Annotated in this window: 50 protein-coding genes and 1 pseudogene (1 of these 51 running past the window's edge); 23 read left to right on the forward strand and 28 right to left on the reverse strand. The window is 64.1% G+C overall.

Going from position 1 to position 57671, the window contains the following annotated elements; all coding sequences use genetic code 11:
- Positions 1 to 36: 36 nt before the first annotated feature.
- Positions 37 to 1800, reverse strand: a complete 1764-nt coding sequence (locus tag XH85_RS33065; RefSeq protein WP_128935221.1) for an ABC transporter ATP-binding protein — start codon at positions 1798 to 1800, stop codon at positions 37 to 39.
- On the opposite strand from XH85_RS33065, the gene XH85_RS45470 reads away from it, so the two are divergent.
- The gene (locus XH85_RS45470) at positions 1723 to 1920 is read left to right on the forward strand and encodes a hypothetical protein (RefSeq protein WP_164934623.1); all 198 of its coding nucleotides are present in this window, start codon (positions 1723 to 1725) and stop codon (positions 1918 to 1920) included. The genes XH85_RS33065 and XH85_RS45470 overlap by 78 nt on opposite strands.
- A 159-nt stretch (positions 1921 to 2079) precedes the next feature.
- The gene (locus XH85_RS33070; protein WP_128935222.1) at positions 2080 to 3150 is read left to right on the forward strand and encodes a glycosyltransferase family 4 protein; all 1071 of its coding nucleotides are present in this window, start codon (positions 2080 to 2082) and stop codon (positions 3148 to 3150) included.
- Positions 3151 to 3336: 186 nt separating this feature from the next.
- Here XH85_RS33070 and XH85_RS33075 read toward each other — a convergent pair whose 3' ends face one another.
- From XH85_RS33075 to XH85_RS33090, 5 genes and pseudogenes are all read right to left on the reverse strand, one after another.
- Positions 3337 to 5265 carry an alkyl/aryl-sulfatase gene (locus XH85_RS33075; RefSeq protein WP_128935223.1) on the reverse strand — a complete coding sequence of 643 codons (1929 nt, stop codon included), beginning with the start codon at positions 5263 to 5265 and terminating at the stop codon, positions 3337 to 3339.
- A gap of 198 nt (positions 5266 to 5463) precedes the next feature.
- On the reverse strand, positions 5464 to 6744 hold the full coding sequence (locus XH85_RS47730; RefSeq protein WP_245471180.1) for a TRAP transporter large permease: 1281 nt from the start codon (positions 6742 to 6744) through the stop codon (positions 5464 to 5466).
- A 216-nt stretch (positions 6745 to 6960) separates the two neighbouring features.
- A pseudogene (locus XH85_RS47735) lies at positions 6961 to 7440 on the reverse strand (TRAP transporter small permease); the annotation flags it as partial.
- A gap of 155 nt (positions 7441 to 7595) precedes the next feature.
- Positions 7596 to 8597: a DctP family TRAP transporter solute-binding subunit gene (locus tag XH85_RS33085; protein ID WP_128935225.1), complete on the reverse strand. Its 1002-nt coding sequence runs from the start codon at positions 8595 to 8597 to the stop codon at positions 7596 to 7598.
- A 198-nt stretch (positions 8598 to 8795) separates the two neighbouring features.
- A complete protein-coding gene (locus XH85_RS33090) occupies positions 8796 to 9566 on the reverse strand; it encodes a methyltransferase domain-containing protein (protein ID WP_128935226.1) in 771 nt (256 codons plus the stop codon).
- Between the two features lie 143 nt (positions 9567 to 9709).
- On the opposite strand from XH85_RS33090, the gene XH85_RS33095 reads away from it, so the two are divergent.
- A complete protein-coding gene (locus XH85_RS33095; RefSeq protein ID WP_128937508.1) occupies positions 9710 to 10453 on the forward strand; it encodes an SDR family NAD(P)-dependent oxidoreductase in 744 nt (247 codons plus the stop codon).
- A gap of 319 nt (positions 10454 to 10772) precedes the next feature.
- Here XH85_RS33095 and XH85_RS33100 read toward each other — a convergent pair whose 3' ends face one another.
- The 4 genes from XH85_RS33100 to XH85_RS33115 form a co-directional block, all read right to left on the reverse strand.
- Complete coding sequence (locus XH85_RS33100) at positions 10773 to 11378, reverse strand: DsrE family protein (RefSeq protein ID WP_245473118.1); 606 nt, start codon at positions 11376 to 11378, stop codon at positions 10773 to 10775.
- A 26-nt stretch (positions 11379 to 11404) separates the two neighbouring features.
- A complete protein-coding gene (locus tag XH85_RS33105) occupies positions 11405 to 12034 on the reverse strand; it encodes a hypothetical protein (protein WP_245473121.1) in 630 nt (209 codons plus the stop codon).
- On the reverse strand, positions 12031 to 13014 hold the full coding sequence (locus tag XH85_RS33110; RefSeq protein WP_420809143.1) for a TAXI family TRAP transporter solute-binding subunit: 984 nt from the start codon (positions 13012 to 13014) through the stop codon (positions 12031 to 12033). The genes XH85_RS33105 and XH85_RS33110 overlap by 4 nt, the downstream gene beginning before the upstream one ends.
- Before the next feature lie 123 nt (positions 13015 to 13137).
- A complete protein-coding gene (locus XH85_RS33115) occupies positions 13138 to 14730 on the reverse strand; it encodes a coiled-coil domain-containing protein (RefSeq protein WP_128935228.1) in 1593 nt (530 codons plus the stop codon).
- Positions 14731 to 15742: 1012 nt separating this feature from the next.
- Here XH85_RS33115 and XH85_RS33125 point away from each other — a divergent pair.
- Positions 15743 to 17131, forward strand: a complete 1389-nt coding sequence (locus XH85_RS33125; protein WP_128935230.1) for an MFS transporter — start codon at positions 15743 to 15745, stop codon at positions 17129 to 17131.
- Between the two features lie 16 nt (positions 17132 to 17147).
- Here the strand turns inward: XH85_RS33125 and XH85_RS33130 are convergent, their stop codons facing one another.
- On the reverse strand, positions 17148 to 18752 hold the full coding sequence (locus XH85_RS33130; RefSeq protein WP_128935231.1) for a B12-binding domain-containing radical SAM protein: 1605 nt from the start codon (positions 18750 to 18752) through the stop codon (positions 17148 to 17150).
- A gap of 339 nt (positions 18753 to 19091) precedes the next feature.
- Between XH85_RS33130 and XH85_RS33140 the strand changes: the two genes are divergently transcribed.
- The 7 genes from XH85_RS33140 to soxA all read left to right on the forward strand — a co-directional run bounded on the left by XH85_RS33140 (position 19092) and on the right by soxA (position 25271).
- Entirely contained in the window at positions 19092 to 19541 is a 450-nt protein-coding gene (locus XH85_RS33140) for a (2Fe-2S)-binding protein (RefSeq protein ID WP_128935233.1), read from the forward strand.
- A gap of 11 nt (positions 19542 to 19552) precedes the next feature.
- Positions 19553 to 21739: a xanthine dehydrogenase family protein molybdopterin-binding subunit gene (locus tag XH85_RS33145; RefSeq protein WP_128935234.1), complete on the forward strand. Its 2187-nt coding sequence runs from the start codon at positions 19553 to 19555 to the stop codon at positions 21737 to 21739.
- 54 nt (positions 21740 to 21793) lie between these two features.
- Positions 21794 to 23065, forward strand: coding sequence for an NAD(P)/FAD-dependent oxidoreductase (locus XH85_RS33150; protein WP_128935235.1), 1272 nt, complete (start codon positions 21794 to 21796; stop codon positions 23063 to 23065).
- A 199-nt stretch (positions 23066 to 23264) separates the two neighbouring features.
- Positions 23265 to 23702 carry a sulfur oxidation c-type cytochrome SoxX gene (gene soxX, locus XH85_RS33155; RefSeq protein WP_128935236.1) on the forward strand — a complete coding sequence of 146 codons (438 nt, stop codon included), beginning with the start codon at positions 23265 to 23267 and terminating at the stop codon, positions 23700 to 23702.
- An 8-nt stretch (positions 23703 to 23710) separates the two neighbouring features.
- Positions 23711 to 24178, forward strand: a complete 468-nt coding sequence (locus tag XH85_RS33160) for a SoxY-related AACIE arm protein (protein WP_128935237.1) — start codon at positions 23711 to 23713, stop codon at positions 24176 to 24178.
- The gene (gene soxZ / locus XH85_RS33165; RefSeq protein WP_128935238.1) at positions 24178 to 24495 is read left to right on the forward strand and encodes a thiosulfate oxidation carrier complex protein SoxZ; all 318 of its coding nucleotides are present in this window, start codon (positions 24178 to 24180) and stop codon (positions 24493 to 24495) included. Before XH85_RS33160 ends, soxZ begins: the two co-directional genes overlap by 1 nt.
- Positions 24492 to 25271 (forward strand): sulfur oxidation c-type cytochrome SoxA, encoded by a 780-nt coding sequence (gene soxA / locus XH85_RS33170; RefSeq protein WP_164939905.1) that lies wholly within the window; start codon positions 24492 to 24494, stop codon positions 25269 to 25271. Before soxZ ends, soxA begins: the two co-directional genes overlap by 4 nt.
- Positions 25272 to 25298: 27 nt before the next feature.
- Here the strand turns inward: soxA and XH85_RS33175 are convergent, their stop codons facing one another.
- Both XH85_RS33175 and XH85_RS33180 read right to left on the reverse strand, forming a co-directional pair.
- On the reverse strand, positions 25299 to 25997 hold the full coding sequence (locus tag XH85_RS33175) for a cysteine hydrolase family protein (RefSeq protein WP_128935240.1): 699 nt from the start codon (positions 25995 to 25997) through the stop codon (positions 25299 to 25301).
- Positions 25998 to 26369: 372 nt separating this feature from the next.
- A complete protein-coding gene (locus tag XH85_RS33180) occupies positions 26370 to 27317 on the reverse strand; it encodes a hypothetical protein (protein ID WP_164939906.1) in 948 nt (315 codons plus the stop codon).
- 164 nt (positions 27318 to 27481) lie between these two features.
- On the opposite strand from XH85_RS33180, the gene XH85_RS33185 reads away from it, so the two are divergent.
- Positions 27482 to 30958, forward strand: coding sequence for an indolepyruvate ferredoxin oxidoreductase family protein (locus XH85_RS33185; protein WP_128935242.1), 3477 nt, complete (start codon positions 27482 to 27484; stop codon positions 30956 to 30958).
- A 289-nt stretch (positions 30959 to 31247) separates the two neighbouring features.
- Here XH85_RS33185 and XH85_RS33195 read toward each other — a convergent pair whose 3' ends face one another.
- The 4 genes from XH85_RS33195 to XH85_RS33210 form a co-directional block, all read right to left on the reverse strand.
- Complete coding sequence (locus tag XH85_RS33195; RefSeq protein WP_128935244.1) at positions 31248 to 32978, reverse strand: FAD-dependent oxidoreductase; 1731 nt, start codon at positions 32976 to 32978, stop codon at positions 31248 to 31250.
- A 58-nt stretch (positions 32979 to 33036) separates the two neighbouring features.
- Complete coding sequence (locus XH85_RS33200; RefSeq protein ID WP_128935245.1) at positions 33037 to 34056, reverse strand: S1C family serine protease; 1020 nt, start codon at positions 34054 to 34056, stop codon at positions 33037 to 33039.
- Positions 34057 to 34138: 82 nt separating this feature from the next.
- Complete coding sequence (locus XH85_RS33205; protein WP_128935246.1) at positions 34139 to 34588, reverse strand: hypothetical protein; 450 nt, start codon at positions 34586 to 34588, stop codon at positions 34139 to 34141.
- Between the two features lie 210 nt (positions 34589 to 34798).
- Positions 34799 to 36397 carry a GMC family oxidoreductase gene (locus tag XH85_RS33210; protein WP_128935247.1) on the reverse strand — a complete coding sequence of 533 codons (1599 nt, stop codon included), beginning with the start codon at positions 36395 to 36397 and terminating at the stop codon, positions 34799 to 34801.
- Positions 36398 to 36595: 198 nt separating this feature from the next.
- On the opposite strand from XH85_RS33210, the gene XH85_RS33215 reads away from it, so the two are divergent.
- On the forward strand, positions 36596 to 37384 hold the full coding sequence (locus tag XH85_RS33215) for a thermonuclease family protein (protein WP_128935248.1): 789 nt from the start codon (positions 36596 to 36598) through the stop codon (positions 37382 to 37384).
- A 219-nt stretch (positions 37385 to 37603) separates the two neighbouring features.
- Here XH85_RS33215 and cyoD read toward each other — a convergent pair whose 3' ends face one another.
- The 4 genes from cyoD to XH85_RS33235 are packed head-to-tail and all read right to left on the reverse strand — an operon-like array spanning position 37604 to position 41454.
- Entirely contained in the window at positions 37604 to 37993 is a 390-nt protein-coding gene (cyoD, locus tag XH85_RS33220) for a cytochrome o ubiquinol oxidase subunit IV (RefSeq protein ID WP_128935249.1), read from the reverse strand.
- On the reverse strand, positions 37990 to 38631 hold the full coding sequence (locus XH85_RS33225; protein ID WP_128935250.1) for a cytochrome (ubi)quinol oxidase subunit III: 642 nt from the start codon (positions 38629 to 38631) through the stop codon (positions 37990 to 37992). The genes cyoD and XH85_RS33225 overlap by 4 nt, the downstream gene beginning before the upstream one ends.
- Entirely contained in the window at positions 38631 to 40631 is a 2001-nt protein-coding gene (gene cyoB / locus XH85_RS33230; RefSeq protein WP_128935251.1) for a cytochrome o ubiquinol oxidase subunit I, read from the reverse strand. Before cyoB ends, XH85_RS33225 begins: the two co-directional genes overlap by 1 nt.
- Complete coding sequence (locus XH85_RS33235; protein WP_128935252.1) at positions 40621 to 41454, reverse strand: cytochrome ubiquinol oxidase subunit II family protein; 834 nt, start codon at positions 41452 to 41454, stop codon at positions 40621 to 40623. The genes cyoB and XH85_RS33235 overlap by 11 nt, the downstream gene beginning before the upstream one ends.
- Before the next feature lie 253 nt (positions 41455 to 41707).
- Here XH85_RS33235 and XH85_RS33240 point away from each other — a divergent pair, with 253 nt between their 5' ends.
- Positions 41708 to 42508, forward strand: coding sequence for an SDR family NAD(P)-dependent oxidoreductase (locus tag XH85_RS33240; protein ID WP_128935253.1), 801 nt, complete (start codon positions 41708 to 41710; stop codon positions 42506 to 42508).
- Between the two features lie 187 nt (positions 42509 to 42695).
- Here the strand turns inward: XH85_RS33240 and XH85_RS33245 are convergent, their stop codons facing one another.
- On the reverse strand, positions 42696 to 44033 hold the full coding sequence (locus XH85_RS33245; protein ID WP_128935254.1) for a PQQ-dependent sugar dehydrogenase: 1338 nt from the start codon (positions 44031 to 44033) through the stop codon (positions 42696 to 42698).
- A gap of 228 nt (positions 44034 to 44261) precedes the next feature.
- On the opposite strand from XH85_RS33245, the gene XH85_RS33250 reads away from it, so the two are divergent.
- The 3 genes from XH85_RS33250 (at position 44262) to XH85_RS33260 (ending at position 46809) form a co-directional block, all read left to right on the forward strand.
- Positions 44262 to 45452: a urate hydroxylase PuuD gene (locus XH85_RS33250; RefSeq protein ID WP_128935255.1), complete on the forward strand. Its 1191-nt coding sequence runs from the start codon at positions 44262 to 44264 to the stop codon at positions 45450 to 45452.
- Positions 45453 to 45598: 146 nt separating this feature from the next.
- Positions 45599 to 46456: a VOC family protein gene (locus XH85_RS33255; RefSeq protein ID WP_128935256.1), complete on the forward strand. Its 858-nt coding sequence runs from the start codon at positions 45599 to 45601 to the stop codon at positions 46454 to 46456.
- Positions 46457 to 46533: 77 nt separating this feature from the next.
- Positions 46534 to 46809, forward strand: a complete 276-nt coding sequence (locus XH85_RS33260; protein ID WP_128935257.1) for a hypothetical protein — start codon at positions 46534 to 46536, stop codon at positions 46807 to 46809.
- Here the strand turns inward: XH85_RS33260 and XH85_RS33265 are convergent.
- Positions 46806 to 47840, reverse strand: coding sequence for a L,D-transpeptidase family protein (locus XH85_RS33265; protein WP_128935258.1), 1035 nt, complete (start codon positions 47838 to 47840; stop codon positions 46806 to 46808). The two genes, XH85_RS33260 and XH85_RS33265, sit on opposite strands and share 4 nt — an antisense overlap.
- Before the next feature lie 180 nt (positions 47841 to 48020).
- On the opposite strand from XH85_RS33265, the gene XH85_RS33270 reads away from it, so the two are divergent.
- Positions 48021 to 48983: a lytic transglycosylase domain-containing protein gene (locus tag XH85_RS33270; RefSeq protein WP_128935259.1), complete on the forward strand. Its 963-nt coding sequence runs from the start codon at positions 48021 to 48023 to the stop codon at positions 48981 to 48983.
- An 85-nt stretch (positions 48984 to 49068) separates the two neighbouring features.
- Entirely contained in the window at positions 49069 to 49530 is a 462-nt protein-coding gene (locus XH85_RS33275; RefSeq protein ID WP_128935260.1) for an NUDIX hydrolase, read from the forward strand.
- A 243-nt stretch (positions 49531 to 49773) separates the two neighbouring features.
- Here the strand turns inward: XH85_RS33275 and XH85_RS33285 are convergent, their stop codons facing one another.
- Positions 49774 to 50748 carry a Bug family tripartite tricarboxylate transporter substrate binding protein gene (locus XH85_RS33285; RefSeq protein ID WP_128935261.1) on the reverse strand — a complete coding sequence of 325 codons (975 nt, stop codon included), beginning with the start codon at positions 50746 to 50748 and terminating at the stop codon, positions 49774 to 49776.
- 443 nt (positions 50749 to 51191) lie between these two features.
- Between XH85_RS33285 and XH85_RS33290 the strand changes: the two genes are divergently transcribed.
- The 4 genes from XH85_RS33290 to XH85_RS33305 all read left to right on the forward strand — a co-directional run bounded on the left by XH85_RS33290 (position 51192) and on the right by XH85_RS33305 (position 54158).
- Positions 51192 to 51803: a hypothetical protein gene (locus XH85_RS33290; protein WP_128935262.1), complete on the forward strand. Its 612-nt coding sequence runs from the start codon at positions 51192 to 51194 to the stop codon at positions 51801 to 51803.
- A gap of 29 nt (positions 51804 to 51832) precedes the next feature.
- Complete coding sequence (locus XH85_RS47470; RefSeq protein ID WP_276339323.1) at positions 51833 to 52075, forward strand: HGGxSTG domain-containing protein; 243 nt, start codon at positions 51833 to 51835, stop codon at positions 52073 to 52075.
- A 159-nt stretch (positions 52076 to 52234) separates the two neighbouring features.
- On the forward strand, positions 52235 to 53755 hold the full coding sequence (locus tag XH85_RS33300) for a CYTH and CHAD domain-containing protein (protein ID WP_128935264.1): 1521 nt from the start codon (positions 52235 to 52237) through the stop codon (positions 53753 to 53755).
- 10 nt (positions 53756 to 53765) lie between these two features.
- Positions 53766 to 54158, forward strand: a complete 393-nt coding sequence (locus XH85_RS33305; RefSeq protein WP_245473123.1) for an avidin/streptavidin family protein — start codon at positions 53766 to 53768, stop codon at positions 54156 to 54158.
- An 80-nt stretch (positions 54159 to 54238) separates the two neighbouring features.
- Here XH85_RS33305 and XH85_RS33310 read toward each other — a convergent pair whose 3' ends face one another.
- From XH85_RS33310 to XH85_RS33325, 4 genes are all read right to left on the reverse strand, one after another.
- Entirely contained in the window at positions 54239 to 56146 is a 1908-nt protein-coding gene (locus XH85_RS33310) for an outer membrane protein assembly factor BamB family protein (protein ID WP_128935265.1), read from the reverse strand.
- A 323-nt stretch (positions 56147 to 56469) separates the two neighbouring features.
- Positions 56470 to 56649 (reverse strand): hypothetical protein, encoded by a 180-nt coding sequence (locus XH85_RS33315; RefSeq protein ID WP_091893701.1) that lies wholly within the window; start codon positions 56647 to 56649, stop codon positions 56470 to 56472.
- 175 nt (positions 56650 to 56824) lie between these two features.
- Positions 56825 to 57049, reverse strand: a complete 225-nt coding sequence (locus XH85_RS33320; protein ID WP_128935266.1) for a DUF3606 domain-containing protein — start codon at positions 57047 to 57049, stop codon at positions 56825 to 56827.
- Between the two features lie 156 nt (positions 57050 to 57205).
- Positions 57206 to 57671, reverse strand: the end of a protein-coding gene (locus XH85_RS33325) for a TAXI family TRAP transporter solute-binding subunit (protein ID WP_164940867.1). The gene runs 965 nt beyond the window's last position; 466 of the gene's 1431 nt are visible here — the last part of the coding sequence; the start codon falls outside the window, past its right edge; it ends in the stop codon at positions 57206 to 57208.

Below are 57671 nucleotides of genomic sequence, written 5' to 3' on the forward strand. Positions count from 1 at the left end.
GATTCGAAACGCAACCAACGAACGCGACTGCTGGATCTACGCGGCGAACTTCGAGAGCCGGCTCATCTCCTGCGTCACCAGCTCACGGTAGGGACCGTGAGCCTGCATCAGCCGGTCGGGCGCGCCGTCCTCGATGATCTTACCGGCCTTGAGCACCACCACGCGATCAAAATTGCGCAGCGTCGCCAGGCGGTGCGCGATCGCAATCACCGTGCGGCCGCGCATCAGCCGCGACAGCGCCTCGCGGATCGCCTCCTCGGATTCGCTGTCAAGCGCTGCGGTCGCCTCGTCGAGCAGCAGGATCGGCGCGTCCTTGAGGAAGGCGCGCGCAATCGCGATGCGTTGGCGCTGGCCGCCCGACATCTTCACACCGCGGTCGCCGACCATGGTGTCGAGGCCGTCGGGCAGACTCTCGACGAAATCGCAGCGCGCCGCGATCGCCGCGCGCAGCACCTCGTCATCGGTCGCGTTCGGGCGACCATAGCGGATATTCTCGCGGATGGAACGATGAAACAAGGAGATATCCTGCGGCACGACCGAGATCGCCTCGCGCAGGCTCAGCTGCGTCACCTTCGAGATGTCCTGTCCGTCGATGGTGATGCTGCCCTCGTCGGTATCGTAGAAGCGCTGGAGCAGCGTGAACAGCGTCGATTTGCCGCCGCCGGACTGGCCGACCAGACCGACACGCTGGCCGGGCTGCAAGCGCAGGCTGAACCGCTCAAAGATCTTCTCGCCGCCGGGATAGCCGAAGGTGACGTTGTTGTACGCGATCGCGGCGCCGCTCTTGACGAGGGGCTCGGCCTCGGGGTGATCGCGCAGTTCGTGCGGCACCAGCAGCGTGGCGATCGCCTCGGTCAGCCGCGCGACGTGCTGGGTGACGTCGACCAGCGCCACCGCGAGGTCGCGCGTGGCATTGAGAATGGATAGGCCGAGGGTGCAGACCAGCACGACGTCGCCGGTGGTCGCCTCACCCCGCTGCCACAACGTGATCGCCCAGGCCATCAGCGCCACCGTCAGCACGACGGTCACGCCGGCATGCGTGAGCCGCAGCTTCTCCAGATAGCGCAGGCTGCGGCCGCGCGCGGTGAGCTCCCGGTTCACCGTCGCATCGAAGCGCTCATGCTCGTGGCTGATGCCGCAGAAAGCGCGCACCAGCGGCATGTTGCTGATCACGTCGATCATCTCGCCGTCGACCACGGCCGCCTTGTCGGCGAAATCGTCATGCAGCGGCTTGCCGGCGGCGGCCAGGTGGAACATCGCGATCACCATGCCACCGGCGATCACGATCAGGCCGAGCGCCATATAGGGACTCACGGTTCCAATCAACATGATTGCCGCAACTGTGGCAATACAGGGCGGCAGCACGTTCCAGACGAACATGTTCTCGACCGTAAACACCGCGTTCGAGGTCGCCGTGATGCGGCTCGTCAGCATGCCCGGCATGCGATCGGAGAAGTAGCTCGGCGCGTGACCGGTCAGATGACGAAATATGTCACGGCGTAAATCACCCGTGACCCGGACGAAGGTGAAGCTCGCCGTCCAGCTCGCGATCCGCCACAGGAAGTTGTCGGCGGCGATCAGCGACATGAGTAAAATGAATGCCAGCCATACGCTGCCACCATGTGATGGTCCGGCGGACAGACTGTCGACCAGGGATTTGACGCCATACTGCGTGCCCACGGAGCAGGCAACGGCTGCCACGACAGCGGTCAGGATCACCAGATGCGACGCAAGACGACGCCGGAGATAGCGCAGGACAAAGGCAAATGGCCTGCGCGCGTATCCAGAAAGCTGATCCATATGGCTACCGACCCCGTCGTGATGATTTTCGGATGTTGTTTACCGATCGAACTGAACATCGACCGCTTCGCCTCGGTTCCCGGGCGGGGCGATCACGACATGCGGATGCGGACGATCTGAGAAGATGTGATGGCAGCATCGAGACGGCCCCGCACGTGTCGAATATGTAACGTTTGGAGGAAGGAACTTCGCAAGTGCGGGAACGTTCCCTTGTCTGGCATTGCCGGTGCCGTACTGGCGGGGGCTCTTCGATCATGATCGCACAAAGGAGATGGTGAGATGCGCATCGCGCAGGTTGCTCCGTTGACGGAGGCTGTTCCACCCAAGCTGTATGGCGGCACCGAGCGGGTGGTGCATTGGTTGACGGAAGAGCTGGTGGCCCTTGGACACGATGTGACGCTGTTCGCCAGCGGCGACTCGCAAACCTCGGCAAAGCTGGATGCATTATGGCCGCGGGCACTCCGTCTCGACGGTTCCGTGCGCGATCCCAATGCGCTGCACATGGTGCTCCTGGAGCGGGTGCGGCAGAAATGTGACGATGAGGAGTTCGACTTCCTCCACTTCCATCTGGATTATTATCCGTGGTCGCTGTTCCACCGGCAGCCGACGCCGTTCGTGACCACGCTGCACGGCCGGCTGGACCTGCCGGAGCACCAGCCGGTCTTCAACACCTTCACCAAGATGCCCGTCATTTCGATCTCCAATGCGCAGCGGCGACCGGTGCCGCAGGCAAACTGGGTGACGACGATCCACCACGGCCTGCCGGAGAATCTGCTGACGCCGAAGCTGGCTCGCCAAGAGTATCTCGCCGTGCTCGGCCGCATCGCGCCGGAGAAAGGCGTCGACCGCGCCATCAAGATCGCGACCCATTGCGGCATCCCGCTAAAGATCGCCGCCAAGGTCGATCGCGCCGACCAGGATTACTATGATGAGCTGATCCGGCCGATGATCGAGAACAATCCTCTGGTGGAGTTCATCGGCGAGATCAGCGATCACGAGAAATCGGACTTCCTGAGCGGCGCGCTCGGCCTCTTGCTGCCGATCGACTGGCCAGAGCCGTTCGGCCTCGTGATGATCGAAGCCATGGCCTGCGGAACGCCGGTCGTCGCCTTCAACCGCGGCTCGGCGCCGGAGATCATCGACGAAGGCCTGACCGGCTTCGTGGTCGAGGACGTCATCAGCGCGGCAGGGGTGATCAAGCGCCTGCCGCAGCTCGACCGCGCCGCGATCCGCAAGCAGTTCGAGACGCGCTTCACGGCGCGGCGCATGGCACTGGACTATCTCGCCGCCTATCGCAGCCTGACCGAGGAACAAGCACCGCGGATCAAGCTGGTGAGCAGCGCGGAGTAGCGGACGCAATCTCCACTGTCGTCCCGGCCTTCGCCGGGACGACACGGGCGCAATACCCCCAACTCTATCACCCCGTCATTGCGAGCGCAGCGAAGCAATCCAGAACCTTTCCGCGGCAACAGTCTGGATTGCTTCGTCGCAAGGGCTCCTCGCAATGACGGAGAAATGTGCGGCGTCACCGGCGCCCTACACCACCCCCGCCCGCTTTGGCTCGACGATCTCGAACATGCGCGGGAATTCGTCCATCAGGCCCATCAGTTCGGCGAGCCGCATCGGATTACCTGATAGCTTGATCTTGCCGGCGGCGATCGCCTCCGGAAAGCTCGTCTGTTTCGCGATGACTTCGTCGAGCGTCGAGCGCGCCAGCGTGAAGCTGGCATCGGCGCCGTCCGCCTGCGCGCCCTCGGTATAGGTCAGCGCAGAGTTCTCCAAATTGAGAACGAAGGTCTCGCCGGTGTCGGAAAAACGCCAGTTCAGCACGATGTGCTTGCCTTCCGCTTTCGGGCCGTTGAGGCGGATGCCGAGCACGTCCCAGAGCTGCGAGGTGCGCAATGCGGCCAGCGTCTCGCGCGGCATCGGCGGGCGCGCCGACACCTTCGGCATGCCCTGGCGCAATTCCTGGGCGCCGAACAGATAGGCGTTGCGCCAGGTCGCGCTTTCGGCGGCATAACCGAGCTGCTCGAGCGTATCCGCCAGCAACGCGCGCGCCGCCTGATTGTCCGGCTCGGCGAAGACGAGATGGCCGAGCGCCTGCGCGACGAAACGAAACTCGCCCTTGTCGAAATCCGTCCGCGCCCGCGCCAGAATGGCATCCGCGCCACCCATGTACTCGACATACTTCCTGCCTGACTCCACTGGCGGCAGCGGGTCGAGATTGACCGGATTGGCGTCGTACCAGCCGAGATATTTCTGGTAGATCGCCTTCACATTATGCCGGATGTGGCCGTAATAGCCGCGGCCGTGCCAGGCGGCCTCCAGGCTCTTCGGCAGCTGGATCGTCTCGGCGATCTCGGCGGCGGTGAGGCCGTGGTTCATCAGGCGGATGGTCTGGTCGTGCGCGAATTTGTAGAGGTCGCGCTGCTGCCGGATCATGGTGCCGATCCGATCCCTCCCCCACACCGGCCAGTGATGCTGGCCGCACATCGCCTCGGCCTTGCCGTCCCAGAGCAGCAGGGCCTCGCCCAGATATTTCGACCAGGCCAGCGCGTCGCGCACGTCGGCGCCGCGGAACGGCAGCAGATTGTGGAAATTGTGGGTGCAGTTCTCGGCGAGGTTCAGAAGCTTGTAGCGCGGGACGAAGAAATGCATCTCCGCCGGCGCTTCGCTGTTGGGCGCCATCTGGAATTCGAACTCGACGCCGTCGATGACGCGCCTCTCGCCGGTGGCAATGATCAAATCGGTCGGGCGCAGCAGCGCGACCGAGCCTGCCGCCATCGACTTGCCGAGGCCGCAATCCACCTGCCCGCGCGCGCCCTTGGCGAGGAACGGGCCGAACTGGTACTGCGCCCGGCGCAGCATCGCCGGTCCAGCGATGATGTTCTCGGAGACGGCGTGCTCCACGAAAAGGTTCGGCGCGATGATCGGCACGCGGCTAGTCGCCAGCGCATCCTCCTCCAGCACACCGCGCGCGCCGCCCCAATGATCGGTGTGGGTGTGCGTGAAGATGACGGCCGCGACCGGGCGCTTGCCACGATGCCTGAAGTAAAGATCGAGCGCGGCGCGCGCGCCCTCGATCGAGGTCAGGGTATCCACGACGATGACGCCACTGTCGCCCTCGATCAGCGTCATGTTGGCGATGTCGAGGCCGCGCACCTGATAGACGCCCGGCACGACCTCGAACAGGCCGTGATGCATGTTGAGCCGCGACTGCCGCCACAGGCTCGGATTGACTGTGGGCGGCGCTTCTTGCTCGGCGAGGAAGCCATAGGGCGCAAGGCTCCAGACCGTCCGCCCCTGCGGATGTGTGACCGTCGCGTTCTCGATCGTGCCGAGAAAGCCGCGCGCCGCATCGTCGAAATCCCGCGTGTCGGAGAACGGCAGCGCGTTCAGCATGGCCTCGTGTTGCGCGATGACGGACGGCGTTGCGCTTTTCGGCTCGCTGCTGGATTCTGTCATATCTATTCTCCGGCCTGTCGCGGCCATCTAACCGCATCTCGCGGTTGATTGCCATCGGAGGAAGGAGCGAACCGTAGCCCGGATGGAGTGAAGCGCAATCCGGGGTTTCGATCCAGACGCGGGAAAGTCCCGGATTACGCTTGCGCTCCATCCGGGCTACGATTTGCCCTCTCCCCAGAACGAGACGGGGTTAAGCCGCTACATCCCCAATAGCGTCGGCAGCCACAACGACAGGCCGGGCCAATAGGTCACGATCACCAGGAACGTCAGCATGGTCAACAGCCAAGGCCACACCGCGACGGTGAGCTCGGTGATGCCCATCTTGGCGATGCCTGAGGCGACGTAGAGATTGAGGCCGACGGGCGGATGGCACAGCCCCACCTCCATGTTGACCGTCATCAGGATGCCGAAATGGATCGGGTCGATGCCGAGCTTGACCGCGACCGGAAACAGGATCGGCGCCATGATCAGGATGATCGAGGACGGCTCCATCACGTTGCCCGCCAGCAGCAGCAACAGATTGACGACGAGCAGGAAGCCGATCCACCCCAAGCCCTGGTCGATCATCCATTGCGCCAGCGCCTGCGGCACGTTCTCGTAGGTCATCAGGAACGAGAACAGCACGGCGTTGGTGATGATGTAGAGCAGCATCGCCGAAAGGTTCGCCGATGACAGCAGCACCCGCGGCACGTCGCGCAGCTTCAGATCCTTGTAGATGAACACCGCGACGATGAAGGCGTAGACCGCGCTGACGGCCGCAGCTTCGGTCGGCGTGAACAAGCCGCTGTAGATGCCGCCGATCACGATCACGATCAGCAGGATGCCCCAGATCGACTTGCGGAACGCATCCAGACGCTGGAGGAACGTGGCCTTCGGCATCCGCGGATAGTCGTTGCGCCAGGCACGATAGAACGTTGTGGCGCCGAGCAGCGTGGCGAGGACGAATCCCGGCACAATGCCGGCGATGAAGAGCTTGCCGACCGAGCTGTTGGTGGAGACGGCGTAGAGAACCATCGGGATCGACGGCGGAATGAGAATGCCGAGCGAGCCCGATGTCGTGATCACCCCCGCCCCGAACCGCTTCGGAAACCCTTGCGCGACCATCGCAGGCAGGATCACCGAACCGATCGCCACCACGGTCGCCGGCGACGAGCCGGAAATTGCCGCGAACAGCGCGCAAGCGACCACGCCCGACAAAGCGAGACCGCCGTACCAATGGCCGACCAGCGCGGTCGCGAACGTGATCATCCGGCGCGCCACGCCGCCATGGGTCAGGAAGTTGCCGGCAAGGATGAAGAACGGGATCGCCATGATCTCGAAATTCTCGATGCCGGTGAACAGCTTCAGCGCCACCGATTCCGTTCGCACATCGGTCAGCGTGAACATGAAGCTGAGCACGGTGAGACCCAGCGCGATCGAGATCGGCATGCCCGTCAGCATCAACGAGAGCAGAAGTGCGAACACGATGACGACGCGCAGGCCATGCGGCAGCGTGATGACGTGGCCGGCATGCGCAAAGCACAGGGCGACGATCAGGACCGGCAGCAGCATCAGGATCCAGCCGAGCGGGCTACGCTCGTCCCGGACAACCTGGCTGGGTGTGACCGGGGCCGGATGCACCGGGTCCGCCTCGACGCCCTCGACGCCCGCCATGTCGTGATGCGGCAGCTCGCCGGTGCGGTAGAACGACCACGCGACCTGGAGGAAGCGGAAGCACATCAAGCCGGAGCCGAGCGGGATGGTGAGATACACCACCCACATCGGCGCTTCGAGATCGTTGGACTGCTGGCCGGTCTGCCACATCTGGTTGACGAACGCGGCGCCGAAATAGCTCACGATGGCGGTGAAGAGCGCGCCGCACAACAGCCCGAAGGTGATGACGCGGCGGCGCGATCCGCCCGGAAGGATGTTGACGAGCACGTCGACGCCGACATGGATGCCGGTGCGCACGCCGTAGGCGGCGCCGAACTTCGCCATCCAGATGAACATGTAGATGCAGAGCTCTTGCGCCCAGGACAGGTCGAGCGAGGCAAGCCAGCTGAACGTCGCGCGCGCGGGAACGGCGAGGAAGGCCAGATTGCGGGCTTCCGCCCATCTGGCGATATCGATCGACAGGCCGGCGCCGTAACGATGCAGCACCGCGACGAAGATGAGCGACGTCGCAGCCGCGATCATCGTCGCGATCAGCCATTCCTCGAGATGATCGAGCACACGGTTCAGCACACGCAGCAACTTAGTCCCCCCAGCATTGGCTCGTCCATTCAAGAGCGAAACGGCCGGGAGTGCGATCACCCCCGACCGTTGTTATTGTTCTTAGTAGGGCGCGGCCGTCAGTTCATCTTGACGTCGAGTTCCTTGGCAAGGAGATCGAGCACCTCCTGCCCGACCCGTCCCTTCGCCCATTTGTAGGTCGGCTGCATCGCCTCCTGCCACGCCTTGCGATCGGCGTCGGTGAGATAATGCAGATTGGTCTTGCCCGTCTTCTTGATCTCGGCCAGCGCGTCCTCGTTCTCCTGGCGCGCGATCGAGTTGGTGTAGTCGGTCGCCTCCGCCATCGCCTTGTCAAGCTGGGTGCGGATGTCGGGCGGCAGGCCCGACCAGAATTTCGCGTTGACGATGACGGCATATTGCAGATGCGCGTGATAGGACACGGTGATGTCCTTCTGCACCTCGTAGAACTTCTGCGTCAGGTAGTTGGACGGCGTGTTCTCGCAGCCGTCGACCACGCCCGTCTGCAGCGCCTGGTAGACTTCGGAGAACGCCATGATCTGCGGGATCGAACCCATGATGCGAAGATATTGGTCGGCGATCTTCGATCCGGAGATGCGGAATTTAAGCCCCTGGAAATCGGTCGGCTTCAGCAAGGGGCGGTTGGCGGAGAGCATGTGGAAGCCGTTGTCCCAATAAGCGAGCCCGGTGATGCCCTTGGCCTCGAGCTTCTGGAACAGCCATTTGCCGACCGTGCCTTTCATCGCGTTGGCGTAGGTCTGTTCATCCCTGAACAGCCAGGGCAGGTCGAGCGCCTCGAATTCCTTGATGCCGAGCGGCGCGAATTTCGCGGTCGACGGCGCGAGCATCTGCACCGAGCCGAGTTGAAGTGCCTCGATCTCCTCCTTGTCCTTGTAGAGCGTGGAGTTCGGGTAGACTTCGACCTTGACCTTGCCGTCGGTGTATTTCTCGGCGAGCTCCTTGAACTTCAGCGCGCCCTTGCCCTTCGGGGTGTCGTTGGCGACGACGTGGCTGAACTTGATGACGATGGGATTCTGGGCCTGGGCGACGGCAGGGGCCAAGAGAATAGCCGCGGCGGCGACTGCAAGAAGCAGCTTGCGCATAAAGTAACCTCCCAACAACCTGTCTAAACTGGGTCTTTTTGTTTTTCAGGTCAGTAGTGGCAGCAATCCGCCACCCGAACAACTAGACCTAAGCCCAATTTGCTGCAGCCAAGCTAACTTGACCGCTGCCGGATGCGCAACCCGGCACCCGCTTCAGTCCAAGGAAACGAGCGCTTTTGCCGCATTGCGGCAGTGCCATCAGTTTTTGCGCTGGGCGACCATGAAGAGGCGCCGGAACGGGAACAGCGTCTGCCCCGCCGCATTCTTCGGATAGGCCTTTGCGACGCGCATCCCATAGGCCGCTTCGAACGCAGCCTTCTCATCACCCTGCAAGACATCGAGATAGCGCGTCAGCCAGGTCCCCTTGGTCCACTCCTTCACGGGGTTCTCGCCTTCGAGCACTTGCAGATATTCAGTTTCCCAGATGTCGATATTTTGCGAGAGCGGCGCGAGCAGGTCGTGATAGAAGGCCGGCCCTTCGACCGGCGGCGGGGTGACGAGATGCTCGACCTTGGACCGCCAGGGACCGTTCAGCGCGGTCTCGCCGATCAGCACATGCGACGGCGCGGTAAAATTGCGCGGCATCTGCACCGCAAGCACTCCGCCGGGCGTGACCTTCTCCATCACCGACGGAAACAGTGCCGCGTGATTGGGCAGCCAGTGCAGTGCGGCATTGGAATAGATCAAGTCATACCGCTTCGCGGGACGCCAATGTCCGAGGTCCTCATGCGACCATTCCACGTCGGGCGCGGCCTTGCGGCCGGCCGCGACCATCTCGGCCGAACCCTCGACGCCGGTCACGGCGGCCTCCGGCCAGCGCTCCCTGATCAGTTTTGTCACATTGCCGGCGCCGGCGCCGAGATCGGCGATCGCGCGTGGGCCGAAATCCGGAATCCGCATCAACAGGTCGACGGCGGGCCGGAGCCGGTGACCGGAGAACTTCAGATATTGCTGCGGATCCCAGACCATCGCTGATGCCTTTTCTTTTTCGTGTTTCCTTCGCCGAAGCTCTTGGTTACCACTGCTCGTCCCGGTCGGGCAATTCGCAAAGCCCGCGGGACTCGGCAGGAAACGAAAGCAACAGCCAAGAAACAACAAGAGAGCGTGTGACCATGGACCTCGGGCTCAAATCGAAAACCGCAGTCGTCACGGGCGCAAGCATCGGCATCGGCCGCGCCATCGCCAAGGGCCTTGCTGCCGAAGGCGTGCGCGTCGTTGGCGTCGCGCGGCGGACCGATCTGCTCGCCGAGCTGGTGAAAGAGGTCGGCGGCGGGCTGATAACGCCGTTCGAGCAGGACGTGATGGCGAAGGACGCCGCGGAGAGGATCGCGGCGTTTGCAATCAAGGAGCTCGGCCATGTCGACATCCTCGTCAACAATGCCGGTGGCAGCCGTCCCCTCCCCGTCGATGCGCCCGACAGCAAATGGGACGAGGCCATCGCGCTGAATTTCACCAGCTACCGCCGCATCGCGCATGCGCTGCTGCCGCAGATGATCGAACGCAAATGGGGCCGCATCGTCAACATCACCGGAAAGTCCGAGCCGGAAGGCCTCAACGCCGCCTTTGCCGCGAAAGCCGCCGTGCACGCCTGGGCCAAGGGCTTGTCGCGCGAGATCGGCGCGCACGGCATCACCGTCAACTGCATCCCGCCCGGCCGCATCATGAGCGAGCAGATCCGCCGCAACTACCCGCCGGATTATCGCGAGCGCTTCGCGGAGGAAGAGATCCCAGTCGGCTATTGGGGCGAGCCGGAGGATCTCGCGGCGCTCGCGGTGTTCCTGGCCTCACCGGTGGCGCGCTACATCACGGGTACGGTGATCCCGGTGGACGGAGGACTAAGGCGGTATCAGTTCTAGGAGGCGGACTCCCGAATCCCAGGGCTATCGCATATGGATTTTAGGAGGACTTTTCGCGGGCTTGCTCCGCCTCTCGCGCTTGCGGGAGAGGCCGACGCGCTCGCAGAGCGCGGCGGGTGAGGGCTCTTGCCGCCCAGGGACAGCTCCGCATTTTTCGACAATCCCGCCGCGGAGACACCCCTCACCCCAGCCCTCCCCCGCAAGCGGGAGAGGGAGCCCAGTGCGGATGCCGCCGCAGCGTGGACACCATATGCGATTCCCCTGGCCCGAATCCGGTCGGCCCGAGAAAGGCACGCCATGTCCGGTTTGCCGCCGGACCTCACGGTTTGACGTAGCTCCAGCCCTGTTCCTGCAGCTCCATGACGCGGACGACACCGGATTTGACGACCGTGGCTTGTGGAATCAGGTTGATGTCCTTGTTCTCCGCTTTGCGCATGTTTTCCTGGGTGTTGCCGCAGGCTTTGAAGGAGATTTCGGGATGGCTCATCGCGAGCACCTCGATGCGCGGCTTCACCGGCGAGGTGTCATCGCGCAGCATGTGAAGGCCAGGACCGAAAGTGACGACCTCGATCGATACGGGTTCACCGAGACCGCGGTAGTATTGCGCGACGTTGGTCGCATTGTTGAGTGTGAGGTTCATCATCGCAGGTTCGTTGGAATTGACCTGCAGGATCAGCCGGTGCGGCTTCCTGGCGCTCTCGGCTTTCGTCGCCTCAGCCATCTTCGTGTTGTTCGCAGCTTCCTGCTTGATCGCCGGCTTGCTCACCTGCTTCTGTCGAGCCGGATGCTTTGGGTTGCTCGCTTGGCTCTTCTCACGCGCCTGCGGAATCAACTGGTTGTCCTGCTGCGCCTGCGCGCTTTGTCCGATCAGAAGCAGCATCGCCAGTCCGCTGATGACTGCCATCGCCCATTTTGGATTGATCATCTCGTATCTCCCATTTTCCCTGCCCATCACCTTGCTGGTCTGGCGACGGCATGGGGCCATTTGCATGCAGCCGCCATTTTCTTGCGCACATTTTCGAATCCGCTGAGCAGGAATTGTCCGTCTTGCACCGGACCAGCGCGGGTGAAAAGGCGCACAACGATGTGACCGTCGTCGGGTAGCGAGCTCAGCAACTTTACGACGTCGCCCCCGATAGCGACGCCGGAGCCGAATGAGGGCGACGATGCCGTGAGTTGCATTGGCGTATCCGCATTCAGCCGAAAAGAGATGACGTATTCGTTGGCACTGCGTGACAGCGCCGGTCCCGTGACTACGACTTCCGTGCGGCCTCTGCGGCAGTGGATTGCGAGTTGCATCGCGGCGCCATCAGAGCCGCTAACGGATGAGGTGGTGGCGGTGACGATCGGCAGATAATCCACCGGCGAAGTGGTCTCGCTGACCAGCCAGCCGTCATCTGCCCCCCGCCGACTTGGCGGTGGGATCTTACGTGATAAGTCTTGCAGACATTCCAGCCGGGCTTGCCCCTCCATCGCCGAACAAGCCCGAAGTGTTTCCATGGGATCGCCAGTGTTTTGCGCGTAAGCGATTCCGCAGGCGACATTCAAGGCGACGGCGAGCCGAGGAGCGGCAGTCTTCATGGCCCCGCCTGTACGCTGCGCGCCTTGCGATCCAGCCATTCCTGCGCGGCTTGGAAGCGGGTAAGCCCGGGAACGGATGCCGCGAGATTGATCGACCGCCATTTCGGATCGAAGCCCGGAGCCTGCAGGCGGTCGATTCGCGAGAACAGGTACTCGACAAGGCGTGCCACACGTTGATAGCGATTGGAGCGTGGCGGCCAGTTGAACGCAACGAGCGCCGTCGGCACCGCGATGGTCGAGACCCGCTCGCCTTGCTTGATCAGATTGGGATACTCATTGGGGTCCAAGGTCGCTGGCAGATAATAGTCCTCGAACTTCCTGTCGTAGTGCACCGGGAGGAACTTGAATCCGGCCTCCCAGCGGCCCTTTACGAAGGCGTCGACGGGTTTCGACGTGATGAACACGACGGCCGACATCTCGCCTTTGCGCATCTGTTCCAGGGCGACCTGATGCGGAATGAATGTCTTGTCGACGTCGATGCCGAGACGGCTGAAGATCAGTGGTCCTGAATAGGCAGCTGCGGTGCCCAGGGTATTGAAGTTCACCTTCTTGCCGGCAAGATCCTGCAGGCTCGCGATTTCCGGTCGCACGAAAATGTGCAGCTCGGATGGAAAGAGATTGAGCAGATACGTGATGCGGCTTCGGATCTGCGGTGCCTGAGCCTGATATTCTTCGAGCGCGTCGGAATTGATGATGGCGGTATCGACGCCACGCAAATAGAGCAGCGCATTCAGATTGTCGGTGGCGCCCCGGGTGACGATCGGCAGAAGATGCAGGTCTGCTCCGTCGTCGACGACGCGCGCCATTTCGGCGGCGAGGCGGATCGGCGCTCCCTCGAGCAGGCCGCCGGCGAGCCCGACCGTCCAGGCATTCATCCGGTCCTTTTCATTCTCTTGCGGGAGCGGCCGTCGGACGAGCTGAGCATCGGCCCTGGTATTTCTCGCGGTTTGCGCTTCCAAGCAGGCCGTTTGAAGCATCATCGCAACCGGCACCAACCAAGTGAGCAGGAGCAACGAGAGTGACTTTGGCGCCTTGTTCATGTCGTTCCCTTCTGAATCAGCCACCACAACCTTTCGTCCCGCCGAAATGCAACGAGCCCATTCTCAGCGCTGCAGCGCATCCAGCCGTTCCTTCGCTTCGCGAATACCGCCCCGGTGTGCTTTCGCGTAGAGCTCACGAGCCTTGGCCGCTTCGCCGCGCGTTCCATAGGTACCCCAGGCGGCTAAAATCGCCGGATCATATGTCTCCGCGAGCATGAAACTTGCCTGCGCAATGTCCTTCTCGGCCGCGAGCTCGAGGACGATGCGCGCCGCACCGATATTTCCCTGGTCGAGCAAAGCCCTGGCGCGCGGGATCAATCTGGCCTCCGCCTCGTTTTGGTTTGCGGCTGTCGGCGGCTCCGCTGCGGTCACTTCCACGTTCTGCGTCGCCGGCAAGATCGGGGCTTCATTTGCTTGCTCCACCGGAAGGCGCGCATCGGTGGGGGCCCATGCCGATGCGCGGTCTCTTTGCTTGGCTTCGGTCGCGCTCCGCTCCTGTTGCAGCGACTGCCGCAGTTCAGCAATCTCTCGGTCTGCGGCCTGTCTCTGCTGCGAAGCCGCATCGTTCGCCTCGCGCAATTGCACGTTTCGGGTTTCGATCTCACGGCGCGTTTCAGCGAGTTCTCTTTCCAGCGTGGCGGCGTGCGCCTGGGCCTCTTCGAGAGCGCGACGTTGTTGTTCGGCATTGGCCATTGCCGCCTTCGCCGCTTTGGCCTCGGCGACAAGGTCGGCGTTCTTCCGCTGCTCATCTTGCAAAGACTGCCGCAGCTCTGCGATCTCCCGCTCCGTCGCCTCCGTTTGTTCCGCGGCCGCAGCTTCCGCCATGAGCGATCCGCGAGGAATTCCGGCAAGTTCGCTCGCGAGTGCGGCGGCGCGTGCCTGCGCCTCGTGGCGTTCTTGCTCCGCGCTCGCCGCTGCTGCCTGCGCGCTGTTCGCCTGCTTCACGAGGAGGCCGCTTCTTTGCCGCGCCTGTTGTAGGGACTGCTGCAGTTCTGCGATCTCTCCCGCCGCCGCCTCTCTCTGCTGCGCGGCCACATCGTCCGCGTTGCGGGATTGTGCCTTACCGGCATCGATCTCGCGGCGGGCTCCGGCAAGTTCGTTCGCGAGCTCGGCGCTGTGGGCTTGCTCCTGTTGAAGTGATTTCCGCAGCTCCTCACCGGCGAGTTCCGCCGTCTGCGTGCGCTGGACTGCCTCGTCGAGCTCTCTGTTCGCCTCGGCCAGCTCGTTGGCGAGCGCTTCAATGCGCGGAGCCTCTTCGTCCAGCCGCGGCTGTGGTCGCACCACGCTTGCCGGCTCCGCCTGCATCAGGGCTCCGGCCGTTTCGCGCTGAAGGAGAGCTAGCGATCCGGTCGTGATTTCCGGCCGCTGATTGAGGCTGAGGGCGCTCTCGTCGCCGGCGCGCGTCATGTCCGGAAAGGGTTGCGGGTGGAATGGCTCGAACACCCCGAGCAAGGAAGCCCCAACGAGGATGACGGGAACAAAAATTGCCACCGCCACAAGCCAACCGCCCGATCGTTCCTCCTCTGGATCGACATCCTCGATCACGGGACACCAATGGGTCGGCGCAGGATTGATTGGAGAGCCGTCCTGCCAAACCCATTTGCCTGCCTCCGATGACCAATGGCCGACCTCAACAGCCCCGGTCGCATCTTCCACCCAGATGCCTTCTCCGTTCCTCGGTGCAGTCTCAATTGGTCGGCGCATGGATCACGCCTCCCTCGACAGCAACTCCAATGGAGCGAATGGCCCAGCCTGTTCGCATGGTTACAGTCCTCGATCAGAACACGCTTAGATCGAAATAACTGTCTATAATTATTAAATAATTAAATATATTAACTATATAATTTTGACCCTGCGCAAAAGTCAAATTAAATCAACCGGTACGGCACAGCCGGCACCGGAGCATCGGCCGAAGCACGCCTGGTCCATCCCGACGGAACTTCAGTTCGAAGGCCGCGCCGCGGTTCTGGCGCGCTGTTCAACATCGCCATCAACAGATGAATGCGCGCTCTGTCTTCCCGTTAGGGAAGAGGTCCCCTCTCCTGGCGCGGTCGTGCGAATTCATAGGCTAACGGCGAAGTAGATGTGCCGCTCGGCCACATCGCAATCGAGATAACAGGCAGGCCCGCACCTCGGGTGATCGCGGCGGCATCGACCGCAGACAAGCGACGATTTGCGATCAGGTTCGGCGCTGACGCTGCCCTGGACTACACGGGCGAGAGGTGGCGCGATGAGCTCAACGAGCTGACGTCGTCCGGATCAGTTGACGACAGCGAGCATCCGGTCAGTTGGGCGCGTGGCGATGAGATGAGCGGATGCGCTGAACTTGCTCGCGAAGCGGACATCGCGCATTCAAGCGAACCTATCCGGGCCTTGTGACCCCTCGCTGGCAGCATAGCATTTTGCCGGTGTTTTGCCCGACGTGTCAACGTCGCGGCGACGACGGGTGTCATCCCGGGTGCAGTTTGAAAATCCCTTGTCGATCAAGCCCATCTCTACTGTGCATGGGGTTGTTTTCGCACTTTTTGTCTGAGCGCACAGCCGCGGACGGCGCGCATACACTGCATGCGTGCTTGTCTCTGTGGCAGGCCGCCCGGCCGTAGTACATGCCGAAAGCCCCTTTTGGCCACGCCGCCGGAGCAACACGCCAGGCAATGACAATAAGAGAATGACAATCACGTTACCTGCCGCGGCGCGCGAGCCCGATCACACCACGTCCGATGGCGTGTCGGCCGCGCAGCGGCGCTGGGCCATCGCGGCGATCTTCACCGCGCTCGCGATGGCTTCGCTCGACACCGCAATCGCCAACATCGCCCTGCCTGCGATTGCCGCCGACTTGCATGTCACGCCGGAGCAATCGGTCTGGGTCGTCAACGTCTATCAGATCGCGCTGGTGGCGACGCTGTTGCCGCTCGGCGCGCTCGGCGAGATCGTCGGTCACCAGCGCATCTATCTCGGCGGCCTGATCCTGTTCACCGTCGCCTCGCTGCTCTGCGCGGTGGCGTGGTCGCTGGACAGCCTGCTTCTCGCGCGCACGCTGCAGGGCTTGGGGGCCAGCGGCATCATGAGCGTCAACACGGCGCTGGTGCGCTTCGTCTATCCGGGCCGGATGCTGGGCCGCGGATTCGGCCACAACGCGCTGGTGGTCGCGACCGCCTTCACCTTCGGACCCTCGATCGCCTCCGCCATCCTCGCGCTCGGCCCGTGGCCGTGGCTGTTCGCCGTCAACATCCCGTTCGGCCTCGTCGCGATCGGCATCGGCTTTGCGATGCTGCCGAACACACCGCGCGCCGATCACGGCTTTGACTTTCTCGGCGCGGTCCTGGCGTCGGCCTGCCTTGGCCTTTTCATCACCGGCATCGGCAGCGCCGCGCACAATTTGTCGCCGGTGGCCGTGGGCATCGAGCTGGTCTCGGCGCTCGCGCTCGGCTTCATCCTGACGCGCCGCCACGCCGACCATCCCGCGCCGATGCTGCCGATCGACCTGTTCAGCCAGCCGATGTTCGCGCTGTCGGCGGCGACGGCGGTGTGCTCCTTTGCCGTGCAGGGCCTCGCCTTCGTCTCGCTGCCGTTCTACTTCGAGGACGTGCTCGGGCGCTCGCAGGTCGAGACCGGCTTCTTCATGACGCCATGGCCGCTGGTGGTCGGCATCATGGCGCCGATCGCCGGACGCCTGTCCGACCGCCACGCGGTCGGCCTGCTCGGCGGCATCGGCCTCGTGCTGCTCGGCCTCGGCATGGCGCTGCTCGCGATGCTGCCGGCCAATCCCGCCATTGCCGACATCATCTGGCGGATGGTGATCTGCGGCATGGGGTTCGGCTTCTTCCAGGCGCCGAACATGAAGGCGGTGATGTCGAGCGCGCCGCCGCATCGCAGCGGCAGCGCCTCCGGCATCGTCGCCACCGCGCGCCTGACCGGCCAGACCGCCGGCGCCGCGCTCGCCGCGGCCTGCTTCGCACTCGCGGGCCACGACGGCGCGACATTGGCGCTGGCGCTCGGCGCAGGCTTTGCCGCGCTCGGCAGCGTGATGAGCTTCCTGCGACTGGCAGTGAAGTAACCGCTCAAGCCAGGTGTCAGGCCGCCGTCACGTCGGCAGTCGCCGAAGCGACGGTTTCGTTGTCCAGCGCCGCCAAGCGCTCATCGATGGCAGCGATGACCTTGCGCGAAAACGGTCCGAGATGGGCGTAGGCGGCGATCATCTGCACGGCGATGCGTGCCGATGACGTGTCGCGCTTGGCGCAGTTCATGAAGGTCTGCCACAGCGGCCCGCGCGCCTCGGGAAGGGCGCTGACCACACGATGCACCGTCTCCATCGCGCCGAGCTTGGCACGGATGTCACCTTCCGCGAGCTCGTGGCGCTGCCGCGAGCGGTCGAGCAGCGTCATCAAGCGGTCGACGCGTCCTGCATAGGCAGCCGGGCTGTAGATGTGCTCAAGCACCCGCTTGTAGTCCATCAGGATGTCGCGCAGCGGGCGCACCGGATCGAAGTTGATCCCGGCCGTGCACTGATCGGCGCCGATGGTCGGCGCCACATCGTGGCCCGCGTGGAGCCGGCCTTCACGCTCGAGGCGGCGCGTCAGCTGCGTGTTCGGCAAGGCATAGAGCAGGCCGACCATGCTGACGGGGATCGCGGCCTCCTCGATGAACTCGATCATGGACTCCGCCATCGAGACCTTCTCACTGTCGAAGCCGACGATGAAACCCGCAGTGACGAGAATGCCGGCGGCGTAGATCTTGTGGATGCTCTCGGCGATGTTGCGCCGGGTGTTCTGCTTCTTCCGCATCGCGACCAGGGTCGCCGGATCCGGACTTTCGATGCCGACGAAGATGCCGAAGAAATTGGCCGCCCCCATCAGCTCCAAGAGCTCCGGATCGTCGGCGAGGTTGACCGAGGCTTCGGTGGAGAATTCGAACGGATAGCCGTGGGCGCGCTGCCACTCGGCGAGCTGGGGCAGGAACAGCCGCAGCGACTTCTTGTTGCCGATGAAATTGTCGTCGACGAAATCGAGATGGCCCCGGTAGCCCATTTGGTAGAGCGTATCGAGCTCGCGCAGGATCTGCTCGTTCGTCTTGGTCCGTGGGACGCGTCCATAGAGCTCGATGATGTCGCAGAACTCGCAGGTGAACGGACATCCGCGGGAATACTGCACACCGAGATAGAGATAGTCGTCGAACTTGAGCAGGTCGAAACGCGGCACCGGCGTCTTGGTGACATCGGCCTGGAATTTCGGCGCGGTGAAGACGCCGGACCGTGCGCCGCTGTCCCAGGCTGTGATGAATTGGTCGATGACGCTCTCGGCCTCGCCGAGCACCCGGAAGTCGGCCCGCTCGTAGATGTGGGGGCTCGAGGTGGGATCGGGCCCGCCGACCACCACCGGCTTGCCAGCCGCGCGGCAGAGCTCGATCAGACGCAGCGTGTCGGCCTGCTGCGGCAGCATTCCGCCGGTGAAGACGACGTCGGCCCAGGCGAGATCGTCTTCGCCAAGGGGCGCCGTGTTGCAATCGATCAGCCGGACCGTCCAGCTCTCGGGCAGCATCGCGGCAACGGTGATCAGGCCCAGAGGGGCGGCAGGGCGCTTGACGCCCAACACTTTGCAGGATTCGCCAAAGGTCCAGAAGGACTCCGCCGAGAACAGCGGGTAGAGCATCAGCACGTTGCAGGGACTCGGCACGTTCATGGAACTCCTGTTGGCGGCGGCGCAGTGTATCAAAGCGCCTGCGTCTTGCACCCCGGCAAAAGGGACAAACTGTCGCCGCTGTGCAGCGGCGATGCGGCCCGGAACCAGCGTTCACGGCCGGACGTCGCCTCAAGCCGTGGATTGGCGCCCACGGAAGAGGTGCCAACCCGAATCGATTGAGAAGGGATGAGGCAAAACAACGCCCCGGTCCATACTTTCAAGCAGGAGGGCCATGCATCCCGGCCACCCCGCGGACTCTTGATTTGAACGGTTCCAGTTTGCCGGACACATTGCGCCGCTGAGTTCAATCGGTGGATTGGGCCAATCAGGGGACTTGCGATGGCAAACCTAACAATCAACGGAAAAACCTTCACACTCGACGTGGAGCCGGATACGCCGCTGCTCTGGGCGATCCGCGAGAATGCCGGCCTGACCGGCACCAAATATGGTTGCGGCATTGCACAATGCGGCGCCTGCACGATTCACATCGACGGCGTCGCGATGCGCTCCTGCGGCGTTTCGGTCAGCGAGGCCGAGGGCAAGAAGATCACCACGATCGAAGGGCTCGCATCCGGGAATTCGCTGCACAAGGTGCAGGAAGCCTGGATCGCCCAGGACGTGCCGCAATGCGGCTATTGCCAAAGCGGCATGATCATGGCGGTCGCGGCACTATTGAACGAGAAGCCGAAGCCGACCGACGCCGACATCGACGAGGCCATCACCAATATCTGCCGCTGCGGCACCTTCCAGCAGGTGCGCGAGGCGATCCACACGATCGCAAGCGCGTAAGGAAATCCCACATGAACAAGCATGTTTCGCCGCGGCTCAACCGCCGCGCCTTCGTCATCGGCACGGCCGCGGTCGGTGCCGGTCTCGCAATCGGCTTCGACCTTCCTTTCGGCGGCCCCGCCGTGGTCCGCGCCGCAGGCGGCTCGCCCGAGGTCGGCGCCTGGGTCGTGGTCCGGCCCGACGACACCATCGTGATCCGCATCGCCCGCTCCGAGATGGGCCAGGGCTCGCTCACCGGCCTCGCCCAGCTCGTCGCCGAGGAGCTCGAATGCGACTGGACCAAGGTCACGACCGAATATCCGACGCCCGGCCAGAGCGTCGCCCGCAAGCGTGTCTGGGGCGATTTCTCGACCGGCGGCAGCCGCGGCATCCGCTCCTCGCAGGACTATGTCCGCAAGGGCGGCGCCACCGCGCGCGTGATGCTGATCCACGCCGCCGCCGATGCGTGGAAAGTGCCGGCATCCGAATGCACGGCCGCGAACAGCGTCATCACCCATACGCCCTCGGGCAGGACCACGACCTACGGCAAGGTCGCCGAGGCTGCGGCGAAGCTGACGCCGCCGGCGGACGTCAAGCTGAAGGATCCGAAGGACTGGAAGCTGATCGGCAAGGGCGTGAACCGGCTCGACACCGCCGACAAGACCACCGGCGCCATGACCTACGGCATCGACGTCAAGCTGCCGGGCATGCTCAACGCCGCGATCAAGGACTGCCCGGTGTTCGGCGGCAAGCTGAAGAGTTTTGACGAGTCCAAGATCTCCAGCATGAAGGGCGTCAAGAAGGTCGTCAAGGTCGGGGACACCGCGGTCGCCGTCGTTGCCGACACCTGGTGGCACGCCAAGACCGCGCTGGAGGCGCTGCCGATCGTCTGGGATGAGGGCGACAACGCCAAGGTCTCCAGCGAGTCGATTGCGAAATGGCTGACTGAAGGCCTCGACGACGCACAGCCGGCCTATGTCGGCAACAAGAATGGCGACGCGAAGGCCGCGATCGCCAGTGCCGCCAAGAAGATCGAGGCCGTCTACAGCTATCCCTACCAGAACCACGCCACGATGGAGCCGATGAACGCCACCGCGCTCTACACGGCGGACAAATGTGAGGTCTGGTGCGGCACGCAGAATGGCGAGGCGGCCTTCGCGGCGGTGCTGGAGGCGTCGGGCTTGCCGGCGGAAAAGTGCGACGTGCACAAAGTGATGCTCGGCGGCGGCTTCGGCCGGCGCGGCCAGACCGACTATGTCCGTCAGGCGGTCATGATCGCCAAGCAAATGCCGGGCACACCGATCAAGCTGTTGTGGTCGCGCGAAGAGGACATGGCGCACGGCCGGTATCATCCGATCACCCAGTGCAAGATGACCGGCGCGTTCGACGCCAACAACAATCTGGTCGCGCTGCACTACCGCCTGTCCGGGCAGTCAATCCTGTTCTCGCTGCGCCCCGAAGCGCTGCAGAACGGCATGGATCCGGCCGCATTCCAGGGCGTCGCCCAATCCGGCGAGGCCGCGTTCGGCTATTCAGTGCCGAACCTGTTGATCGAGCATGCGATGCGCAACCCGCACGTTCCGCCCGGCTTCTGGCGCGGCGTTAACGTCAATCACAACGCGATCTACATGGAATGCTTCATGGACGAGCTGGCCCAGGCCGCTGGCCAGGACCCGCTCGAATTCCGCCGCAAGCTGATGGGCAATCACCCCAAGCACCTCGCGGTGCTCAATGCCGTCGCCGAGAAGATCGGCTGGACCACGCCGGCACCGCAGGGCGTCTATCGCGGCATCGCCCAGGTCATGGGTTATGGCAGCTACGTCGCCGGCGCGGCCGAAATCTCGGTGACCGACGGCAGCAAGATCAAGGTGCATCGCATCGTCGCCTCCACCGATCCCGGCTATATCGTCAATCCGGCGCAGGTGGAGCGGCAGATCGCGGGCTCCTTCGTCTATGGCCTCTCCGCGCTGTTCTACGGCGGCTGCACCGTCAAGGATGGCAAGATCGAGCAAACCAACTTCGACACCTACAACTCGATGCGCATCAACGAGATGCCGAAAGTGGAAACGGTGATGGTGCCGAGCGGCGGGTTCTGGGGCGGCGTCGGCGAGCCGACCATCGGCGTCGCGGCGCCCGCGGTGCTCAACGCCTACTTCGCGGCGACGGGCAAGCGCATCCGCTCGGTGCCGCTGCGCGACCAGAACATCACCTTCGCTTAAGAGAGCGCTGCGGCTGCCACAATGGCAGCCGCAGCATTTTTCCGGACAAGACTCATGAACGCGTCGGTGACACGGCGGAATGCCATCCTCGGCATCACCGCCGCGGCCACATCGCTCGCCGCACCTTCGATCCTGCGCGCGCAATCGGCGGGCCGCATTGTCGTGGTCGGCGGCGGCTTTGGCGGCGCGACTTGCGCCCGCGCACTCAAGCGCGCTGACGCGAAATTGCAGATTACCCTGATCGAGCCGAACAGGACTTTCATCTCCTGCCCCTTCAGCAACGAGGTAATCGCGGGCCTGCGCGATATGGAAGCGCAGCAGTTCGGTTACGATAAGCTCGCCGCCGAGGGCATCAGCGTCGTCGCTCAGGCTGCGACGACCATCGACACGCAAAAGCGCAGCGTGACGGCCGCCGATGGCGAAGCGTTTGGTTATGACCGTCTCGTGCTCTCGCCCGGTATCGACTTCCATGTCGAGGCTCTGCCCGGCTACGACGACGCTGCGTCGGAAAAGATGCCCCACGCCTGGAAAGCTGGTCCGCAGACACTGCTGCTGCGCAGGCAGTTGGAGGCGATGGCGGACGGTGGCACGGTCGCGATTGCGATCCCGGCCAATCCCTCGCGTTGCCCGCCGGCACCTTACGAGCGCGCCAGCCTGATCGCGCATTATCTCAAGACCACGAAGCCACGCTCGAAAGTCCTGATCCTCGATGCCAAGGACGCCTTCTCCCAGCAGCGGCTATTCGAGAGAGCTTGGAAAGAGCTCTACGGCGACATGATCGAGCGCGTCGCGCTGTCGCAAGGCGGCCGCGTCACCTCGGTCGATGCGGCGAGCAAGACCATCGTCACCGAGTTCGGCAACTACACGCCTGACGTTGCCAACGTCATTCCGCCGCAGCGCGCCGGGCGCATTGCCGAGATCGCAGGCGCTGCGGATGCCACCGGCTGGTGCCCGATTGATCCTGTCACTTTCGAATCGAAGCTCGTCAAAGACATCCACGTCATCGGCGACGCCTGCCTCGGCGGCGGCATTCCCAAATCGGCTTCCGCTGCAAGCGCGCAAGGCAAGGCTTGCGCCGCCGCGATCATCGCTTTGCTCGCGGGCCGCACGCCGGAAGCGCCGCGGCTGACGGGCGTCTGCTACACCACCGTCGCACCTGGCTACGGCTTTTCGCTTGCCGGCAACTACCAGCCGAAAGGCGACATCTTCGCCGAGGTCGAAGGCGGCGCGACCAGCCCGGTCGATGCCCCGCGCGAGCTGCGCACCCGCGAGGCAGCCGAGGCGGAGCACTGGTTTCAAACCATTACGGCGGATTGTTTTGGCTAATGCAATGGTGAGACGAAGCTGTCACCACCAATCCGGTGCGCTCCCTCCCCCGCCTGCGGGGGAGTGCTGGGGAGAGGGTTTCTACACAATCGAGAACCCCCAAGAGGAAAGAGCCCTCACCCGCGCCTTCGGCGCGACCTCTCCCGCAAGCGGGAGAGGTAAGTGGAGCTCGCGGCTAGATTTCTCGTCACACAACCGATTGATTGTCGCTGCGCTGGTCGCAGCAAATCTTACACTTGCGGGTGGTGCGACTGCCAAAGACCTAGTGCCTTACAAGATCGTTAGCGATGGCATTCCGGCTTCCCTCACGGGCTCGCCGGGCGATGCCGCGCGCGGACGCGCGCTGGTGCTGGCACGCACGACGACTTGCATCCTCTGCCATTCCGGTCCCTTCCCGGAAACGCGTTTCCAAGGTGATCTTGCGCCCGATCTCACCGGTGCCGGGAACCGCTGGACGGCGAGCCAGTTACGGCTTCGGCTGGTCGATGCGTCGCGCTTCAACCCGCAGACCATCATGCCGTCCTACTATCGCAAGGATGACCTCGTGCGTGTTGGACGCAGTTTCGCCGGCAAGCCAATATTATCGGCTGCGGAGATCGAGGACATCGTGGCCTTTCTTGCAACGCTTCGGGACTAGGACTGATCATGCCGACCACGCGACGCCAATTCTTGAGCCTTGCCGGCAGCGTGACGGCCGCCGGCGCGATCCCAATCATCGCGCTGCGGCCGCTCGAGGCGACGCCGGCGATGCTCACCACCGCGATCCGCAATATCGTCGGTGAGGCACAAATTCGCACCGGCAAGGTCAAGCTCGACATTCCACCGCTGGTCGAGAACGGCAACACGGTGCCGATGACGGTGAGCGTCGCAAGCCCGATGACGGCGGACGATTACGTCAAGACCATCCACGTCTTCAACGAGAAGAACCCGCAGCCGAACATCGGCAATTTCCATCTCGGCCCTTCGTCCGGCCGCGCCCAGGTCTCGACCCGGATCCGGCTCGCCGACAGCCAGAAGGTGGTGGCGATCGCGCGTCTGTCCGACGATACCTTCTGGCAGGTCGCCGCCGACGTCGTCGTGACGTTGGCCGCCTGCACCGAGGAGATCAACTGATGGCCGCCCTCATCAACGCTCCCGCAAAGGCCAAACGCGGCGAGATCATCGAGATCCGCACGCTGACCTCGCACATCATGGAGACCGGCTTCCGCCACACCGCGGACGGCAAGCTGGTGCCGCGCGACATCATCACGAGCTTCACCTGCCGCTACAACGGCGCCGAGATCTTTCGCGCCGATCTCTTTCCCGCGATCGCCGCGAATCCATATTTGTCGTTCTTCACGGTAGCCAAGGAGAGCGGCAAGTTCGAGTTCGAATGGATCGGCGACAACGGCTATTCGTCCACCGCATCAGCATCGATCATCGTCGAATGAAGTCTTGGCGCGCGATAGCGGTGGCGGCGCTGACCGCCACAGTCCCTGCCCTCCTCGCAGGTGAAATCCCGCCCGAGGCGCGCCGCTCCGGCTATTCCTTCATGGGACCCGACACGCGCGCGATGCAGGATGATGATACGTCCAATCCGGGCATGCTGTTCGTGCTCGACGGTCAGGCACTGTGGGGAAAGAAGACCGGCAGTGCAGAGAAATCCTGCGCAGATTGCCATGGCGATGCACGTAGCAGCATGAATGGTGTCGCGGCGCGCTATCCGGCTTTCGACAAGGCGCTCGGCCGTCCCGTCACGCTCGACCAGCGCATCAACCTCTGTCGCGACAATCACCAGCAGGCGACGCCGCTGCCCTATGAGAGCCGCGACCTGCTGGCGTTGTCCGCCTTCGTCGCCCATCAATCGCGCGGCGTTCCGATCACCGCTGGCGATGATCCGCAGGTAAAACCCTTCATCGAACAGGGCCGCGACCTCTTCATGCAGCGCGAGGGCCAGCTCAATCTCGCCTGCGCCAATTGCCATGACGACAATTTCGACAAACGCCTTGCCGGCGCGCCGATCACGCAGGGACAGCCGACCGGCTATCCGCTCTACCGCCTGGAATGGCAGACGCTGGGTTCGCTGGAGCGGCGGTTGCGCAGCTGCATGACCGGGGTGCGCGCTCAGGCTTATGATTACGGTTCGCCCGAGCTTGTCGCGCTCGAGCTTTATCTGATGTCGCGAGGGCGCGGCCTGCCGATCGAGACGCCCGCGGTGCGGCCGTAGGCGATAACGGCCTGGACTGGCTGTCGTCTAAGCCGTCGAAGCCTTCATCGCCTCCAGGACTGCGGCCGAGCTAGCGACCCAGCCGAAGATACCGCCCTGGGCCTTGATCATCTTCAGGCCCATCTCGTGAAACTCGGGAAAGTAGGATGCGCAGCCGTCGGAGATGACGACGCAGCGATAGCCGCGGTCGTTGGCCTCACGCACGGTGGTGTTGACGCAGACTTCCGTGGTGACGCCGCACACCAGCAAATTCTCGATGCCGTATTTCTCCAAGACGTTGCCGAGCTCGGTGGCGTAGAATGCACCCTTGCCCGGCTTGTCGATCACGATCTCGCTGTCGAGCGGATAGAGCTCGGGAATGATGTCGTGGCCGGCCTCGCCGCGGATGAGGATGCGCCCCATCGGGCCGGGATCGCCGATGCGCAACGACGGCGCACCGCGCTCGACCTTCGCCGGCGGCGCGTCGGAGAGATCGGGGAGATGGCCTTCCCGGGTGTGGATCACCAGCATGCCGGTGTCGCGCGCGGCCTTTAGCACCGCGCCGATCGGCTTCACCGCGCGCCCGAGCTGACTGACGTCGTTGCCCAGCGTCTCGCCGAAGCCGCCGGGCTCGAGAAAATCGCGCTGCATGTCGATGATGAGAAGCGCGGTGGCGGGCCAGTCGAGCGTGATCGGCTCGGGCTCGGCGCTGATGACGCCCTTTGTCGGCTTGGCTGAGTTCAACATGACGCAGGCCCCGCGAGAACTCTCTTGGCCAGGAGTTCTGCAAGCGCCGTGCCATTGTGTACAATTGCGATGGGGCGCGGGCAGCGATGGAATTTGCTGTTTAGTCAGTCGGTTACGTCGAGTGTCGACGTCTGCTTATTCCCTGTGCGACGGCTTTGCGGCGTGCATTTGCTCAAGGGATGAGCGGGGAAGGACGGTCTTCTTTCCTTCTCCCTTGTGGGAGAAGGTGGCGCGAAGCGCCGGATGAGGGGCCTCTATCCGCACGCACCATTAGTGAGCGTCACTCGCGGAGAGAGACCCCTCACCCGTCTCGCCGCTATCGCGGCGAGCCACCCTCTCCCACAAGGGGAGAGGGTGAAGCGTCATCGCTCGTCACGCCCCGTACAGCCGCCGATACTCGTCCTCATACGGCGCATACGACTCCTTCAGCGTCGCCATGTTCAGCAGCATGGTCGCTACCATCGTGCCCGCCTTGTCGAACACACGCGTCTTGGCCCAGGCGCTCTCCGTGCGGCGGCTGCCGGAGAGCGCGACCACCTCCCGCTCGACCTCATAGTCCTCATCGACGAAGAGCGGCCCCCGCACCAGCCTGATCTCCTGATCGGCGAACAGGCCGACCGCCGGGCCCTTGGCCGGCAGCGGATCGTCCTTGGAGCGGTACTGGAACAGCACGCTCAGCATCTCCATCGGGATAACAGGCTTGCGCCACGGATTGTCGGTGCCGGAATAGTACGGCGAGTTTTCGGTAATCACGGCGAGCTTCTGCCGGAGAGAGAACGGATAGAGGTCGCCCATGATCTGGTCGAACGCCATCCGCACCGTCTGCCGCCTGCTCGTCTGCGCCACCTTTACGTCGCGCAGGATCACGGGATCGGCGAGCGGCTTGAGCTCGCCAAGGCGTGCTTCGAGCGCGGTCGCTGCGTGCGGCTCGCCGACCGAGGCTGTGCCGCGCAGCACCTCGGTGCCATCGCGCTTGACCATCTGGATCTGGCATTGGCGGGTAGCAGGCAGCGGCTTCGACAGGATCGCCTGCACCTCCTCACCCTCATAGCAGACGCTGCGGTAATGCGCGGAGAGGCACCCCGTTTCGAACCAGGCGCGTCCCCACAGCCGTTCGCCGAGCGGCGCGAACTGGCTGAAATGCGTCGGCCCCTCGATGGTGCCGCCCTTGAAGCCGAGCTTCTGTGCGGTTGCGTCGTCATGGATCGAGGCGTGCGCGTCGTAAGTTTGCGCTTGCAGCATCTGGCGCGGCCGGCGCCACGGCCCGATCAGGGCCTCGGCCGTCTCAGTGATCTCGGTGTCGAATGCGTTTGCAGCCATGGTGTTCTCCACAAGCAGCCATGACTAGCAGGAGCGCCACGGATGCGGCCAGCGATATTGACTTCGCCCGTGCATGCTTTTGACTGTCACAATTCGCGTCGCGCCGCCGCAATCCTTCCCGCAGCGCAAACCCCACACCCGAACGAGAGCCGAGGACTTCCGAAATGACGCTGATGCAGGTCGAGCTGGACGATAAATACCGGCTCGAATCGAAGCGGATCTTCCTGTCCGGCACCCAGGCCCTGGTCCGCTTGCCGATGTTGCAGCGCGAACGCGACCGGCTCCAGGGCCTCAACACCGGCGGCTTCATCTCGGGTTATCGCGGTTCCCCACTCGGCATGTACGACCACGCGCTGTGGCGCGCGAAGTCTTTCCTCCAGCAGCATGACATAGCCTTCGTCCCCGGCCTGAACGAGGATCTGGCCGCGACCGCCGTCTGGGGCAGCCAGCAGGTCGGCCTGTTTCCCGGCGCCAAGGTCGATGGCGTGTTCGGCATCTGGTACGGCAAGGGGCCGGGCGTCGATCGCTCGGTCGATGCGCTCAAGCACGCCAACGCAGCGGGCACCTCGCTCAATGGCGGCGTGCTGGCGCTGGCCGGCGACGACCATGGCTGCCAGTCCTCGACGCTGGCGCATCAGAGCGAGCAGGTGTTCGCCGCGGCGCTGATCCCCGTGATCAATCCCGCCACGCTCCAGGATTATCTCGACCTCGGCCTCTACGGCTTTGCGTTGTCGCGCTTCTCCGGCTGCTGGGTCGGCTTCAAGGCGATCAGCGAGACCGTGGAGAGTTCGGCATCGATCTACAGCGATCCCGAACGCATCAAGATCGTGCTCCCCGACGATTTCGAGATGCCGCCCGGCGGCCTCAACATCCGCTGGCCGGATCCACCGCTGGACGCCGAGAGGCGCCTGTTCGGCCCGAAAATGGAAGCGGTGCAGGCTTTCGCCCGCGCCAACCAGCTCGACCGCATCGTGCTCGATTCCAAGCCCGCGCGGCTCGGCATCGTCGCCACCGGCAAGGCCTATCTCGACCTGCGCCAGGCGCTCGCCGACTTGGGGATCACCGACAAGGACGCGCAGGATCTCGGCCTGCGCATCTACAAGGTCGCGATGACCTGGCCGCTGGAGGAAAGCGGCGCCAAGCGTTTCGCCGAGGGCCTTCAGGAGGTCCTCGTGGTCGAGGAGAAGCGCGGCTTCATCGAAGACCAGCTCATGCGCATCCTCTACAACATCGATGCGTCCAGGCGCCCGACCGTCACGGGCAAGCGTGACGAGCGCGGCGCACCGCTGCTGCCGAGCGAGGGCGAGCTGACGCCGACCATCGTCGCCTCTGCGCTGGTGGCGCGCTTACGTAAGCTCGGCCACCACAGCCCGGTGCTGGAGCAGCGCCTGGCGCGGCTCGAGGCGTTCGACAACCCTGTCACCACCAGCGCGCCAATCAAGCTCGCGCGCACGCCGTTCTTCTGCTCGGGCTGCCCGCACAACTCCTCGACACGCGTGCCCGAAGGAAGCCGCGCCATGGCCGGCATCGGCTGCCACGGCATGGCCCTGAGCATGCCGACCCGCCGCACCGATTTGATCTCGCACATGGGCGCCGAAGGTGTGAACTGGATCGGGCAATCGCCCTTCACCACCGAGAAGCACATCTTCCAGAATCTGGGCGACGGCACCTATACCCACTCAGGTCTTCTCGCGCTACGCGCCGCTTCCGCCGCCGGCATCAACATCACCTACAAGATCCTCTACAATGACGCCGTCGCCATGACCGGCGGCCAACCGGCCGAAGGCAGCTTCAACGTCGCGCAAATCGCGCATCAGGTCTGGGCCGAAGGCGTCAAGCGTCTTGCGATCGTCTCGGACGATCCGAGCAAATATCCGCAAGGAAATTACTTCCCGCACGGCGCGACCATCCATCACCGCCGCGAGCTCGACGCCGTGCAGCGCGAGCTGCGCGACATCAAGGGTCTCACGGTCATCATCTACGACCAGACTTGCGCCGCCGAAAAGCGCCGCCGCCGCAAGCGCGGGCTCTATCCCGATCCCGCCAAACGCGCTTTCATCAACGAGCTCGTCTGCGAAGGCTGCGGCGATTGCTCTCAGGCCTCCAACTGCGTCTCGGTACAACCGCTGGAGACCGAGTTCGGCCGCAAGCGTCAGATCGACCAGTCGAACTGCAACAAGGACTTTTCCTGCGTCGAGGGCTTTTGCCCGAGTTTTGTCACCGTGCATGGCGGCAGCCTGAAGCGCGTGAAGACGTCAGCGGTCGATTCCGGCCAGCTGTTCGCCGACCTGCCGCTACCGCCGGCGCGCGAGCTGGACGGTCCCTACAACATCCTCGTCACCGGCATCGGTGGCACCGGCGTCATCACCATCGGCGCGCTGCTCGGCATGGCCGCCCATGTCGACGGCCGCGGCTGCTCGGCGCTCGACTTCACCGGCCTGTCGCAGAAAAACGGCGCCGTGATGAGCCATGTCCGCATCGCGCCGAAGCCGGAAGACATCTCCGCCGTCCGCATCACCACCGGCGGCGCCGACGTCATCCTCGGCTGCGACATGATCGTCTCAGCCGGTCCCACTGCGCTGAGCCGCGCCGAGCGCGGCGTGACCAGGGCCTATATCAACGCCGACCTGCAGCCGACCGCGAGCTTCGTGCAAAACCCCGATCTCGATTTCGAGATGGGCGCGATGCAAACCGTGCTGCGCGACGCGATCGGCGACAAGAACCTCGACATCATCGACGCGACAGGCATTGCCGCCGCGCTGATGGGCGATAGCATCGCGACCAATCCCTTCATGCTCGGCTTCGCCTTCCAGAAGGGCGCGATCCCGCTGTCGCTGGAGGCCCTGCTCCGCGCCATTGAGATCAACGGCGCCGCGATCGAGATGAACAAGCTCGCCTTCACCTGGGGCCGTCTCGCCGCCCACGACATGTCGCGGGTGCGCAGCGTGCTCCAATTCAAGAACAGAGCGGCCGCGCCGACGAAGTCCCTCGACGATGTCATTGCGACCCGCGCCGAGTTCCTGACTGGCTATCAGGATAAGGCCTATGCCGAGCGCTACCTCGCAGCTGTCGCCAAGGTGCGCAAGGCGGAGAGCGCGGCCTCGCCGCGCTCCACGGAACTGACGCAGGCCGTCGCAAAGAACCTGTTCAAGCTGATGGCCTACAAGGACGAGTATGAGGTCGCGCGGCTCTATACCGACGGCAGCTTTGCCAAGAAGGTGTCGGAAAAATTCGACGGCGACTTCACGCTGAAATACCACCTGGCGCCACCGATCTTTGCGAAGCGCGATAACGCGACGGGCCGGCTCCAGAAGCAGGAGTTCGGCGGCTGGATGATCCACGCTTTCCGCGTTCTCGCGAGGCTCAAATTCCTGCGCGGCACCGCGTTCGATCCGTTCGGCCGCACCGAGGAGCGCAAGACAGAGCGCAAGCTGATCGAGAATTATCTCGGCATGATCGATCAGCGGATTGCGAGACTGAAGGCCGAGCAGATCCCGCTGCTGGCACAGCTTGCGCGCGTGCCGGAGACGATCCGCGGCTTCGGTCACGTCAAGGAAGCCAACATCAAGCAGGCGGCGGCCGAGACAGCACGGCTGGAGGCGGAACTGGAGAACAGCCGCTTTGCGGCGGCTGCGGAATGACGGGAAGCGTGAGCTGTCTCTACGCCGTCATTGCGAGGAGCTCGCGACAAAATTGCGTAGCAATTTTGCGCTGATGCGACGAAGCAATCCAGAGTCTTTCCGCAGAGGTAACCTGGATTGCTTCGCTACGCTCGCAATGACGAGATTGTGGAATGCGCTCGCCACACACTCGGTGTCATCGCCAGGCTTGACCGGGCGATCCAGTACTCCGAGACAGTTGTGATTAAGCCCATAAGCCGCGGCGTACTGGATGCCCCGCCTTCGCGGAGCATGACTGCGGTGGAGATGGCTAGACCGACGTCGTGGCAACGCTTGATGCGATCGACGCTACACCACCCTCCGCCAAATGCCGCCCCGCGATGTACCCGAACGTCAGCGCTGGCCCCAGCGTGATGCCCGGGCCCGGACAGTTGCCGTTCATGATCGAGGCCATGTCGTTGCCGCAGGCATAGAGGCCGACGATCGGCGTGCCATCCGCGCGCAGCACGCGCGCCTGCGCATCGACCTTCATTCCGATCGCGGTGCCGAGATCGGCCGGATGGATGCGCATCGCGAAGAATGGCGCGCGGATAATTGGCGCGACGCAAGGATTTGGCTTGTGAGCGGCATCGCCGAGATGACGCTGGTAGATGGTGCTGCCGCGGCCGAATTCGGGATCGCGGCCCTCTTTCGCACCGGCATTGTAGGCCGCGATCGTCGCCGCGAGCGTGGACGGTTTGATGTCGATCTTCGCCGCGAGCTGCGCAACGTCAGGCGCCTCGATCAACTCGCCGCTCGCCACATAGCGCCGATAATTGCGCGTGAACGGCTTGATACGGCCGAGACCGTAGCTCCACAGGAACTCGCGGTCGCAGATGAGGTAAAACGGCCGGTCCGGCTCGCCATTGCCGTCGCGCAGCATGGCGAGCACGAATTCGTGGTAGGACAGCGCCTCGTTGACGAAGCGCCGGCCTGCGGCGTTGACGGCGATCACACCGGGCTTGGCGCGATCGGTCACCATGTGCGGGAAGACGCCACGGCTGCCGTCGGCACGGCGGAACAACGAGGCCGGCACCCAATAGGCCCGGCTGGTCGCGTCCGTGTTGAGCGCGGCACCGGCAGCAGCCGCAAGCCGAAGCCCGTCGCCTGTCCCTGATGGGTTGGTGGCCGAAACCAAACCGGCAGCGGCCGGGAAGAACCGTTTGCGCAAGCGCGCATCGTGCGAGAAGCCGCCGGTCGCGAGCACCACGCCGCGGCGCGCCGCGATCAGGCGATCGCGGGCGCCGTGTCGGATCACCACACCGGCCACGCGATCGCCTTGCATCGACAAATCCTCGACATCGGCGCTGAAGAGGATTTCGACCCGCCGCGCCAGAAGCGAGGCATACAGCCGCGCGGCGAGCGCATTGCCGAGATGCAACGTGGTGCCGCGCGGCGCGCGCAAGCGCTGCCATGCATACGCTGAAACCAGCCGCGCTGTGCGTAACGTCGATCGCAGTGATTTTCCGACCCGGCGCAGATGCGAAATGTCGAGACCGTTGACCATCATCCCGCCGAACAGCGTGAATTCCGGCAGCGGCGGCCGTAAGCGCGCAAAAGCCTTGCCAAGCCGCGTGCCGTCGAACGCCACCGGCTCCAGCACGCGGCCGCCGGACGTCGCACCCAGCCGCTCCGGATAATAGTCCGGATAGGCTTTCACCGGCCGGAGCCGCAATTCGGTGTTGGCTTCGAGATAGCCGATAGCTTCCGGTCCGCGCGCGAGGAAGGCGGCGCGCAGGCCGGCATTGGCCGGCTCGGGCACCGTGCTCGACAGATACTGCACGGCGTCCGCGACGCTGTCGGACAGCCCCGCCTCCTTCATCTTGGGATTGGCGGGGATCCAGACCATGCCGCCGGACCATGCGGTGGTGCCGCCGACGAAGGCGGTCTTCTCGATCACCAGCACGCGCAGCCCTTCGGCGGCCGCAACGGCCGCCGCCGTCATGCCGCCGGCACCGGCGCCGATGACAACGACATCGTAGGTCTCATGTGCCGGCATCATGCGGCAAGGTTCCGGGAGCGAGGCATGATCCCGTCATACCTCGCTCACCGGCCCGCAGCTAGCGCGCCTTCTTGCGCTCGACCGGGTCGATGTCGATCGCCCGCAGGCGTCCGAGCCGCAATACGTCCATGGCCAGCCGCCGGCCGATGCGGTCGCGGTCGAGCACGCGGATCAGGTCGTCGACGCCGTTGATCTCGACACCGTCGAGCCTGACGACGACATCGCCGGGCAACAGGCCCGCTTTCGCGGCCGGGCCGTCCGGCTCGATCTGCATCAAGAGCGCGCCCATCTTGTTCTCGACACCGGCCAGCACGGCATGCCGCCGCGGGACCGGCGCGGTTTGCCCGGCAACGCCGATATAGGCGCGGCGGACGTAACCGTGGCGGATGATCTCCGACAGCACGAATTGCGCGGTGTTGCTGGCGACCGCAAAGCAGATGCCTTGCGCACCGTTGATGATGGCGGTGTTGATGCCGATCACCTCGGCATTCGAGGACACCAGCGGGCCGCCGGAATTGCCCGGGTTGAGCGCGGCATCGGTCTGGATCACGTCCTCGATGGTGCGCCCGCTGACCGAACGGATCGAGCGGCCGAGCGCCGAGACCACGCCGGCGGTCACGGTCGATTCGAAGCCGAGCGGATTGCCGATCGCGATCACGAGTTGACCGCGCCGCAGGTTCTTGGAATTGCCCAGCGCAGCATAGGGCAAATGGCGCACGCCATTGGCGCGCAGCAGCGCAAGGTCAGTGTCGGGATCGACGCCGAGCACCTGGGCATCGCCGACATGGCCCTCGACGTCGCGCAGCCGGATCTCCTTGGAGGAGCCGACCACATGGCTGTTGGTGAGGACGAGTCCGTCCGGCGAGATCACGATGCCCGAGCCGAGCCCACCGCGCTCGCGGCCGTTCGGCACTTTCGGCCCGGTCTCGACCCGCACGACCGCCGGGCCGACGCGATCGGTCACGTCGATCACGGCATTGGAATAGGCGTCCAGCAAGGCCCGGTCATCGGCCGGGGCAGACGCCGTCGTTCGCGATGACGATGCGTCACCGGCGATATCTGAGGTGAAGTCCAACATGGCAAGAGTCCTTGAGGCTCACACAGATGGTGGCCTGTTCCCTCCAGCGCAAGTGGCCCAACCGGGGCGCAGGGCTGGGCTGCTAGGGGGCCCGCCTCAGCGAGCCGCCTCTTGCCTTGACCGGATCGAGCAGCGACCAGTCTCCATCCGGGAGCACATGGCCTTTGGGGAATGGCGCGCGCAGCTCGAGCCCGAGCGAGCCCAGCACGCGGTCGTCGCGGTAGTAGCATTGCAGCACGACGCGGACGAGCGTTGCGGCGGCGACGCCGCCAGAGCTGCGGAACTGCTGCGCAACGCCATCGCGCGCGGCAGGCTCGAGATCGGCAAGCGGCATCCCCGCGAGCCGCGCCAGATGATCTAGCGCTGCCACCACCAGCTTGGTGTCGCGGCCGAGCGTGGCCAGCATGTCGGCCTGGATGATGTCGTCATCGGCGCCCGGGACGCGGTATTCCTCGCTCGCCGGAATGATCATCGCGGCGATCGTGCGCAAGTCCTTGCGCTGCCGAGGCGTGAGGGTGAGCTGATCAGTCATTGGGGCCTCGCGTCGGAACGTTGCGGCTAAGGTGACGGTGCGCTCCCTCCCCCGCTTGCGGGGGAGGGTTGGGGAGAGGGTGTCTCCGCAAAGAGACGCCTCCAGAGGAAAGAGCCCTCACCCGCCGCGCTCTTCGAGCGCGTCGACCTCTCCCGCACGCGGGCGAGGTGCAGCGAGTTCGTGGCGGGTTCGGTGCATCCATCACGCGCCTCAGTCGAACAAATTGGCGAGGCGCTGCTTCATCTGATCGGCGATGTAGAGCCCGAGGGCCTGGATGGTGGACGTCGGGTTCACCCCACCCGAGGTCACGAAGATGCTGCCGTCGACGATGAAGAGGTTCTTCACGTCGTGCGAACGGCCCCATTCGTTGACGACCGAGCGTTCGGGATCGGTGCCCATACGCGCGGTGCCGAGCAGGTGCCAGCCGCCCCACGGAATCGGCGAATTGATGCAGATGTCGGCCGCCCCCGCCGTTTCGAGAACCTCGCGGCCGCGGGCCAGCGCATGCTCCATCATCTTCCGGCTGTTCTCACTGATCGTATAGTCGATCTTCGGCGCGGGAATGCCGTGACTGTCCTTCAGCACGGGATCGAGCGTGACGCGATTGTGCTCTTCGGGCAGGTCCTCGCAGATCGCGGAGAAACCCAGCCGATGGCCATTGAGCTTGCGAAAGACGCGATGGTGATCGGCGCCCCAGGGCAGAATGCCCTTCTGCTCGCTGACGACGGCCTCGAACACCGGCCCTGCCCCGCGTACGAACTGCACGCCGTAGCCGCGCACGAAGCCGCGCGACAGGTCCGTATCGTACCACTGCTTGCTCCACAGGCAGGTCGGCGGCGCGCGGTTGGAATCCGTCGGCTCCTTCACATAGCCGTAGATCTGCGCATAGGGATGGAACATCAGGTTCTTGCCGACGAGGCCGGACGAATTGGCAAGGCCGTTCGGGAAGCGCCCCGAGGCCGAGTTCAGCAGCAGTCGCGGCGTGCCGACGCCGTTGCAGGCGATGATGACGACGTGCGCGGGCTGAAACTGCTCGACGCCGTCCTTGTCGTAATAGACCACGCCCGAGGCCATGCCGTTCTCGTCGGTGGTGATCTCACGCACCCGGCAATGGGTGTGCAGCTCGACGCCGGCGCGGATCGCATGCGGCCAATAGGTGATGTCGGTGGAAGACTTTGCGCCTTGCGCGCAGGCCGGCGTGCAATGGCCGAGATTGATGCAGCGCGCCCGGCCCTCGTAATCCATGGTCGCGACCGTCGTGTCGGACGGCCACCAGTGCCAGCCGCGCCTGTTCATGGCCTTGGCGATGATGGCGCCTGACAATCCGAGCGGCTGCTGCGGCATCGGCGGATGCGTCAGCGGCGAAAGCGGATCGCCTGACAGGCCCGACGTGCCCATCATCCGGTCGTTCTCCTCGAAGAACGGAGTCAGCGCGTCGTAGTCGATCGGCCAGTCGTCGGCGACGCCGTCGAGCGTCTTCACCTTGAAATCGGACGGATGCAGCCGCGGCCAGTGCGCGGTGTACATCACCGTCGAGCCGCCCACCGCGTTGTAGTTGACGACCTTGATCGGCGAATTGTCGTCATTGATCGGGTAGTCCTCGGGCCGGCCGCGAACGTTGGGGCTCGATGACCATTCGCCGTAGAACTTAGCCTCCCAGTCGCGGCCTGTGCTGGGATATTCCGCCGGATTCATCCAGCCGCCCTGCTCAAGGCAGAGAATGTGCATCTTGGTCTCGGCCAGCGACCACGCCACCGCCGCGCCCGAAGCGCCAGCGCCGACGATCAGGACGTCCACGGGGTCTTTCATTGCAACCTTATCCTCCCCCTCGCCGCTTCCGGGCGATTCGGCCTCTGCAGTCCGCAAGGCCCGCGAACGATAGGATCAGAGCAATGGCTGAGTAAAGCCGCGAGGCCGGAATGTCGCACTTCGCAGGGCGCAGACCATTGGTATCGCCACATCCGGATGCTAGGAACAGGGCGCACGAGCCATCGATAGCGAGATCGTATGTCCATCCGAAATTTCTTTGCCCCCGCCCGCGCTTTTGCGCTCGTTTCGTTTTTCGCCTTGTCCGGATTTCTGGGCTCGTCGGGGCCGGTCTCCGCGCTGACTGCCGCCGCGACGGTCCGCGACGGCAACTCGATCCAGCTCGGCGACGTCACCTACCGGCTCGACGGCGTCGACGCACCCGAGCTGGACCAGGTCTGCATCGACGATCACGCCGATTCCTGGACCTGCGGCATCGAGGCTCGTGACCAACTGGCGAAGCTGATCGGCAAACGGACGGTGCGCTGTGACGACGTCGGACCGGAAAAGAGTTTTGGCAAGCGGCACCGCGCCATCTGCACGGCCGAGAGCGACAAGGCCAGCTTGAACGAGCAGCTGATCAAGCTCGGCTTTGCCCTCGCGCGCGAGCCGATCAAGGCCAACGTCAAGCCGGCGGCCACCGAAGCCAAGACGGCGGCGGTCGGGATCTGGAAGGGCTGCTTTGTTGCACCGCAAGATTTCCGTGCCGGCAAGAAGGACGGCGCGCTCCTCGGCGCCGCGTGCCGCCCAGACCGCGACAAGGAGATCCGCGCCGTGCTGTTCCCGGAGGAGCTGACGATGCCGCCGAGTTGCAGCATCAAGGGCAAGCTCGCGGTGCGCGCACGCGTCACCGGCAATATCGGCATCTATCATTTGCGGGGCTGCCCGAGCTATCCGGCGACCACCAAGCCCGACCGCTGGTTCTGCTCGGAGGATGACGCGCAGGCCGCCGGCTTCCGCAGGGCCTACAACTGCCGTCGGCCGAAGTGAAAAATTCCTTCACACATCCGTGAGTGGTAGTCCGAGACCGTATTGATCCGGAATTGAACTCGATCGAGGGTTGCGCCATTTATATTCGTACGCAAGCGCCTTGCGCGAGCGTTTCCTTGGCAGCAATCCGACTTCGGTCCGATTGTCTTGCTCGGGCGTTTCCTCCCTAGACTTGGGCCGCTTGTCATCACAAGCGGCTCTTCTTTTTTGGGCGGGGCCCTAACTCCGCATCTGCATGATCTGGTCCATCGGCGGCATGTTGGCGTTCAGATGCGCCATGATCCAGACCGTGCCGCCGACCACGAGGAAGACGACCAGAAGACCGAAGGCGAGAGCCAGCACGTTGTTGGTATTGTCGGGGCCGGTGGTGATGTGCAGGAAGAACACGAGGTGCACACCCATCTGTGCGATCGCGAGCACGATCAGCGCCACGGGGATGGACGGCTGCCAGACCAGATCGGTGCCGGCGATGAAGAACGACGTCGCCGTGAGCAGCAGGGCCAGGACAAGACCGACAACGTAACCGAGGATGCGGACGCCGACACTGTGTTGCTCTTCCTCGCCGGGCGCGAGGTCGTGTTTGACCAACTCATGCGTCTGATCGCTCATGGCGCACTCCCAAGCAGGTAGACCACGGAAAACACGGCGACCCAGATGATGTCGAGCGCGTGCCAGAACAGCGCAAAGCACATCATCCGCCGCTGGATGTCGGCACGAAAGCCCTTGGCGAACACCTGCGCCATCATGGTGAGCAGCCACAACACGCCGGCAGAGACGTGGAGGCCATGGCATCCGACCAGCGAGAAGAACGCGGTCAGGAACGCGCTACGCGACGGGCCATAGCCACGAGCGACGAGGTCGGCGAATTCGCGGAACTCGATGGTGAGGAATATGAGGCCGAGCGCGCAGGTCACGGCCATGCCGAGATAGAACCAGAACCGGTTGCGCACGTCGGCGGCAATGCTGGCCATGCCGCAGGTAAAGCTCGACAGCAACAGGCAGACCGTCTCGATCGCGACGTTCTTCTGGTCGAAGATCTCGGAGCCCTTCGGGCCGCCGGCGGTCTGGCCGGCCAGCACGGCGTAGGCCGCAAAGAAACAGGAGAACATCACGATGTCGGAGAGCAGGAAGATCCAGAAGCCGTAGGCGGTCACGATCCGCTTCGGCGCGGGTCCGGTATGCTCGATGACGACACCGATGTGATGGGGATCGGCATGGGCGTGGCCAGCGGTCGCGGTCATCGACATCAGATGGCCCCCGCCATGCTGACGAGCCTGCGCCGTTCCTCCAGATTGACGCGGTCGATGCGGGCGACCCGATCGGCCGGGATGACGTATTCGTCATGGTCGCGCCAGGCGAACAGGACGAAGGTCGCGAAGGCGCCGAGGCCGCCCAAAATCACCATCCACCAGATGTGCCAGATCAGCGCGAAGCCCATGATGGTGGCGAAGAACGCGCAGACGAAGCCGGTCGGCGAATTCCGGGGCATCTCGATGTCCTGATATTCCGGCTCTTCGTGCTCGAGCAGTTGCTGCTTGGCATGGGCCTTCATCTCCCAATAGGCGTCCTCGCCGCGCACATCGGGATTGAACGCGAAGTTGAACACCGGCGGCGGCGACGAGGTCGCCCATTCCAGCGAACGGCCGTCCCAGGGATCGCCGGTGCGGTCGCGCAGGGCCTCGCGGTCGCGGATGCTGACGACGAGCTGCATGATCTGGCAGATCACGCCGATCGTCAGCACCGCCATGCCGACCGCCGCCACCAGCATCCACGGCCGCCAGACCGCGACATCGTAATGCTGCATGCGGCGCGTCATGCCAAGCATGCCGGCGACATAGAGCGGCATGAAGGTGATGAAGAAGCCGAGGAAGGTAAACCAGAACGCAGCCTTGCCCCAGCGTTCGTCGAGGCGGAAACCGAACGCCTTCGGAAACCAATATTCGAAGCCGGCGAAAGCGCCGAACAGCACGCCGCCGATGATGACGTTGTGGAAGTGCGCCACCAGGAACATGCTGTTGTGAAGCATGAAATCGGCCGGCGGCACCGCGAGCAGGACGCCCGTCAATCCGCCGACGATGAACGTCACCATGAAGCCGACCGCCCACAGCATCGGCGTCGCGAAGCGAATGCGTCCGCCATACATCGTGAACAGCCAATTGTAGATCTTCACCCCCGTCGGCACCGCGATGATCATGCTGGCGATGCCGAAGATGGCGTTGACGTCGGGCCCCGCTCCCATCGTGAAGAAATGATGCAGCCATACCATGAAGGAGATGACGCAGATCGCCATGGTGGCCAGCACCATCGAGCGATAGCCGAACAGTGCCTTTCCGGAGAAGGTCGAGACCACCTCGGAGAAGATGCCGAAGGCCGGCAGCACCAGGATGTAGACCTCGGGATGGCCCCAGGCCCAGATCAAATTCATGAACATCATGACGTTGCCGCCGGCCTCGTTGGTGAAGAAGTGGAAGCCGAGGTAGCGGTCGAGCAGCAGCATCGCCAGCGTGGCGGTGAGGATCGGGAACGCCGCGACGATGAGGAGATTCGAGGCCAGCGTGGTCCAGCAGAACATCGGCATGCGGAGATAGTTCATGCCTTTGGTGCGCAGCTTCAGCACGGTGGTGACGAGATTGATGCCGGCGACCAGCGTGCCGACGCCGGAGATCTGGAGTGACCAGGCGTAGTAATCGACGCCGACGCCGGGCGAGTAGGACAATTCCGAGAGCGGCGGAAAGGCGAGCCAGCCGGTGCGCGCGAATTCGCCGACCACGAGCGAGATATTGACCAGCAGCGCGCCGGTCGCGGTCAGCCAGAAGCCGACGGAATTGAGCGTCGGGAAGGCGACATCGCGCACGCCGAGCTGGAGCGGCACGATCAGGTTCATCAGCCCGATCACGAACGGCATCGCCACGAAGAAGATCATGATGGTGCCGTGCGCCGAAAAGATCTGGTTGTAGTGCTCGGGCGGCAGATAGCCTTGCGACTGGTAGGCGACGGCCTGCTGGATTCGCATCATGATGGCGTCGCTGCCGCCGCGCAGCAGCATCACCGAGGCCAGCAGCACATACATGACTCCGATGCGCTTGTGGTCGACGCTGGTGATCCATTCGCGCCAGAGATAGGGCAGATGACCCTTGATCACGACCCAGGCCAGCACGCCCAGGATTGCGACCAGCACCACCGCGCCCGCGACGAGCGGAATCGGCTGATCGAACGGAATGGCGGACCAGTCGAGCTTACCGAGCATCGTGACCTCCACTGTGCGACCGGCCCGCTTCGGATGCGAGCTCCGGTCCAGGACCCGGCGGAATATGCTGGGTCGCGATCAGGTCGAACAGACGCGGATCTTCGAGCCGATAGGTCGGCCGCCCCGTCTCGACGCTTTGCTGCATCAGCTTTGTGTAACTGTCCGCATTCAGCACGGCGTCCGTCTTCGCCGTGGTCGCCACCCACTCCGGAAAGGCGAGCGGCGAGATCACGTTGACGTCGAACATCATATCGGGGAAGCCGTCGCCGGAGAAATGCGCCGACAGGCCCTGCAGCTTGCCCTCGTTGTCGGCGCGCAGGTTCAGCTTCGTCACCATGCCGTTCATGGTGTAGATCATGCTGCCGAGCTGCGGGATGAAGAACGTGTTCATCACGCTCGACGACGTCAGCTGGAAATTCAGCTCGGCGCCCGCCGGTACGGTCAGCGTATTGACCGTGGCGATGCGCTGATCCGGATAGATGAACAGCCATTTCCAGTCGAGCGAGACGGCCTGGATCCGCACCCGGCTGCCGGTGCCTGGCACGGGCGCTGCGGGATCGAGCTGATGCGAGCCGATCCAGGCGACGCCGCCGAGCAGGATGACGGTGAGCGCAGGGATCGCCCACACCACCATCTCGACGCGGCCGGAATAGACGAAGTCGGGCTGGAAACGCGCTTTCGGATTGGACGCGCGAAACCAGAACGCGAAGCCGAGGATCGCAACGATGGTCGGCACCACGATCACGAGCATGATGAAGACGGAATCGACCAGGATGGTGCTGTTGGCCGCAGCCACAGGCCCTTGCGGATCGAACAGATTCATCGGCGAGCCACTGGCGGTTGGGAAGCCCCGGGACAGAGCCTAGCGCGGGAAAGGCTCCGCAACAAACGCGATTGCCTGAAAACGGTTCCTGAACCGCAAAGGGTCAGCCATGCGCGATCGGCCGGGCGCAACATGCAATTCCACGTGATCTCAATGACATGAACGCAGAGGCGCGCCCTTCTCTCCGATTGGGGCGATTGCTAATCTGCACGAAAATACTGAATGAACCGACCGAGCCCGGGAGTGAACCGAGATGCGCTTGAAGGACAAGGTTGCGATCGTCGTCGGCGCCGGCCAGAGCCCCGGCGAGGGCATGGGCAACGGCCGCGCCACCGCGCTTACCTTCGCGCGCGAGGGGGCCAAGGTCTTGTGCGTCGATCACCAGCTGGAATCGGCGCAGGAAACGGTTGCGATGATCACCGCGGAGCAGGGCACGGCCGCAGCCTTTAAGGCCGATGTGACCAAAGCCGCCGACATCAAAGCGATGGTCGCGGACGCGCAATCGCGCTGGGGCCGGATCGACGTGCTGCACAACAATGTTGGCGTCAGTCTCTCCGGCGGCGATGCCGAATTGCTGCAGCTGACCGAAGAGGCATTCGACCGCGTCGTCGCCATCAACCTGAAGAGCTGCATTCTCGCCGCGAAAGAGGTGATCCCGATCATGCGCGCGCAACGCAGCGGCGCCATCATCAACATCTCCTCGATGGCCGCGATCACGACCTACCCTTATGTCGCCTACAAGGCGACGAAGTCGGCGATGATCGCCTTCACCGAACAGCTCGCCTACCAGAACGCCGAATACGGCATCCGCGCCAACGTCATCCTGCCCGGCCTGATGAACACGCCGATGGCGGTCGATACCCGCGCCCGCGAATGGCACAAGACCCGCGCCGAAGTCGAAGCCGAACGCGACAGCAAGGTGCCGCTACGCAAGAAGATGGGCACCGGATGGGATGTCGCCAATGCGGCGCTGTTCCTGGCATCAGATGAAGCGAACTTCATTACGGGCGTGACACTGCCAGTGGATGGTGGGGCGAGCGTGAGGCGGGGGTGAGTGCCAAAGGGACGCTGCACTTACCCTCCCCTGGAGGGGGAGGGTCGCCACGCATGAAGCGCAGCGCAATGCGTAGCGGGGTGGGGTGACGGTCTCTCCGCATCGAACCCTGCCCGAGTGGAGAGATCACCCCACCCCGCTCGCGCTGCGCGCGACCGACCCTCCCCCTCCAGGGGAGGGTGCAGCGTCATTGCGGCACGCGCGTCACCCGCCAGATCGTGCCATTGCCGTCCTCCGACACCAGCAGCGATCCATCCTTCGCCACGGTCACTCCGACCGGCCGTCCCCACACCTCGGTGTCGCTCACCACGAACCCCGTGACGAAATCCTCGTACTCCCCGGTCGCCTTGCCGTCCTTCATCTTGATGCGGATCACCTTGTAGCCGGTGCGTTTCGATCTGTTCCAGGAGCCGTGCTGGGCGGCGAAGGCGTCGCCCTGGTACTCGGGCAGAAACTGCGTGCCCTGGTAGAAGGTCATGCCGAGCGAGGCCGAGTGCGGCTGGATCAGCACATCCGGCACCGTCACCTTGTCCTTGAGGTCCGGCCGCGCGCCGGCGTGGCGCGGGTCTTCGTTGCCTCCGATGTAGAACCAGGGCCAGCCGTAGAAACCGCCCTCCTTCACGCTGGTCACGTAGTCGGGCACCAGATCGTCGCCGAGGCCGTCGCGCTCGTTGGTCGAGCACCAGGGCAGACCGGTCTGCGGCTGGATCGCGAGGCCGACGCAGTTGCGGAGTCCGGTGGCGTAGATCTTCCGCTCCTTGCCGTCAGGATTGAACACCAGCACGGCGGCGCGCTCGGTCTCGCTGGCCCAGGCCGCGCCAAGCGGCTGCGCTTTTGACCACGCCTCCATCCCGCCCGGCGGCGTGCCCATGCCCTCTGCGACGTTGCTGAGCGAGCCGACCGACACCAGCATGCGCTTGTTGTCCGGCGTGAACACAATGTCGCGGGTGGAATGGCCGCCATCATGCGGCAGGCTTGCCACGATCGTTTCCGCCTTGCCGCGTGCCTTGAGATCGCCGGCCTGGTAGGGAAAGCGAACGACGCTGTCGGTGTTGGCGACATAGACCCATTGCGGGTTGTCGCCGTTCGGAAAAAAGGCGATGCCGAACGGCTGCCTCAGTCCGCTGGCAAACACCTCGTTGGTCACCTTGCCGCCATCGCCCGCGCGCAGCACGCGGATGTTGCCGGCCCGCGTCTCCGCGACAAAGACATCGCCATTCGGCGCGATCCGCACGACGCGTGGCGTGCGCAAGCCTTCGGCGAACAGCTCGATCTTGAATCCAGTCGGCACCTGGAGCGCAGCCTCGGGCGGACGCGGCACCACGCGCGCGGAGCTTGCAACCGACCGCGTCGCGCCGGGCCTGACCAGATCCTGTGGCCGGATCAACCTGACCGTGCCAGGCCTGTCGGCCCGCCAGTCGCCATAGGCGTCCTTGCCCTGCAACACCGGCTCACCTCGTGCGCTGGTCGCAGCCGCGACCAGCAATCCCGCGGACAGCGCAACGAACCATAGTCTGTTCTTCACGTCTCCCTCCCGGCCTGCACGTCTCAAACGTCAATATGCGACAACCAGCAACCGTTCTGCGGCAGGTCATGCGCCTGCCGAATTCCACGTCAGCTCATGCCCGTACGATGGGCATCAGCCGCGGCCCATCGTACTGGAAAATGCGGCTGATCGGTGCGACACATTGGCGGGGCGCGACCGGCGGTTGTTCAAAGCTGCGGCATTGGTGTCGCGGCTGATGGGGTGATCATGTGGGAATCCGTCATATCGGAATGGACGAGCCTGCTGCTGCGCTGGCTGCACGTGGTTGCCGCGATCGCCTGGATCGGCAGTTCATTCTATTTCATCGCCCTCGATCTCAGCCTCAGGCCCAAAAGCGACCTGCCTGATGGCGTGCAGGGCGAGGCCTGGCAGGTCCATGGCGGCGGCTTCTACCGGATCATGAAATATCTGGTCGCACCGAGCCAGATGCCAGACGAGCTGACCTGGTTCAAATGGGAGGCCTACACCACCTGGCTGTCCGGCTTCGCGCTGATGGTGGTGGTGTATTATCTCGAGGCCGATTTATTTCTGGTCGACAAGGCGATCCTCGACCTCACGCCATTCCAGGCCGGCCTGTTCAGCTTCTTTAGCCTCGCTCTGGCATGGCTGCTTTATGAGGCCGCGTGCCGCTCTGGGCTTGCGCAGCGCGAGCTGCCCTTCGCTATCGGCGGCTATTTGTTCCTGGTCGCGCTGACCTACGCCTTCACCCATGTGCTGAGCGGTCGTGGCGCCTTCAACCAGATCGGGGCGATCATCGGCACCATCATGGTCGCCAACGTCTTCGCGCTGATCATCCCGAACCAGAAGAAGATCGTGGCCAGCCTGATCGCGGGACAGGCGCCCGACCCGAAGCTCGGCAAGGCCAGCAAGGAACGCTCGGTCCACAACAACTATCTGACCTTGCCCGTGGTCGTGCTGATGATCAGCAACCACTATCCCCTTCTCTACGCCACGCGCTTCAACTGGATCATCGTCGCGATCATCCTGGCGCTCGGCCCCGTGATCCGCCATTTCTTCAACGCGCGGCATGCGGGGCGCAAATCGCCGTGGTGGGTGTGGGGCGTCGCAGCAATCGGCGTGATCGCGATCCTCTTCCTCTCCGCCGCCGGACCGCGCGACGTCAAGATCAGCGCGCTGCCGGCACAGCCGACGCTCGCCAATGTCGAGGAGATCGTGATGTCCCGCTGCAGCATGTGCCACGCGGCCGAGCCGGTCTGGGCCGGCATCGTCACTGCGCCGAAAGGCATATTGCTTGACGCGCCCGAGCACATCCATCGCAACATCCGCCTGATCGGGCGTGTCGCGGCCTGGTCCAATGCGATGCCGCCGGGCAATGTCACCGAGATGACCAGCGAGGAGCGCGCCATGCTCGCCGCCTATGTCGAGCAGGCGCATTGATGCCGTCCCGCGTCGGCACAGCATTTCGCGGAATGAAATTTCGCATCTCCCACTGAATTGAAAATGACTCGACCGTCTATCCGGCGTAGACAGGAGCCGTGGCCGCCGCCGCGGCCAAAGTCAGTTGCATGCGCAGGGAAAGAACAGTGGCTCTCAAGAACGTCATCGGTATCGACCACGCCGTGGTCATGGTGAAGGATCTCGACCAGGCCGCCGAGAATTACCGGCAGCTCGGCTTCACCGTCTCCCCGCGCGGCACCCACAGCGTCCATATGGGCACCGGCAACTACACCATCATGTTCGACCCCGACTATATGGAGCTGCTCGGCGTGCTCGCTGCGACCGAGCTCAATGCCCCGGCGCGCGCCTTTCTCGACGAGCACGGCGAAGGCATCGAGCGCATCGCCTTCACCGCAATCGATTCCGCCGCCGGCGCCGAGGAGATCCGCGCGCGCGGCCTGACGCCGATCGGCCCGACCGATTTCGAACGGCCGGTGACGCTGCCTGATGGCACGGTCTCGGCGGCGAGATTCCGTACCTTCATGTGGCCGACCGCGGAAGCGCCCGGCGGCGTGCGTATCTTCGCCTGCCAGCACAAGACGCGCGAGACAGTGTGGATTCCCGAATTGATGAAGCACGCTAATGCGGCGACGCGGATCAAGCAGACGCTGATCGCAACGCCCGAGCCCGCGAAGGAGGCCGCGCATCTCGGCCGGCTGATCGACCGCGAGCCGAAAACGGCTGCCGACGGCGCGGTCACCGTGCCCTCCGGCGGCGACCGTGCCGACTTTGTCTATCTGACGCTGGACCAGCTCGGCAAACGCTATCCCGGCGTGCCGCTCGCGGGCCTCTCAGAGCGCGGCGGCGCGGCGCTGGTGCTCATCAGCGGCGATCTCGCGGCCACCGAGAAGGCGCTGGGATCAGTCGCGGTGCGCAGCGGGGCTGCGATCTGCGTGCCGCCGGCCAAGGCCAACGGCACCCTGCTCGCCTTCATTGCCGGCTGATTTGAACTAATTCTTTAACGCGTATTTACCCGGCGGCTCTAGGATTCCTGGCAGTCCAAGCCGCCGGAGCCAAGCGCATGTTCAAAGAGGGATCGCCGATCGCCTATGACGCGCCGGCCGAGCTGAAGAAGTGGCCGTCGCTGAAGGGACAGAGGCAGAAGGACCGAGGCCCGCCCTATCTCGTCTACAACGGCACGCTCGCCGACTGTGTCCGCGAGCTGATGGGCAAGCCGATCAAAGGCATTTCGCTCTACGACATCATGACGAAGCCGCAACCGGCCTTCGACCAGACCGTGCTGTCGCCCGGCGATGCCGCCGAGATCGCGATGCGCAAGGATTTTCCGAAAGACTAATTCGAGGCGCGGCTGCCGGCCGTCTTGCCCTGCTGCCTCGAGGACGTATCCGTCGGCGCATCGAGGAAGACGACGGGTGTGCCGCGCTTCACGTTCTCGCCGAGCACACGCGCATCCCAATTGGTGAGCCTGATGCAGCCGTGAGACGCGGACTTGCTGACCCTGTCGGGCTCTGCCGTTCCATGAATGCCGTAGCCCTGCGCCGACAGTCCGATCCAGTACGAACCCACCGGATTGTTCGGCCCCGGCTTGATGTCGAACGGCCTCTTGGATTTGACACTCTTGAACTTGTACTCGGGATTGTAGTGATAGGTCGGCTGCTCGTGGGTGCCGGTCACCTTCAGCGTCCCCATCGGCGTCGGACGATCCGGACTGCCGATTGTCGCCGGGTAGAACGCGATGAGACGACCGGAGCCGTCGAACGCCTTCAACGTCGCTCGCGTCTTGTCGATCTCGACCCGCGCAATGCGCGGAAGCTCCCGTTGCGCCGGAACGTTGGCCACGACGATCGTCTCGCCGGATTTGTCGAAAGCCTTCCTTGGATTGAGCGTCTTCAATAGCTCTTCGCTCATGTGGAATTTTTCCGCGAGCCCTTCGAGCGGACTGGTGTAGCTCAGCGCCTCCAGTGACTTCATCTCGTCGAGCTTGGCCGGCAGCCTTTTTAGGAACGGCCCCTTCACGTCTGCGTCGGTGATCGTGTAGTCGACGACGACGGGACCTTCGCTCGCTGCGTTCAGCTGGTCCCACAGTTCCGGGGCAATCGTCTTGTCGAAGGCGATCCCGTTCTGCTCGGCGAACGCCTTCATCGCCTTCTGCGCGTTCTCGCCGAACTTGCCGTCGATCTGGCCGGGCGAGAATTGCGCACGATCGAGCAGGATCTGAAGCTTCGTCACCGAAGCGTTGAGCTTGTCGGTCGCCGGCTGCTTTTCGGGACGCGCAGCATCATTCACCGCCACTGCGTCGAGATTGCCCGCGAGTGCCGGGCAGAGGATCCAGAGCGACATCACCGCACCAAGCATCCATCGCATCATGATCGCTCGTCCCAATTCGCAAAGTGATCCGCAAAACCGCGGAGAGTTTCTCTTTGGGAACACCGTAGTAACACCGACGGAACCTGAGACCGCAGCTTTGCCGCAATCGCGCGGTTAAGAATTCCTTATCGCCGGCGCATCGCTGGCCGTTCATCCCACAGTTCGAGGTTGCCCCAGCAAATGCGATTTGTCGTCGCGGCTTGCGCCGCGTTCATGATTTTGATGTGCGACCTCGATCCGCCGGCGTCCCGGCAAACATCAGCATTCGACACCACTACTCTCCAGAACAATCATGCCTCGCCACTTGTTCCGGTGGTCGAACTCTTCCTCGCCAGCGTGCAGGCCATCGAGCTCGCCAATGCACACGCGGCCCTTGAGGAGAAAAGCGAGCCGCCGCGCGCGGCCGAAACCGTCGCCGAGGGTCCGGTTTCACCGACAGACCGATTCTGCCACGCGCTTCGCGAAGCCGCCGAGGCCAGCGGCATTCCGGTGCCTTTCTTCGCGCGCCTGATCTGGCAGGAGAGCCGCTTCAAGTCCAACGAGGTCAGCCACGCCGGCGCACAGGGCGTCGCGCAGTTCATGCCGGAAACGGCCGCCGAGGTCGGACTCGATGATCCCTTCGATCCCATGAAGGCGCTGCCGGCATCGGCAAAATTCCTGCGCAAGCTCCGTGACGATTTCGGCAATCTCGGCCTCGCCGCAGCCGCCTACAATGCAGGTCCCGGCCGCATCCAGAAGTGGCTTGCCAAGGAGAGCGAGCTGCCGCGCGAGACGCGCGACTATGTTCGCATCATCACCGGCACCAAGGCCGAGGACTGGACCGAGCGCGCGGAAGCGCTCGCAATCCGGATCGACTTGCCGCGCGAGGCGCCGTGCGAAGGCATCGGCAGCCTCTCGAAAGCCAGGGATGTCGCCTGGGTTCCGGTCAACCTGACGCCATCGGTCACGACCATCATTCGCAAAGCCGAACAGCTTGCCGCGCGACTGACGGCGAGCCGCGCCCGCAAGCGGTTCGCAACCATGCTTCGGAAGAACACTTCGGCGCACGGCAAGGCGCGCAGCATGATTGCAGCACGCGCGGCCGGCAACAGTGCGAAGGCCCGCGCCGTTCGCTTCGCATCGCGCGAACGGCCTTCCGGCTAGTTTTGGAGCCGCGCGAGCGCTAAAACGCTCCGTTCCACTTTCCCGGACAGGGGGGGATGGACCCTGTGTCTGCACGGAACTTGCGATGCCATTGAAGAGTGCCGGGATCATCGCCTATCGGAAGCGCCGCAGGGTCGAGGTGCTCCTCGTTCATCCTGGAGGGCCGTTCTGGCGCAACAAGGATCTCGGCGCATGGTCGATCCCGAAGGGCGAATATGCGGACGAAGAAGATGGGGAAATCGCCGCGCGGCGGGAGTTTGCCGAAGAGCTTGGGCTTGAGCTGTCCGTGCCGCTGATCGCGCTTGGAGAGGTCAAGCAGCGCGGCGGCAAGCTCGTCACCGCGTTTGCTGCCGAGCTCGACATCGATACGAGCAGCCTTCGCAGCAACACCTTCGAGATCGAATGGCCGCCCCGCAGCGGCAAACGGCAGACCTTCCCGGAGGTCGATCGTGCCGAATGGTTCACGCTCAAAGAGGCGCAGGAGAGGATCAATGCAGGACAACGCCCGCTGCTTGATCGGCTACAGCGACTGGCCGGCGGCGAATAGGCGCGTCGCTTACACCGGCTTATCGCGAGCTTTGAAGGCAGCCGCGAACGAGGTGCGCTCCCTCTCCCGCTTGCGGGAGAGGGTTGGGGAGAGGGGTGTCTCCACAACGGGACAATCCCCAAGAGGAAAGAGCCCTCACCCGGCGCTACGCGCCGACCTCTCCCGCAAGCGGGAGAGGTTAAGAAGAGCCGGCGGCGAATAGGCGCGTCGCGATGACGGCTATTTCGAGCAAAGCAGACTTTCCTACTCCGCCTTGATGTTCGCGGCCGCCACGACCTCGGCAAGCTCCTTCGTCTCCTTCGCGATCTTGGCGGCATACTCAGTCGGGCTGAGCACGCTGACCACGCCCTGCGAGCCGAGCTTCTCTTCAACCGCCGGATCCTTGGCAGCGGTGACGATCTCCCGGTGCAGCGTCTCCAGGATCGGCGCCGGCGTTGCCTTCGGCATGAAGAAGCCGACCCAGAACGAGATGTCGAAGCCGGGATAGCCGGCTTCCGCGACGGTGGGCACATCGGGCAGCGCCGGCAACCGCTCGGCTGAGGATACCGCGAGCGCGCGCAGCTTGCCGGCCTTGATCAGCGGCACGGCGGAAAGCGGATCGAACACCGCCAGCACCTCTTGCGCGAGCAGGCCGACCTCGGACGCCGATCCGCCGCGATAAGGCACGTGGATCATCTTGATGCCAGCCTTCTGGCTGAGCAGCTCCATGGCGAGATGGGCGAGATTGCCGTTGCCGCCCGAACCGTAAGCGAGCGCGCCGGGGGCGGCCTTCGCGGCGGCGACGAGATCGGCGACGGTCTTGATGCCGGCGGTCTTGGGATTCTCCGGATTGACCACGAGCACCAGCGGCGCCGAGACTACGGTCGTGAGCGGCGCGAAATCCTTCTCCGGATCGTAGCGGATATCTTTGAACAGCGTCTTGTTGAGCGTGATGGTGGACGAGTTGCAGGCGAGAATGGTGTAGCCGTCGCCTTCCGCACGCGCGACGCCTTCGGCGGCGATCATGCCGTTGGCACCGGCGCGGTTCTCGACCACGAAGGGCTGCCCGAGCTTGTTGCTTAAGCGATCGCCGATGATGCGCGCGACGACGTCGACCGGGCCGCCGGCGCTGAAGCCGACCATGATCTTGACCGGGCGCGCCGGATATTTCTGCGCGAGCGCCTGTGTCGTGACGCACAATCCGGCGACAATCGCCAACAGGCGAAGCGTTCGTTGCATTCGTTCCCTCCCCAGACCTCATCGCGCCGCTTGTGCATGCTTGTTGGTGCGACGCATTCGAAGGTCGATGATGAGCGGCGGCGCCGGAATTCGCAATCGCGTTTGCGCGTCGGCATTCCGCCGCGCGGCACGAAAGAGCAGCTCCGCAACAAAAAATGCGAAAAACAACCCCATGCACAGTAGCCGACCGTTGTCGAAACAAGGACTTGGGCAGGACAAGGCGAATTTCTGGTATTACGAATTCGAATTGACACGTCGGGCAAAACACCGGCATAATGGCATGATCGCAATAGCCGTGAGCGCCCAGGCCATTTCAGCCCTGCGCGGCTCGACCTGGTTGCACGTAAGCCCTTCATCGACATCTGAAAATCGCAATCACCGCGCGGCACGCGCGCGACCGGCTTCGCGCCGCAAGCGCTCGCGCCCGCAAAGGACCTTAGGACATGACGTCAACTCCCCATCGCACCGGCCCGTTACCGATCGCGACAACGGATCGGAGCGGACCGACGCCCCGGATCAAGCTCACCCGGCGGCGCCTGGAGATCCAACATCCCGACTCGCAAGCCGGCGAGCGGCTGCTGGCTGAGGCGCTCGGCGCCGTCGATCGCGACGCGCTGCACGGCATCCTCCAGCAATTGCTCAAGGCCAGCGTGATCGAGCAGAAGCCAAATGAGGCCAACCTCGCCTTCATGATCTCGATGATGAAGAGCATCGCACCCAGGGATTCGGTCGAGGCCATGCTGGTGGCGCAGATGGTGTCCGTCCACGTCGCGGCGATGCGCTCCGCCTGCCGCCTCGCCTTCACCGACCATCTGCAGCAGCAGGAAGGCGTCACCCGCGCATTGACCCGGCTGGCCCGCACTTTTGCAGCCCAGATCGAGGCCCTTAGCCGCCACCGCAGCAATGGCGAGCGCGCCATCACGGTGCAGAATGTGTCGGTGCAGGACGGCGGCAGCGCAATCGTGGGCAACGTCACGCAGCACGCGAACGTGATCGTGGCGGAGGCAAGCGCGACGGATAAGACTGCGAATGCAGAGAACGGCGCCAGCGCATGAGCCGCGATCACATCCGCAATACAGATGCCATGCAGTCGAGCCCACGCTGCGGCGCACGGACACGCAGCGGTACCGTCTGCCGCGCGCCGGCGAGGCAAGGAAAGGCCCGTTGCCGCATGCACGGCGGCGCACGGAGATCAGGCGCACCGAGGGGAAATCAGAATGCGCGGAAGCATGGCGCGTTCGCGCAAGACGGACTCGCGGAGCAGCGGGCGATCCGGGAGTTGCTGGGCGAGACAAGGAAGCTGCTGGCCGAGCTGAAGTCGGGCTAACCCACGGAGGGGCGGTAGCGATTCTCAGGAATTCGACAACTCAATGATCCATCAACGGTCCATATGTTCCCATACGGTCCGTCTGTGAGCCATTGCATCGCGGCGTCGGAACTTCCCGCACTGGCATCGCTTTGAATTCGACAAATGGAAGAATTCTCCATGACCTCCGAAACGGAACTGAAATTCCGCATTGCGCCGCGAAACTTATCGTCAGTGTTGCGGAAGGGCCGTTTGAGCGGGCGGCGCGGCGATCAGTGCGAACAGTCGCTCGCGTCGACCTACTACGATACGACCAAGCATAAGCTCAAACGCCATGGCGTGACGTTGCGCGTCCGCAAGATCGAGGGCCGCTACGTGCAGACCGTGAAAGCCGGCGGCGCGGGCAGCGTGACGCGGGGCGAATGGGAGCACGAGGTTTCCGGTGCAAACCCCGACCTGAGCAAGACGAGGCATACGCCGCTCCAGGAGCTTGCGACCCGAAAGCTCCCTCGCAAGCTAAAGCCGGTCTTCCGGACCGACATTCATCGCATGGCGCAGGCGCGACGCGTCAGGAAGAGCCAGATTGAACTTGCGGTCGACCGCGGTCGCATCAGCGCCGGACGCCATTCGCGGCCGGTTGCCGAGCTGGAGCTGGAACTGAAGTCCGGCCATGTTGCAGACCTGTTCCGCCTTGCCCGCGATGTCGAGCGCAGAACTGGGGCAGAGCTCGATCTGCGCTCGAAGGCCGAGCGAGGTTATCTGCTCGTCGCGGGCAGTGGCGGCGGCGCGCAGCGCGCCGAGCCGATCGCGCTGAAGGCTGGGCTGTCGCCGCGCGAGGCCTTCCGGATCATCGCGCATTCGACGCTGCGTCACGTCACGGCGAATGCCGATCCGGTGCGTGACATGGACGCCGAAGGAGTCCATCAGATGCGCGTCGGCCTGCGGCGCCTGCGGGCGGCTATCTCGCTGTTCGCCGATATCTTGCCGCGCGCGAGCACTGCGCGGATCAAGGCCGAGCTGAAATGGCTCACGGGCGAACTGGCGCCTGCGCGTGAAATCGACGTGTTCCTGAACGAGAGCATCCGGCCGATCACCGAGCAGGACGTGCCGCGACGCGGCGCCCGCGCGATCCGCAAGAGGTTCTCCGGGCAACGACAGGCGGCATTCGAGCGCGCACGCGAGGCGGTGATGTCGGGGCGTTACCGCCGCCTGCTGATCGACGTGATCGAGTGGATCGAAGGCAGACGGCCTCACACCGATGACGATGGCGCGATCGCTGCCTACGCTGCGGAGATTCTCGATCGGCGGATCCGGAAGGCGCGCAAGCAGGGCAATCGACTGAACGATCTCGATCCGATGCAGCGTCACAAGCTGCGGATCAAGATCAAGAAGATTCGTTACGCCGTGGATTTCTTCGAGAGCCTCTACAGCGATGGCGACCAGAACGAGCTCGCAGCCCTGTCCGACCGGCTGAAGCAGATTCAATCCGCGCTGGGATCGCTGAACGACTTCATGGCGCATCGCGAGCTGGCGACGGAGGCCGCATTGACGGCGCCGCCTGCGCACCGCCGCGCCCAGGCTTTCGCAGCGGGCTTCATCGTCGGTGCGGAACGCAAGGCCGCGGACGGCCTGATGAAGGACGCAGCAAAGGAGCTGCATCGGTTGCGCCGGCTGCGCGCGGCGCCGAATGGACGAGCGTAGGAGAACCGACATGGGATCCGATGTGGCTTGGGTCGGCAATTGGCGAAATCAATTCGGCTCCATCTTGCGCATCACTGACGATGCGAACGGCCGCATAGCGGGGAATTTCGAGACCGCGCTCGAAGACAGCGGCTTTTACGGGCAAGCGGTGCCGGTCACCGGGTTTCACAGGGGCAATTGCATCGCCTTTGTCGCGGTGGGCTCGTCTGCGACGGGCGACCGGGCCGTCTCCTATACCGGACTGCTGCGTCACGGAAAGATGGAGACCGCCTGGTTCGTGGTCGCAGACCAGGCGCTGAGCGCGTCCAGGGAGGGCGAGCCGGCGAAGCTGAAACCGGTGAATTGGTGGCGCGCCGTGACCACGAACGTCGATACGTTCGAACGGAGCTACGGCCCATCATAAATCGTGTCCGCTTCGCTCTGCTTACGGCGCACAGCGGACTTTCTCGTGAATTCCAACCGCGTTGCGCGAAAACTCCCCGCCTACTGTCCGTCCACGGTGAAGGCGAGCAGCACGTTTCCGGGCGCCGTACCATAATTGGTGTAGCCCGAGTTGACGTAGAGGATGCCCCCGGCGATCACCGGTCCCGGTCCATCGAGCGAGCCGCCATGCGCCGACACGCCGTTTACGGTCGCATAGTCCCGCATGGTGTCGACGTCCCAGATGATCTCGCCGCTCTTGGCGGCATAGGCCCGCAGGTGGCCGTCCAGTCCGCCGGAGAACACAACACCAGGAATGGCGGTTACCGCAGCCGACTGCGCAGGGCTGCATCCCGGCCGATCTCCGCAGCCCGGATGTGCCGTGTGCCAGACGATCTCGCCCGTCGCCTGGTTCATCGCATACAGCCCGCCGCCCTGACTTGGATCGAGCTTCATGGGTAGCCCGAAGACCGATTTCTGCGCGCCGGCGGCGGCCGGCGGTACGGCCTTCATGCCGACATCCGACACCGCGACATAGACGTTCGCATCATCCGCAGCCGAGCCCCATTGCACGCCGCCGAGCGTGCTGCCGAGCCCCACCCGGCGCTGCCAGATGATGGCTCCATCGCGGTCCGGATCGAGCGCGTACACCATGCCGGATTTCTGGCCGGCAATGAGCGCACGACGTCCGTCAGGTAGATCGACCAGCATCGGAGAGGAGCCGAAATCGAAATCGGGACCCTTGGTGCCGGGGCAGTTAGCGCGATACTGGCTGCTGCACGCGACGTTGTAGGCATCACCCTCGGTCAGCTGCCGCGACCAGGCGAGCCGTCCGGTGCCCAGATCGAAGGCCACAAACGCGTCGGAGGTCGTGGAAGCCGGGTCCAGATAACTGTCGCCCGTCGTCGCGTAGATCCGACTTGTCTTGAGGTCGACGGTCGGCGACGACCAGATGGCGCCGCCAGAGGGTCCGAAGAGTTGGACGCCGATCTCGTTGAGGCGGATTGGCTGGGCCGGCGGGCTGACATAGCCGCGCCACAGCACCTCGCCGGTCCTGGCGTCGAGCGCGGCGATCAGACCGCGGAAGGTGCAGCAAGAATAGCGTGGGTCGATCGCCAATACCTCTTCGACGGAGGAGACTGGCACATAAAGCACATTATTGACCAATGTCGGCGCGCCCGTGATCACGGCCCCCGCATGCGCATCGATACGTCGCCTCCACAGCAGCTTTCCGCTCTCGGCATCGAGCGCATAAGTCTCACCGCGTTGATCGCCGAAATAGGCGGTCGTGCCCCGCTCATCCTCGCCGATGGTGATCGCGGTGCGTACGCCGAAGCCGGCGTCGAACACCCAGCGCTGGCAGCCAAGTCTGGCATCCAGCGCATAGACCTTGCCGCCCGCACTGCCCACGAAGACCCGGCCGCCCCAAACCGTCGGCTGCGCGTAGGCTCTGGTATCGCCGGGAAAGCCGAACGCCCATTTGAGCTTCAGGCGCGGAACATCGTCCGGCGAAAGCTGGGCCATGGCAGCGGGTTGAAACCGGTGTTGAGCGATGTCGACGCCCCAGCCGTTCCAGCGCGGCAACGAAGCGTCCGCCAGCGCGGGGCCCCGCTCACCGCACGTGGAATCCGGCAGTGGTTGCTGCTGCTCCGGCGCTGTCCCGACGAGATAGCGAACGATGGCCTGAATTTCGCGTTGGCTCAGGTCGCGCCCCTGCTGGCTCATCATGCCGAACATCAAGGCAAAGCTCATCCGCTCAGGCCTGAATTGCCGCAGCGCGTTGGCGTCAGGCGCGCGTGCCACGCCACCCTCGTGGCACGATGCGCAGCGCGTGCGGTAGAGCGCCTCGCCACGCGAGTTTAGCGCCTCCTCCGCATGATCCGGAAGCACGCCAGTGAGCAATATGCCCACTCCAAGCAGGAGGCGTGCGGAGAGCGTGCATCCAGAGCGGCGCCTGGCCGTACCCGTCATTCTCGCCTCCCTCGCATAATTGAAGCGTGCTTCGGCAACAGAAGATCAGCGCGCGGTCGTCAACGCGTACCACGAATGAACAACCGAAGCGAGCTTGAGCGATCCAGGATTACCGGAGGCGGTCATCTCCCGATACGGTCCTGTGACGGGCCGCCCGCGCCGCGGCTTATCCGCTTGCCGCGGCGTCTGCCTCGTAGGCGCTTCGGGAAGTACCCGAAACGGCGGTTCTCGGGCGCAAACGGGACGTTGGCAGGAAGGGTGAGGGTCCGCAGAGAGCCAATTTCGGCGGATTCATCGGGACTTTAGGCGGATTGATGTCCGCGCTAGCGCGGCGTGATCTCATTGACGGCAGCAATCTGCAGCCCAGCCTCGTTCAGCGCTTCAGTGATCTGCTTGGCCAGCAGCTTGGCTTCTTCGGTTCCGATTTGGACGTCAGGATGTCCCTTGAAGAACGCGCAAACCGTCGTGGCGATGATGGTATTCACCTGGTGCGGATCATCCATTTTCTGCACGCGAAATTGCGAATGACGTCACCGGATCGCCGGTGCGTCAGCCTGCAGGACCGAGACGGTCATCGCAAGCCAAAGACGAAAGAATGGCCGCGATCACAACGACAAGCCCTATGAGGTAAATCAGGCCGTTCATCGCAATTCTCCTCTTCGACTTGATGACTTGAATTTATTCGAGGGTCGTGGGCGTATCCTTGGCATTACACTGCTGAACGGTCAGCTTCTCGATCTCCACTTCCTTCTCTATGGCCGTTAGAGAGTTGCCGATCTTGTCGACGATCCTGACCAGATCGGTATTGGAGATGCGAAGCCGCCTGCGTACGGACTTGACCTGCACTGCGTTCGTAAGATCGAGCGTTGTGCGAATGGGCCGTGGCGGTCTTGAGGACAGCATGAGTAGATCTCCTGACCGAGGTAAGAGCGACGATGTCTTTTTTGTTCCTATCGTCCGCCGACCGAAGGTCCCGAACGGCGATGAGTACGGCGAGGCGGCGATGGCAGCCGTCGCGGGCACCGCGGAGCCAGCTACGACAGGTTGAGATGGCCGACCTTATCCGCGCGGCGTAGCGCCATGGCCCGCTACCGCGCCGCGAACGGTTTCGAGGGTGGCGCGTTGCAACGCGGCTCGCCTCTCGGCAATGGCGTTGCTCAAGAGGTCGAGCACCAGCTCAAATGCCGCCAGCTCCTCCCCCTCGATAGCGCCGTCATCGTAGCACTCGAGCGTTTCAGCGATGATGGCGTCGGCCTCACGCTGCAGGGCCAGAAGCTCCTGATTGGATTCCGCGGTCCGCGCGCTGGACACCATGGCCAGGATTCTCTTGCGATGGCTGGTATTGTCCTCCCTTTCGTCGCGGTTCAAATAGCGGCGCAACCAAGCGCCGGCCGAGCCGATTCCGGAGAGAAGCAGGAGCCCGAACCAGAAGTAATCGCCATACCGGTCGAGGAAGGTGCGTTCATTGCCGTCAATGACGGCCGCCGCTCCCCGATGGACCTGCAGCTCGGTGTCCTTCTCGAGG

This window comes from Bradyrhizobium zhanjiangense, assembly GCF_004114935.1.
GTDB classification, from domain to species: domain Bacteria; phylum Pseudomonadota; class Alphaproteobacteria; order Rhizobiales; family Xanthobacteraceae; genus Bradyrhizobium; species Bradyrhizobium zhanjiangense.

Bases quoted from the DNA above. Each gene is read 5' to 3' on its own strand.
- XH85_RS33200 (WP_128935245.1), bottom strand. From the start codon at position 34,056: ATGTTGGACTTCACCTCAGATATCGCCGGTGACGCATCGTCATCGCGA.
- XH85_RS33070 (WP_128935222.1), top strand. From the start codon at position 2,080: ATGCGCATCGCGCAGGTTGCTCCGTTGACGGAGGCTGTTCCACCCAAG.
- XH85_RS33270 (WP_128935259.1), top strand. From the start codon at position 48,021: ATGCGATTTGTCGTCGCGGCTTGCGCCGCGTTCATGATTTTGATGTGC.
- XH85_RS33250 (WP_128935255.1), top strand. From the start codon at position 44,262: ATGTGGGAATCCGTCATATCGGAATGGACGAGCCTGCTGCTGCGCTGG.
- XH85_RS33240 (WP_128935253.1), top strand. From the start codon at position 41,708: ATGCGCTTGAAGGACAAGGTTGCGATCGTCGTCGGCGCCGGCCAGAGC.
- soxA (WP_164939905.1), top strand. From the start codon at position 24,492: ATGAAGTCTTGGCGCGCGATAGCGGTGGCGGCGCTGACCGCCACAGTC.
- XH85_RS33090 (WP_128935226.1), bottom strand. From the start codon at position 9,566: ATGGTCTGGGATCCGCAGCAATATCTGAAGTTCTCCGGTCACCGGCTC.
- XH85_RS33140 (WP_128935233.1), top strand. From the start codon at position 19,092: ATGGCAAACCTAACAATCAACGGAAAAACCTTCACACTCGACGTGGAG.
- XH85_RS33275 (WP_128935260.1), top strand. From the start codon at position 49,069: ATGCCATTGAAGAGTGCCGGGATCATCGCCTATCGGAAGCGCCGCAGG.
- XH85_RS33195 (WP_128935244.1), bottom strand. From the start codon at position 32,978: ATGATGCCGGCACATGAGACCTACGATGTCGTTGTCATCGGCGCCGGT.
- XH85_RS33225 (WP_128935250.1), bottom strand. From the start codon at position 38,631: ATGTCGATGACCGCGACCGCTGGCCACGCCCATGCCGATCCCCATCAC.
- XH85_RS33085 (WP_128935225.1), bottom strand. From the start codon at position 8,597: ATGCGCAAGCTGCTTCTTGCAGTCGCCGCCGCGGCTATTCTCTTGGCC.
- cyoB (WP_128935251.1), bottom strand. From the start codon at position 40,631: ATGCTCGGTAAGCTCGACTGGTCCGCCATTCCGTTCGATCAGCCGATT.
- XH85_RS47470 (WP_276339323.1), top strand. From the start codon at position 51,833: ATGCAGTCGAGCCCACGCTGCGGCGCACGGACACGCAGCGGTACCGTC.
- XH85_RS33095 (WP_128937508.1), top strand. From the start codon at position 9,710: ATGGACCTCGGGCTCAAATCGAAAACCGCAGTCGTCACGGGCGCAAGC.
- XH85_RS33215 (WP_128935248.1), top strand. From the start codon at position 36,596: ATGTCCATCCGAAATTTCTTTGCCCCCGCCCGCGCTTTTGCGCTCGTT.
- XH85_RS33260 (WP_128935257.1), top strand. From the start codon at position 46,534: ATGTTCAAAGAGGGATCGCCGATCGCCTATGACGCGCCGGCCGAGCTG.
- XH85_RS33320 (WP_128935266.1), bottom strand. From the start codon at position 57,049: ATGCTGTCCTCAAGACCGCCACGGCCCATTCGCACAACGCTCGATCTT.
- XH85_RS33145 (WP_128935234.1), top strand. From the start codon at position 19,553: ATGAACAAGCATGTTTCGCCGCGGCTCAACCGCCGCGCCTTCGTCATC.
- XH85_RS45470 (WP_164934623.1), top strand. From the start codon at position 1,723: ATGCGACGCAAGACGACGCCGGAGATAGCGCAGGACAAAGGCAAATGG.
- XH85_RS33175 (WP_128935240.1), bottom strand. From the start codon at position 25,997: ATGTTGAACTCAGCCAAGCCGACAAAGGGCGTCATCAGCGCCGAGCCC.
- XH85_RS33300 (WP_128935264.1), top strand. From the start codon at position 52,235: ATGACCTCCGAAACGGAACTGAAATTCCGCATTGCGCCGCGAAACTTA.
- XH85_RS33065 (WP_128935221.1), bottom strand. From the start codon at position 1,800: ATGGATCAGCTTTCTGGATACGCGCGCAGGCCATTTGCCTTTGTCCTG.
- XH85_RS33205 (WP_128935246.1), bottom strand. From the start codon at position 34,588: ATGACTGATCAGCTCACCCTCACGCCTCGGCAGCGCAAGGACTTGCGC.
- XH85_RS33180 (WP_164939906.1), bottom strand. From the start codon at position 27,317: ATGGCTGCAAACGCATTCGACACCGAGATCACTGAGACGGCCGAGGCC.
- XH85_RS33285 (WP_128935261.1), bottom strand. From the start codon at position 50,748: ATGCAACGAACGCTTCGCCTGTTGGCGATTGTCGCCGGATTGTGCGTC.
- XH85_RS33310 (WP_128935265.1), bottom strand. From the start codon at position 56,146: ATGACGGGTACGGCCAGGCGCCGCTCTGGATGCACGCTCTCCGCACGC.
- XH85_RS33235 (WP_128935252.1), bottom strand. From the start codon at position 41,454: ATGAATCTGTTCGATCCGCAAGGGCCTGTGGCTGCGGCCAACAGCACC.
- XH85_RS33150 (WP_128935235.1), top strand. From the start codon at position 21,794: ATGAACGCGTCGGTGACACGGCGGAATGCCATCCTCGGCATCACCGCC.
- XH85_RS33305 (WP_245473123.1), top strand. From the start codon at position 53,766: ATGGGATCCGATGTGGCTTGGGTCGGCAATTGGCGAAATCAATTCGGC.
- cyoD (WP_128935249.1), bottom strand. From the start codon at position 37,993: ATGAGCGATCAGACGCATGAGTTGGTCAAACACGACCTCGCGCCCGGC.
- XH85_RS33160 (WP_128935237.1), top strand. From the start codon at position 23,711: ATGCCGACCACGCGACGCCAATTCTTGAGCCTTGCCGGCAGCGTGACG.
- XH85_RS33100 (WP_245473118.1), bottom strand. From the start codon at position 11,378: ATGATCAATCCAAAATGGGCGATGGCAGTCATCAGCGGACTGGCGATG.
- XH85_RS33075 (WP_128935223.1), bottom strand. From the start codon at position 5,265: ATGACAGAATCCAGCAGCGAGCCGAAAAGCGCAACGCCGTCCGTCATC.
- XH85_RS33210 (WP_128935247.1), bottom strand. From the start codon at position 36,397: ATGAAAGACCCCGTGGACGTCCTGATCGTCGGCGCTGGCGCTTCGGGC.
- soxZ (WP_128935238.1), top strand. From the start codon at position 24,178: ATGGCCGCCCTCATCAACGCTCCCGCAAAGGCCAAACGCGGCGAGATC.
- XH85_RS33105 (WP_245473121.1), bottom strand. From the start codon at position 12,034: ATGAAGACTGCCGCTCCTCGGCTCGCCGTCGCCTTGAATGTCGCCTGC.
- XH85_RS33110 (WP_420809143.1), bottom strand. From the start codon at position 13,014: ATGATGCTTCAAACGGCCTGCTTGGAAGCGCAAACCGCGAGAAATACC.
- XH85_RS33125 (WP_128935230.1), top strand. From the start codon at position 15,743: ATGACAATCACGTTACCTGCCGCGGCGCGCGAGCCCGATCACACCACG.
- XH85_RS33290 (WP_128935262.1), top strand. From the start codon at position 51,192: ATGACGTCAACTCCCCATCGCACCGGCCCGTTACCGATCGCGACAACG.
- XH85_RS33130 (WP_128935231.1), bottom strand. From the start codon at position 18,752: ATGAACGTGCCGAGTCCCTGCAACGTGCTGATGCTCTACCCGCTGTTC.
- XH85_RS33185 (WP_128935242.1), top strand. From the start codon at position 27,482: ATGACGCTGATGCAGGTCGAGCTGGACGATAAATACCGGCTCGAATCG.
- XH85_RS33265 (WP_128935258.1), bottom strand. From the start codon at position 47,840: ATGATGCGATGGATGCTTGGTGCGGTGATGTCGCTCTGGATCCTCTGC.
- XH85_RS33315 (WP_091893701.1), bottom strand. From the start codon at position 56,649: ATGGATGATCCGCACCAGGTGAATACCATCATCGCCACGACGGTTTGC.